This is a genomic window from Bacillus sp. AFS037270, assembly GCF_002585305.1.
The window spans coordinates 1-57,671 of sequence record NZ_NUNF01000041.1 but is presented as its reverse complement, the minus strand read 5'-3'; the positions used below and the strand labels follow the sequence as shown (position 1 = coordinate 57,671).

Here is a 57,671-nt window from a genome sequence, read left to right as displayed (position 1 = left end):
TTCTTCTTAAAATTTTCGAGTATAGCTTTTCCGAAAGCATCGTCCCCAACACATCCAACCATATATACTTCTGCACCCAACCTAGAGGCTGCAACTGCCTGGTTTGCTCCTTTGCCTCCGGGGACAGTTTTAAATGATTCTCCCAAAATGGTTTCACCCTTACTTGGTCTTTTTGGGGCGGTAACAACTAAATCCATCGATGAACTTCCGATAACTGTTAATTTAGCCAATGTCCTCAACCTTTCTAGTTGTTTGCCTGTCAATAAATGTAACGGGCAATTGAATATTTTTATGATCTATTAACTCATTATCAATAATTTCAATTAATAGTTTTGCTGCTTCTCTTCCCATATCATACGCTGGCTGCCTAATCGTTGACAAAGGTGGAAAAAGTAAACTGCTTAGCGGTATATCATCATAGCCAATAATTTGCACATCATCTGGAATTAAAATGCCTCTTCTTAATGCTTCATGCAAAATTGCTGCAGCACCAAGATCATTACCGGCAATCACTCCATCTGTTTCAGGAAATTTTTCAAATAATTCTCGGGCTGTTTTTTCAGCATCAGCAAAAGTAAACGATGCAGTGGTCATTACATTAAAATCTACATTAGAAATACAAAGCTCATCTATTGCCCCTTTAAATCGATCCTGAGCTGTCCTTAATTCCATCGGTCCTTTAAGCAGAGTAATCCGCTTACTTCCCCTTCTAATGATTTCTTTTGCTGCCATTTTTCCACCAGCCAATCCATCCGCATAAACAGAGGGATGTTGATTGGATGTCCGGTCGAGAAATACTACTGGGAAGGTTAAATTTTCATAGTGGCTTATTTCTGTTTGATTCGTCGCTGAGATGATACCGATTACATTGTTTTGTTTAAAAGTTTCAATATAATCAATTTCTTTTTCTGGTTTCTCATCCGCATTTCCAATAATCAGCCGTAGACCATGCTCCTGCATCTCATCTTCAACACCCCGTGCTAACTCAGGAAAAAATGGATTTCGAATATCCGGAAGCAATAAACCAATTAACCTTGATTTTTTTTTATATAAAGACCTTGCCACTTCATTTGGCTTATAATTTAATTCTTTAATCGCTCCTTCTACTAGCTTTCTAGTATCTTCATGAACATATCCATTATCATTTAATGCTCTGGAAACTGTTGCTACAGATACTCCTGCTTTTTTTGCAACATCCCGTATTGTAGCCATTTTGTTTCACCTCTAATATGTAATCGATTACGCAAAAAGATTAACACATATTATTTTTTTATGCAATAAATATAATGTCACAGTGCTGCCCTCAACAATTCTTTTTTCACAGATTTGTTCCACGGATATGATATAAAAAAAATAGCCCAATCATGTATAGATTAGGCTTGTTTTTGTTTCGAACTTATAATTATTGCTACACACTCCACATGTGTGGACTGTAATTGACAACACAAGGGATGTTGGTGATTTTACAAAAAAAACTAACGGAATCAGTATCACCTTATTCCTATAGCAATATTTCATTTAAGACACCATTTTAGCTTTGTTTTTTACTTGTATTAACAAACATATAAAGCAAAAATTGGCGAGAATGAGTCCGGTTCAATACCGCCTTTACACCAGCCAATTAACTGCTTAGTATAAACTCTAACCTTTTGGGGGGCACACCAGTATAACGTCCTACTTCGCTTTTACCTTGAATTGGGACACTTTTACTGTTCCCCCATTCCATCAAGATTCTTTGACCCAAAGTTTTCGAGCAATGCACGCACTTCATCTGTTGACTCTGTGCTCATTAATTGATTTCTTAATTCATGACCACGGCAATGTCTTTGCCAAACTCAAGAAAAATCCGTTCGGTCTCCGTGATCATCGGGACAATCTGGTGAAAGCCAATCGCACAGAAGCCTAAGCTGCTCTCTTCATCCTTGACAGGCACAGCAAACTAGGTGGATATATTTTCACGATTCATCAATTACTAAAATTCACAGAAATCCCCCTCAAAATATGGTCAAAAATCAAAATACTTAATTTCCATGAGAATTTTACATCCGTGAAGTTTATCAAATGCTTCCTTTGCTTCTTTTTTAGTGTCATATTCATACATTTTTGATAGATTTCTTTGATTAGGCAGTGATGATCCAAACTTGATATTCTTTATTGCTATTGCATTCCTTTTGTTGTACTACTTTTTCAACTAGTTGAGTTTCCATTACCATCCCCCCTGGTAACAATCACTTATATTTGCTTAAGCGCAAAAAGGATGAAGAACAAACATCCTTTCCAATTATCCTTACCGCAGCATTACGCCGGTAAGAAAGGTTAAAAATACATGCGTACCAAGTTTAACTGTTGGCTGTACTTGAGAATCCTTTAGTGGATCCAGACAGACGATGTCCATTGCATTTACCTTTGGATGGCACCCCGCTGCTAGTACTCCTTCCAGCAGTTCTGTTGTTGTCATGCCTCCCGGCGTTGAGGCCGGCACCCCTGGAGCATAAGCAATATCAAGTACATCCATATCAACAGTTAAATAGATAGTATCAACTTTTGAAGCTAACTCTTCTAAACTTTGGAGAACAGTTTCTTTAATACCTTTCTTTCTTGCATTGCCAAGTGTTATATAGTTAACAGCGTGTTCATCGGCATATTTTTTTAGGTCCTTTGTATTAAAAAATCCATGAAGACCGATATTGTACAAATCGCTGCCACGGACGACGCCACTTTCAATCAAATTTCGCATCGGTGTACCATTGGAAGGCCCGTTATCTGTCATATCCCTTAGATCAAAGTGTGTATCAAACTGCACGATACCAATTTTTTCATTTGGCCTTGCCTGATGAAGTCCTTTTACCATCATTGCCGTAATCGAATGGTCCCCTCCAATCGCGCAAATCACTGATGTTTGGAAATGGTTATGAAGGGCGGCAGATGCCTCGATGATATTTTCATGGCATTTTTTAATGTCAGTTACATGCATCGGAACATCCCCGACATCAATTGCAGTCCTATCAGATAAGTCAATATCCTCATCAAGATTATACGTAGAGAAACCTTTCCAGGCACGTCTGAAAAAGTCTGGAAATTCAGATGCACCTGATGCACTGATGGATGATCGTGAAAGCGGGACGCCGACTACAACGAAGTCAGTGGCCTTACTTTTCTCGGAATCCTTTTCTTTTGTTATAGACTGAATCCATTCATGAACCTTTGAGACAACACCAGATTCCGGCATTACCCATGTAAAATTGGGAGGATTAATTTTTGGAAATAGAAAGCTCTTCAATTAATTTTCCTCCTCTCACAACCACTTTACCGTTTTTCACAACGGTATCGGTATGATTCACGCCATAGTAATATTGAAGCTTCATATAATTTCCAACATTAAAAATGGTTATGTCACCCTTTTTACCAACTTCTAAACTGCCAATCTCTTTACCGCGGTTGATTGCATGTGCTGCATTAATGGTTGCCGCCGTGATCACTTCCGCAGGAGTCATGTTCATCTTCATACAGCCTAGATTCATTATAAATGGCAGAGATACTGTTGGGGATGAACCTGGGTTACAATCGGTGGAAAGTGCCACTGGTACTCCTAAATCAATCATTTTTCTTCCATTTGCGGACTCAGCCATTAAGAAATAAGCTGTTCCAGGGAGCAGTACGGCGACAACACCTTTTTCAGCCATTGCCTTCATACCCTGTTCAGAAGCTTTTAAGAGGTGGTCAGCTGAAATGGCGCCAATTTCTGCAGCAAGTTCCGCACCTTGATATGGCTCAATTTCATCGGCATGGATTTTTGGAATCAAGCCGTAAATTTTTCCAGCTTCAAGAATTCGTTTGGATTGCTCCGGTGTGAAAACTCCATGTTCACAGAAAACATCATTAAATTCCGCCAAGCCGAGTTGCGCTACCTTTGGAATCATTACTTTAATAAGAAGATCGATGAACGCCTCGGGATTTTCTTTATATTCTCTAGGTACAGCATGAGCACCCATAAAGGTTGGAACCACATCAATGACATGCCTCTCATTAAGTTCCTTCGCTACCTCAAGCTGCTTCAATTCAGTTTCCCACTCCATCCCGTAGCCGCTTTTCGCTTCAACGGTTGTCACACCATGAAGAAGAAATTGATTTAATCGTTCATAGCTTTCATTAAAAAGTTCATCTTTAGTTGCGGCCTTGGTTGCTATAGTTGTTGCGTGGATTCCGCCGCCGCCATTCATGATTTCCATATAGGTAGCACCTTCGAGCCGCATATTAAACTCACTTTCCCTGCTACCCGCAAAAACGAGATGTGTATGTGGATCGACAAGTCCTGGTGTCACGAGTTTTCCGCTTGCATCGATTATTTGTGCTTCATGTAGACGCCCTTTATACTTTGCAACAAGATCTTCATCTTTGCCAACAGCATGGATCATACCGTTTTCGATCCAAACACTTCCATTCTCAATTATGGTAAGCTCAGACATCGCTTCCTTTACACGGGGAGCATGAGAGTTCCCCTGTAAAGTAACGAGCTGAGAAGCATTTCTAATAAAAAGTGCAGTCATTTGCTTCTCATCCTCTCCATTTTAATCTTGTGGCAGCATTGGCATTTTGATGCCTTTTTCTTTTGCGGTTTTGATTGCTAACTCATAACCTGCATCTGCGTGACGAACAACGCCCATTCCCGGGTCAGTAGTTAGTACTCTTTGCAAGCGGATTTCAGCTTCTTTTGTGCCATCGGCTACAATTACCATACCGGAGTGTTGAGAATAACCCATACCTACGCCTCCGCCGTGGTGAAGAGAAACCCAGCTGGCGCCGCCGACAGCATTGATCATTGCATTGAGGATCGGCCAGTCGGAAACTGCATCACTGCCATCTTTCATTGCTTCGGTTTCACGGTTTGGTGAGGCAACAGAGCCTGCATCCAGGTGATCACGTCCGATAACAATTGGCGCGGAAACCTCTCTTGAAGCAACCATATCGTTAATAACTTTGCCGAAGCGGGCACGGTCCCCATATCCTAACCAGCAAATACGGGCAGGAAGTCCTTGGAACGCGATTCTTTCCTGTGCCATTTTTACCCATTTACAAAGATGCTCATCATCTTTAAACTCTCGAAGTAAAGCTTCATCAATTTTACGGATATCTTCAGGGTCTCCCGATAAGGCAGCCCAACGGAATGGACCTTTCCCTTCACAGAACAATGGACGAATATACGCTGGAACGAAGCCAGGGAAATCAAAGGCATTTACTACACCTTCATCCATAGCGACCTGACGGATGTTGTTACCATAGTCAAATGTGACGGCGCCTTTTTGTTGCATGGTTAACATCGCTTTTACATGTGCTGCCATGCTTTGTTTTGAAAGTTGTACGTACCTAACAGGATCTGCTTTTCTTAATTCTGCAGCTTCCTCCAAAGAATAGCCTGCTGGTACATATCCATTCAACGGATCGTGAGCAGAAGTCTGGTCTGTTAATACATCAGGGTTGAATCCCCTTTCGATCATGAGTGGTAAAATTTCAGCTGCGTTCCCTAATAGACCAATAGATAATCCTTTTCCTTCTTTTTTTGCCTCAAAGGCCCATTTAAGCGCTTCATCTAAATTATGTGTTTTTACATCAAGATAGCGAGTTTCAATCCTGCGATCGATTCTTGTTTCATCTACATCAATCGCAATACATACACCATCATTCATGGTTACCGCTAAAGGTTGGGCACCGCCCATTCCGCCCAGTCCCGCAGTTAATGTAACGGTATGTTTTAATGATCCGCCAAATTCCTGTCGAGCAAGCTCAGCAAATGTTTCGTACGTCCCCTGGACAATCCCCTGGCTTCCGATATAAATCCAGCTTCCAGCAGTCATTTGTCCGTACATCATTAGGCCTTTTTTATCAAGCTCGTGGAAATGCTCCCAATTCGCCCATGCAGGAACTAAGTTTGAGTTAGCAAGTAATACACGTGGTGCGTCCTTGTGAGATTTCCAAATAGCTACTGGTTTACCAGATTGAATTAGGAGCGTTTCATTTTCTTCTAATTCTAAAAGCGATTTAACAATTGCATCAAAAGACTCCCAGTTACGAGCTGCCTTGCCAATCCCACCGTAAACCACTAAGTCTTCCGGTCTTTCGGCAACTTCTTGATCAAGGTTATTTAACAGCATACGAAGGGCTGCCTCCTGGATCCAGCCCTTAGCATGTAATTCAGACCCTTTGTAATTTTTAATTAGTCTCTTTCCAGCTGTATTCGTTTCCATAAAATTCACTCTCCTAGAATTAAGTTTTCTATACTTGCAATTCTAAAATGTCAGTCTTTTTAAATAAATCATCCTGAGAATAGAAAAGTGATAATTTTTTTTAAAAATGATGATTATCCTATAAATAAGAATGGTAAAAAAGATGATTTTATTAGAAAATTAGCATTTTCTTTAGTTTTTTTATCAAAAAAATGACTCAGTCCTGTGACTGAGTCATTTCTCCTTTTATTTGCTGTGCGTTTGTTAATCTGAATTCTTTTGGAGACATTCCGTTCATTTCTTTAAAGCTCCTGCTAAAATAGTTGGCATTATGGTAGCCAACGAGAAGCGAAATTTCTTTAATAGGCTTGCTTGTTTCGGTTAATAACCGTTTCGCTTCTTTCATCCTCATCCCCGATAGGATCTCAGTATACCCTTTGCCCGTTTTTGAAATCAGCATATGACTGAAATAGGATGAATTTCTATCCACATATTTTGCAACATCATCAAGCTTCAAATCAACTTGAGCAAAATTTGTTTCCATAAACGATATGCCGCGCTCAATCGGATCCTGTTTATAATTTCTGGAATTCGCCTCTGCCCCGGAAACTATCTTTTGAATAAATAGAATCAGATTTTGGACTGTGCGGTAAAGAACAGCATCATACAAAATCGAATTGAAAATATACCGATATTCCCATTCATAAATTTCGTCCGCAATCAAATTGTTCGTTCTCATAAATCTTCTTATTTGAGCAAGGATACTTGTAAGCCGAATCCTAACTAATCCCGGATCGGGGAACGAATCTTTAAGCTGTAAAAATTCATCATAAAGCCATTTTTTAATTTTATCTAACTGCAGGTTTGAAAGCATGTCAATCCAATCCCTTTGTTCCGGAGGTGTTAAAAATGGATCAATATGCGCCCAATCTGAAGAATAGTCAAATTCAAAGACCTGCCGGTACCCTTTATAATAGGTGAATTCCAACATTTTCCTAGTTTGGAGATACTTCTCATGGAGAGTCAGACCTAAGGATTTTCCTGTATCGATCACAATTGCCAGTGATTCAGAAAAATCCTCTTCCCACTTTCTAATTGCTTTTTGGCATTGTTCTTTTAAGTCAAGGCATTTTTCCTTGAACAAAAGGATGACCAGATCACTTAAAGCGAAAACACCGTGTAAGTCTTTAAATGGGTATTCAGCTAAAAAGGAATAGAGTATTCCAACCTTATCTTTATTTTCAGATTGAAATGCAGCTAGTTTAAAATTCTCGTTATTAGTTGAATGAGAAGAGATAAATAAAGATTCATATGTTATGTCTTTATTGGAATTTGTGTGTAAATTTCCATGTTCATGATTATTTTTGGCAAATTGCCTTGCTGCCGATTGGTAAGCTGTTTTAACCTTGGTTGTTGAAAAAGGCTTAATCATTAAGTCCAATGCCTGCAGGTCAATGGCTAATCTGGCTTTTTCAAATGTTGCTTCTGCACTGGTCAGCAGCAAGATAGGGCCATAAATCTGAATCAATTCACGGAAAGTTGACCATTGCTCTTTTGCAATCATATCGAGTTCCATTAAGACAATATCAGGGTTTTTTTGTTCAAACAACATGATAAACTCCGAAAAATCAGAGGCTAAAAATATGTTAGCAACAGGAATGGAAGATGTTTTTAACAGCCATTTTAATCCTTCTCGTTCGTTTAAATCTCGGTCAGCAATCAGCCATTTTCCTTCCATGTTCCATCACTCCTCATTTGAGAGTATACACTAAAATATTGATTGTCTGAATCAAAATTAATTTAATTGGCAGGTTTGGTTTCTTTCATTTATTATTGTGCTAAAGTGATATTGCGCTAAAATTCAGAAAAATATATTGACAAATATAGATGCTGCAAAATAGAATTATTTTCATAGCAATAGGATTAACAATAGGAAGGGGTGGAAAACCGATGAAACAGAGGCTGCGTAAAAAAACACAAAAAAATTTAATCAATGATTTAAAAGAGGCTGGACTCCAATTTTAAAAAAATCGGAATCCAGCCTCTTTCTTTATTCTACTAAAGTGATAGAGGAGAGAAAAAAATGATTACATTGACAGGGCAAAGTTTAACACTTGAACAAATGAAGGAAGTTTTATACGGAAAGCAAAAGATCAGCGCTTCAGAAAAGAGTATGAAAGCTGCCGCAAAAAGCCGGGAAGCAGTAGAAAAAATCGTTTCAGAATCCAGAGTCGTCTATGGGATTACCACAGGGTTTGGTAAATTTAGTGATGTTCTCATTAATAAAGAATATGTTCAGGATCTTCAGCTTAATTTAATTCGCTCGCACGCATGTGGAGTAGGTGATCCGTTCCCCGAAGTTGTCGCAAAAGCAATGGTTCTGTTACGTGCGAATGCCCTTTTAAAAGGCTATTCCGGAATTAGACCGCTTGTTATCGAAAGATTAATAGATTTGGTAAACAAAGATATTATCCCTGTCATTCCGCAGCAAGGTTCTCTTGGTGCAAGCGGAGATTTGGCACCGCTTTCACATTTAGCGTTAGTGCTAATCGGCGAAGGCGAAGTATTCTACAAGGGAAATCGACTACCTTCACTTGAAGCTTTTCAGCAAGAAGGAATTTTCCCGGTTATACTTGAAGCAAAGGAAGGCCTCGCTCTGATTAATGGAACCCAGGCAATGACAGCCATGGGAGTTGTCGGCTATCTTGAGGCGGAACAACTTGCGTTCCAAAGTGAATTAATTTCCTCCATGACGATTGAAGGATTAAATGGGATTATTGATGCCTTTGCTGAAGAGGTTCATATAGCAAGGGGCTATCAACAGCAAATTGATACAGCAGCACGTATTCGCGGGTATTTAAGCGATAGTTCATTGACATCGCAGCAAGGGGAATTGCGAGTACAGGATGCTTATTCTCTCCGCTGCATCCCGCAAGTTCATGGTGCTACATGGCAAGCACTTGATTATGTTAAAGAAAAACTGGAAATCGAGATGAACGCAGCAACAGATAATCCATTAATTTTTGATGACGGTGAAAAAGTAATATCTGGCGGTAACTTCCATGGCCAGCCGATTGCTTTTGCAATGGATTTTATGAAGATTGCCGTTGCAGAAATGGCAAATATTTCTGAAAGACGGATTGAACGGTTGGTCAATCCACAATTAAATGATTTACCGCCATTTTTAAGCCCAGAGCCAGGCCTGCAATCAGGTGCTATGATTATGCAATATGTTGCCGCTTCTTTAGTATCAGAAAACAAAACGCTGGCGCATCCTGCAAGTGTTGATTCAATTCCATCTTCTGCCAATCAAGAAGATCATGTGAGCATGGGAACGATCGCTTCAAGGCATGCACATCAAATTATTCAGAATACTAGAAGAGTCCTGGCTATTGAGTTGATTTGTGCGATGCAAGCCGTTGAATACCGCGGTGTTGAAAAAATGGCGTGCCAAACAAAGCTGCTTTATGAAAAAGGAAGAGAAATGGTTCCTTCTATTAAAAAGGACCGCATATTCTCAAAAGATATTGAAAAAGCTGCTGAAGGACTAAGAACAATGGATCTTAAAGTCCTCAAGCAATTGGACTTTATAAAATAAATATTACTTAACAAATCTCTGAAAGATTGGATAATTCTTAAAGTTCATAAGGAGCCAGCCTCGGGAATAGTGATGAAACTATACCCGGGCTCCTCAGTATCAAGTAAACAGTTCTATAAAGAGCACTCCCACTTGTGTCTATTTGTATTTTAATAATTGTTGTAAACAGAATGATTGATCAAATAAATGCTAAAAAAGAGGTGTTTTATGCAAAATACGGCACTAAAACAAAAAACTCAGAAGACAAACCCTGGAGAAAAACATGAACACCTAGAAAGGAAATTAAAGACAAGACATCTTTCGATGATAGCCATCGGAGGAACGATTGGAACAGGGCTTTTTTTGGCAAGCGGTACTACCATTCATGATGCAGGTCCTGGAGGTGCGATTGCTGCTTATCTTATTGCGGGGATCATGGTTTATTTTATCATGACCAGCCTCGCGGAAATGGCCGCATTTATACCAATTTCAGGTTCATTCAGTACGTATACATCAAGATTTGTTGACCCAGCCTTAGGGTTCGCAGTCGGCTGGAATTATTGGTATAACAATGCGGTTATTCTGGCACTTGAATTATCGTCTGCTTCCTTGATTATGAAATACTGGCTGCCTACTATTCCAAGTATTGTCTGGAGTGCAACCTTTTTGGTGATCATATTTGGTCTAAATGTACTATCTGTAAAGGGTTATGGTGAATCTGAATTTTGGTTTTCGATTATCAAGGTTGTCGCCATCATCATTTTTATTGTTGTAGGAATACTGATGATTTTTGAAATTATGAGTGGTCATACTGGTGGATTTGGAAATTTAAAATTAGGAGAAGCACCATTTAAGGGCGGGCTTTTATCCATTTTCAGTGTATTTATGGTAGTCGGTTTTGCCTTTCAAGGAACTGAATACGTTGGGGTGGCCGCAGGTGAAAGTGAAAACCCTGAAAAAAATATCCCTAAAGCGATTAAGCAAATTTTCTGGCGAATTCTTTTATTCTATGTTTTAGCTATATTCATCATCGGATGCTTAATTAGCTATAAAGATCCAAATTTATTAAGTTCCGATCTTACAAACATTGCCGTTAGCCCATTTACTCTTGTTTTTAAACATGCCGGGCTGGCATTTGCCGCATCTGCTATGAATGCTGTCATTCTTACCTCTGTTTTGTCAGCAGGGAACTCAGCTTTATATGTTGGTTCACGAACCCTATGGGTTCTCGGAAAAGAAGGTAAAGCACCGTCATTCTTAAAAAGAGTAAATAATGGGGGCGTTCCTGTAAGTGCTTTGGCTGTAACTACGTTTGTAGGAATGCTTTGTTTCCTCACTTCTCTCTTTGGAGACGGAACCGTTTATTCATGGTTATTAAATGCTGCTGGTTTATCAGGTTATCTATCTTGGTTAAGTATTTCTGTTGCACACTTACGATTCCGAAAAGCATATATTGCTCAAGGCAGAGACATCCATTCACTTCCATATATTGCAAAATGGTTCCCATTAGGACCAATTCTGGCGACCATATTATGTTTAATAGCAATGCTAGGAACGAATTATGGGGCATTTTCCGGTGGAAAAATCGACTGGTATGGAATTCTAGTTTCTTATATTGGACTACCTTTATTTTTGCTTGGATATTTTGGCTATAAAATTGTTAAAAAATCAAAAATGGTTCCATTACAAGAGGCTGATTTCAGTAGGGAATAAGTTTACTTTTACTGCTGAACCTTGAAGTTTCAAGGTTCAGCGGATAGCTTTACAAAAAATTAAAAAAATAACATTTTAAGTGGTGTCATTATGGCAATTAGTTCCGTCATAAAAGAGATAGCTAAACAACAACAAGAACAACAAGAATCATTGAATATGTTCCGATAAAAGTCTAAATATATGAATTTTAGAAGATGATTTTACAGATGAAATACTCCGATAACTAATATTTTCTGAATGGTGGCCGATTGGTAAAAAACCAAAAATGGTATATTTGGATTTAATCAATAGACTTTTATTCGTTATCTCAAAATGGGTAGTTAACCAAAAAAAGAATATAATTAATCGACAAAAATCCGAATAAATAAGTTTTTTCGATGGAATAGATTGATTCATTTTTGATAACCCCTTTGTTTATTGATGATTTGAAAAAGAAAAAAAGAAGGAATTTTTGCTTCTAATCTATAAATCTAATGTGAAAGGAATCTTTTCCTCTTTTTTCTCTAGGTGCTCATTTTAAATAAAAATAACTTTTGAAGCCATAAAAAAGACATCGACTTTTGATTTTATCGATGTCTTTTTCTTACTTCTATAACTTGAAGTATCTATAGACATTTCATACAATAAGTTACCAATATATTTCTTTTTTTGTTCATCTCTTAGTGTATCTGAGAGTTTATCAAAAAGAAGCTCATCAATATCATGTCTACTTGTTTCTTTATACTGTTTTAGAAATGAAATAACCATTTTTTTATAACGCTCTTTATTAAAAGCTCTATTTTTAATATACGTTGTTTTATCACCAGTTAGTTCTGCAATTTTTGCTGAAACGTACAAATTAGGATATCTTCCTTCAACCAACTTTAAGGATCTTATTTTTTTGGCTTCCAAAGTTAAAAAAGGAGCTGTTTGTTTTTCTAAGCTTTAAGGAACTTTCACCAGAAGTTATAGATAGATTAATCGCGCGAGTTGAAGTGAAAAAAAGATGGGACAATGATAATTAAATATCGTTTCTCATCTCCAGTAACATAATAATGAAGGAACCTTAATGGGCTCCTGCTTCTTTTAAAACTATCTGCGCGCAACACTCCACGTGTGTGGACTGTAATTGACAACAAAACACTTGGGGTGTTAATGATTTTACAAAAAAACTAACGGAACCAGTATCACCTGATTCCTTTAGCATTATTTCATTTAATACGCCATTTTAGCTGTGTTTTTTACTTGTATTAACAAACATATAAAGCAAAAATTGGCGGGAATGAGTCCGGTTCAATACCGCCTTCACACCAGCCAATTAACTGCTTAGTATAAACTCTAACTTTTTGGGGGCACACCAGTTTAACGTCCTACTTCGCTTTTACCTTGAATTGGGACACTTTTACTGTTCCCCCATTCCATCAAGATTCTTTGACCCAAAGTTATCGAGCAATGCACGCACTTCATCTGTTGACTCTGTGCTCATTAATTGATTTCTTAATTCACTTGCCCCTCGAAACCCACGGACATATATCTTAAAAAAGCGATGAAGGGCCTTGAACGGACGTAGCTCTAAATTTGAATATTTATCATGGAGATCCAGATGCAACCTTAAGAGATCAAGCAATTCCTTACTACTATGATCTTTCGGCTGCTTTTCAAAGGCAAATGGATTGCTGAAAATACCACGCCCAATCATAATTCCATCAATACCATATTGATGAGCGAGCTTTAAGCCAGTTTGACGGTCAGGGATATCCCCATTGATCGTCAAGAGTGTATTTGGTGCCACCTGGTCACGAAGTTTCTTAATCTCCGGGATTAGTTCCCAATGAGCATCTACTTTGCTCATTTCCTTTCTTGTACGCAGATGGATGGAAAGATTAACAATGTCTTGTTTCAATATGTGTGTTAGCCAGTCATGCCATTCGTCTACATCTGTGAAACCAAGCCTTGTCTTTACACTTACCGGCAATCCTCCTGCTTTTGCTGCTTGTATTAAATCTGCTGCAACTTCTGGACGACGGATAAGGCCACTCCCCTTCCCATTCTGTGTCACATTAGGTACAGGACAGCCCATATTGATATCCACACCCCTAAACCCAAGTTTCGCCATACCAATACTCATTTGCCGAAAGTATTCAGGCTTGTCCCCCCATATATGGGCTACAATGGGTTGTTCATCCTCTGTAAAAGTCAAACGCCCACGCACACTTTTCTTCCCCTCTGGGTGACAATAACTCTCCGTGTTTGTAAACTCTGTAAAAAACACATCAGGTCTGGCTGCTTCACTCACTACATGGCGAAAAACAACATCCGTCACCTCTTCCATTGGTGCTAGTATAAAAAAAGGTCGTGGTAAATCACGCCAAAAATTATCTATCATGTTCAAATTCAAATCCTCTCATTATGGGATACCAGGGCAACCCATTATCCCAAAATTAAAAAGCAAAATGTCCCTGCTTCCTTTACACTTATACCATGCTTAAGCACTTTTTATCAAACGTCGGACACGAGATGCTGGCAGGCTTATTCATTCTCCACTTTCTTAATGTTATTTGACCTTCCACGTAGCCAAGGGTCATGATCCCCTTTATAGTGTTCGAAGTTCATATCAAAGCTTACTTGCCCTTTTTCAACATCTTCATATACAAATCCTGTAATTGATACCACATTGCCATCAAAATAAGCACTGGTGAGTTTTACAGTTACTCCATTTTTAGTTAAGGATTGATTTAATTCTGTAAATGCATCTTGATAAATTTCACGATAGTACTGTCCATATTAAAAATGCTTTGTTTATCCATTACAAGAAACACGAAAAGGCAGAACAATTTTAGTAATGGTTCTGCCAAAAATTATGTAATTAAAAGAGAGATAATGATTGGTAAATGAACTACTATCAACGTAAAATCACATGCTAAATAATCAGCTTGGTATTGTTTCGAATCGATCAACCCATTGTATCGTTAATAAATTCGGTAGTGTGGACATTTCATGATGAATCTGAATATATTTTTTAGACTTTACAGTCGCAACACACTCAATAAAAGAATGTCGATCTTCAATCAATACTTTATAACTACCTAAATTCGGTAATGAATAATTCGGTAGTATACCATTCTTTTGACAATACTTAGTTTTATAAAAGCCCCCCAATAAATTGGGTAATTCACTAAGCTTTCGTTCTGATAAGTGTTTCCGAATCAAAGTCGAACTAATTTTTTGATTATTCCATTTTAGCTCATCGACAACAGTTAGACCTACTTGCGTTGTAACCGCATAAACTGCCAGTGTTTTAACAGTACCACTTGCTTTTGCTCCATATGTGTAGTCGAAACCGCAAATAATTTCCTTAGCATTCAAACCTATAATATAATCATCTAAAAAATCGTTCGCTTCTACTTTAGCTAATTCCTTTGTAAATTCTACGATATAAAAAATATCCACTTCAAGCCTTTCTAACTTTTCAACTTTTTGTTCTAGTGGCTCTAGATATGAGATTTCTATGTCTGAAAATAACACACTTTTTGGATGCGGGAAAAAAGAGAGAACCGCTAGTGATAAATTTTGTGCCTTTGCTTTTTCTTTAGCTGTTTGAATTACCTTTTGATGTCCTAAATGCACACCATCAAAATAACCAAGCGCCATTGCTACATTAGGAGATGATTGTCTAATCTCTTGTAAGTTATTAGCATTCACATAGATTACCTTCATTGCGATTCTCTCCTTTTTCCTTTATCTTGCTAAATTTTGTGTTACTCCATAAATTAAACCTTCTTGTCCACAAACAGCCATCATTCTTTAAGTTTTTTTCATTTGTTCACTACTTCTTTCAAAATGTTAGCGTTTACTTTCCCGAGCATACCGAAGTCAGCTTCGAATTCATCGCCTGTTTCAAAGGTAACAGCTTTTGATAGTGCTCCTGATAAAACAAACATGCCTGGCTTGATAGAAATGCCATATGCGCTCACTTCATTTGCTAACCAAACAACCGCATTGAGTGGGTTACCTAACACTGCCGAACTCATTGCTTCGTCTAAAAATTCACCATTTTTCTTCACAATCATTGGAATATTTGTAATGTCTTCAATATCTTTAAGTTGTGTACGCTTTTCACCTAAAATCGCACCTGCTGAAGAACCATTGTCTGCCACTGTATCCTCAAATTTTATTTTCCAATTCGCGATACGGCTATCGATTACTTCTACTGCTGGTACAACATAGGCCGTTGCATCGATTACATCTTGCACCGTCACTTTTGGCCCTTTTAACTCTCTATTGAAAACAAATGCGATTTCAAACTCTACCTTTGATTGAATAAAGGACTCAGCAACTAAACCATCTGCCTCGTCATATACCATAGTATCTAAAATAAAGCCGTAGTCTGGTGTATATACATTCAACATTTCTTGCATCGCTTTACTTGTTAACCCAATTTTTAGCCCTTTTACTGTCGCCCCTGTGTCAATCTTTTGACGAATTTGCTCTAATTGCACTGCATAAGCATCAGCAACTGTAATATTTTCATAGGTTTCGGTTAATGGTGCAATTGGTTGTTTCGTACGTTCTGCCTCAAGCAATGCTTCAGCTATTATTTGAATATTCATAGACAATTCTCCTTTTATGACTTAACTGTTTCTACCTCAGACAATTGACGATATTTACCACTGAAGAACAATAACGGATCTTTATCCTCAAGACGTAAATCTATTACTTTACCAATGAATAATGTATGGTCACCTTCTACATGTTCTGATACGACTTCACATGCAATTTGAGTGATAGCCCCTTTTAATACTGGTAGCTCAGCTAACGTTTCAAATTCTACTGCTTCACCAGGTTTCCCAGCGAAATGACGTGAATAATGCTCTTGATCTTCCGCTAAAATATTTACTGTATATTTTTTAGATTGTGAAACTTTCTCTAAAAATTTCGCTCTATGTCCAATAGAAATTAAGACAAGCTTCGGATCCAATGATACTGACATGAAACCGTTTGCTGTCATTCCATGTGTTTCTCCCTCGTCTTCAGTTAAAAGAACTGTCACACCTGTAGCAAACTTTCCCATTGCATCTCTAAATAAACGATCATCCATCCCAATTCCTCCATTCTTAATCGAATGATTTAATCATAATTGAGTCTATTTATAATTATCATGGTATTTTTTATTGAAAATTAAGATGAAAACAATAATTTTACACGAAACCATATTAGAATTTTTTTTAAAAAATTTTTTAGAAAAAATCAGATTTATCAATATACCATAATGACAAAAATTTCACTTTTTGGAATTGGAATTTTATTTTTTCTTTTTTGTTCTTTGTCAAACACAAATTAATATCAATCTTTTTTTTCTTGTCAATCGCTTTTTTTTCAAATAGAATTCTTTTCATGGAATATTCGTACTCCGAATTTTCCGATTAGACACTATTATTTTTTTAAAGAAAGTAAAAGTATGCGGTTCTTGCAAAACAAAAGGAGGTGCGAAATGATCCTAATAATTTATTGAAAACGCTAACATTGCCTTAAAGGGGAAACTGTGACGCGTAATTACCTTAAAAATTTTCGGAAAAATCTAACAATTTAATTACGAAATGATGTGGATAGGAAAATACGGTAATACAAGGGGGATTTTACATGCGTTGGGTTGTATTAGGATTTCTATTCTTGCTATCTGTTTTAAACTATACGGATAAATCAGTTTTAGGATTAGCCGCAGAACCAATCATGTCTGAACTAAATTTATCTTACGATCAGTTTGGTTTAGTGGGAAGCAGCTTCTTCGCTGCATACGCTGTCGGAAGTATTATTTTAGGTACATTAACGTATCGCTTCAACTCAAAATATTTATTAATGATGATTGCTATTGGATGGACAATTTCATTAGCAAGCGCTTATTTTGTAGAAACGTTAACACACTTAATCTTACTGCGTGTTGTCTTAGGTTTCTTCGAGGGTGGTACGCTCGGTTTGTGCTTAGTACACCTTGCACGATGGTTCACTAGTGCACAACGTGGTGTCGCTACAGCTATTATGACTTCTGGTACAACAGTTGGTACATATTTAGCTGCACCACTTTTAGTTATGGGTATTACAAACTTAGGTTGGCAACATACTTTCGCGTTGTTAGGGTTAGTAAGCTTTGCATGGGCACTCTTCTTCTTCTTTATGAGAGAAGAGCCAAAGCAACCCCTGGTCGAAGACGTAAAATCTTTAGCTTCTAACAAGGAAGTACCGTTCAAGTATATTTTAAAAGTACTCATCAACCCGTATGTATTATCAATTTTCCTTGTAGGTTTCGTATCAATGTGGATTACAACTTGGGTTCTTACATGGGCACCAACTTACTTAACAAAAATCGTTGGTCTTGAGCCACAAAGTATGAGCTTAATATTCGCTGGAATGGGTATTACTGGTACAGTATTCGCAATTTGTGCAGGTAAATTTACAGACGTCTTATTCAAGAAAAATAAAAGCCTTATCAAATCTTATGACCGTGTGTTAGTTACAGTATTACTTGTTGGTGCGGCCTCTTACGCAATGACAACAATTGTATCTTCACCAGTTTTAGCATGTATTTTCTTAGGGTTGGGCTTAGTTATGAACACAAGCTTATTACCGTTAAATACCACGATTAAAACGTTGATCATTCCGAAAAACTTAGTAGGTAGTGTAACAGGTATTTCATTGTCTATTGCAAGTATGGCTGGTATAATCGGTCCATGGATTACTGGTTACTTAATTACACTTGCAGGTGATGACGTTCGCTCAGGCTTCAACTCAGGGGTGTTAGTTATCGTTAGTTTATACGTTGTATCTGCAATAGTGTTATTAGCTACGCGTAAATTCAAAATTACAGTAACAGAAAAAGAAGATGCAAGTCGTGCTGCTGAAAAAGAGCAAAGGAACTTAGACGTTGTTGTTGAGCAATAAAATTCAACATGGGTTTATCCCATAAGAAAAAATGTATCCGACTGTAGACAAACTCAAAAAAGGGAGTTTGTCCACAGTCTTTTTTGTTTAATAATGATATTTACTAAGAAACCGTTGTCATTTCGGCGTACGCTTCAAACAATTAATAAAACATTTAAGTATTTCAGTTAAATATATTTTGTTTTTATCGTGCAAATTCCTCAAAGTTTAAGCTATCCGTCAATATTAGCGCCTGAATAACTAATAAAGTATACGCTGCTGTTGATGCGTTTTTTAGTGAAATTTGCAGCTGTTCCTCAATTTGCTTTATCCGATATTGGATACCGCCGATTGATAACGTCAACTCATCCATCGTTTCTTTTAAGCGTTGGCTATTTAATAAATAGACGTAAAGCGTGTGCAACAATTCTTTTTTACGTGGATCATCGAAATTGTATAAGTCTTTTAACGTCTTTTTCGCCATTTCATGCAGCTGTTCAATACTCATGTTCTTTACGATATCGCCAAGCATTCCTAAATCTTCGTAATCTGTTAGTAGCTTTTGATTTGGGAAGCGCTGTGCGACACGCGCCTCTTGTAGAGAACGTTCGAAATCTTTAAAGTTGTTAAACGTTCCGCTAAGCCCTATTGAATATTTATAATTGCTATTTTGCTTCTCCATCTTTTGAAAAATTTTCGTGATTTTCTTTTGCCAACCTTGCTTATCGCTATTTAGCGAGTTAAGGAGAGCAATTTCTTCCCCGAGTACTGCAAAAATACAAGGTAAATCCCACTCTTTTGCCAACTTAGACAGCTCTGTTAGCTGGTCATGAATGTCAATAATTTCGTGATTTTTCTTTTTCTTTTTCACACTAATAATACCTGTAGAAAACGGTGGCTGAAACTTAAACGGTAAAAATTTATAGTAAGTTTCGATATCTTTAATATTTCGATTATGAATTAAGCGCTCTAATAGCGAGCTACGCATACGTTGTTGCTCTTCAAACTGCGTCTCCTCGTATAAAATACATAACGCCACGACCGTCGAAATACGTTCTAAAAATAAGTGATCGTTTTCATCCATATGCTTTTCATCAAAGTAAAAAAACGAACAAGTGGCATAACTTTTTTTATTAATAAGAACAGGTGCCGTCAACTTCCAATATTTATCGCCTTTGTAATGCGAAACGTTGTGCTTATCGACAAAATGCGATAATTTCGCCTTATCTTTTTTTATTACTAACTGCTGTTCTTCCGTTAAACCAATTTGACTTAACGGAGTGCCGTGAATATCCTCAATCAAAATCGGAATGTTCAACAGCTCATACGCAGCCTGCACAATTTCATCCATCGAATGCTTATCTGTTACTTTTTGCGTGAGTTGACCATGAAATATCGAAATTTTTTCGAGCATTTGCTTATGATGTAAAAGTGCATCATATGTCATTTCAAGCTCGGATAGGATGTTGTCGTTTTGATAAAGGTGAATAAGCTCCTCTTTCTCTTTGAGCCAATCGCGCTCCAAACGCACTTTAAACTCACAGCATGGATCACCTTTTGCGACGCACTTGTACTCAACGGCAATAATTGACTCGCCAAACTCATATGTCAATGCACCACTCGCAAAGCCGCATAACATATGACAAACACATTCATTTGCTAAACCGTAATTTTTAAGGTGTAATGCTGCTTCGAATGATTCTACCCATTGTCCCCACGTATCGATACATTCAATCGTGCCGTCCGGATGGCGCACAATTTCCCCCATGAAAATAACATCTTTTACGTGACCTAAGCGCGAATGTCTTTTACCGACAGGATTCATCGAGTTTTTATTTTGGAGCTTATTTTTTGCTGATTCCATCCCAAACTCTTTACCAAATCGGAATAAAAAGCCTTTGGTTTTATGAGAGCCAATGTTGTTAAATAAATTGTTTTTTAATGTGTGGAAGGCATTTGCCGACATTAAAATATTTTTCGTTTCGCTAGAATCAAATGCAATTTCACTCATTAAAATCACATCCCCCTTGATTTTCTATTTCCCATATTACAAAAACGAAATTCATTTTTCAATAAATTTTAAAGATTATTACTATTCATTCAATAAAAATTGCTATGACGTTTAAAATTTTTAACAGTTATACTCAAAACAGAAAATAACAACCAATACAAGGGGGTAAAACGATGACAATTTTTGAAGGATTTCATAATAGTTACGTATTAGCAAACGGGGTACGTACACATTATTCCTGGGCCGGAACAGAAGGACCAGCAGTAATTTTACTACATGGGGCAGGACCTGGAGCTTGCGGCGCAGCGGGTTGGCGTTTTATGTTACCTGCATTAGCAAAAGCTGGCTTCCGCGCATACGCAGTAGATCAACTATCAATGGGCTTCACAGATGCACGCCCTCACGCATGGCCAGTAAATGGTCATCAAAGCTTAGTGGACCATGTACATGATTTTATTAAAGCATTATGCCTAGATGAAGTTTCACTTGTCGGCAACTCACAAGGTGCATACGTTGCAGCTAAATATGCAATTGACCACCCTGAAAAAGTAAATAAGGTTGTTTACATCGGCAGTAATACAATTTATCAAGCGATGCAAGAAGTACCCGAAAGAAAGCTACGTTCATTCTTAGAAGTGATTGGTTACGACTATACAGAAGAATCGTTACGTAAATTTATGTATCGCAATTCAAGTGAAGACACAGTCATTCCTGAAGAACTAATTCAACTACGTCATCAAGCAGCAACTCGCCCAGGTGTAAGAGAATCAAATCTAGCGTTCGATGCTTACTTAGCAAGAATGAATGAAGAACCAAAGCTTTGGGATCGTTACTGCATTAAAGATGCATTACCAAAATTAAAAATCCCTAGCTTATTCATTTGGGGTAACCAAGATTCTGTTGCACCAGTTGAGACAGGTTATAAGCTTGAGAAATTATTACCGAAGATTAAATTCGAATATATCGAAAACTGCGGTCACCAAGCACAAACTGACCAACCAGAACTTGTGAACAAACTTGTCATTGATTTTTTAGCATTGGAAAAAGATCAAGCAGTTACAGCACAATAAACGATTTCTGAAAGGAATGATCAAATGGTAACAGTAGTTGAAAATAAAGCGACTTATGAAGAAATTATGCAAAAAGCAAAGCGTATCGGTGAAGCTGCAGAGTTAGAAGCAATCGAAGCAGATCTAAACTCGACAATTTCTCCACGCATCGCGGATATTATCCGCGAGGAGGGAATTCATCGTTTAATTTTACCAAAAGAGTTTGGCTATCCACAACTTGATTGGCGCACGTTCGTTGATATGGTAAGTACAGTTGGTTACCACAACTTATCTGCTTCATGGTTAACATACTTCTTCTCAGTGCACAACTCTTGGGTATGCTACTATCCAAGGCACATTCGCGATAAAGTCATTAACCAAGGCGGCTTCGTAGCTGACGTATTTGCACCAATCGGCAAAGTAGAACCAGTTGAAGACGGCTATATCGTTTCAGGCAAGTACAACTTTGTAAGCGGTATCAATTACTGCGATTGGGTTGGCGTTGGCGCAATTATGAAATTCGAAGACAACGACGAACCTGAGCGTGTAGGTATTTTATTAAAAGTTTCTGACTTAGAAGTAGTGAAAACTTGGGATTCTCTTGGCCTTCGTGGATCAGGTAGTAATACATTAATCGTCGATAAAGTTTTCGTTAAGCCTGATGCAATTTTACGCTTTAGCAAAATGATCGAAAAGAGCCAACCACCGTATGAAGAGTTCGATCAAGACTACTTATACTACAATACACCATTCTACCCTGGCTTCTATGTAGGGTTCGCAGCGATGGCTGTTGGTGGTGCAGAGCGTGTACTTGACGAATTCGAAAAGCATACAGCAGGTCGCGTACGCTTCTCTGGCATAAACGAAAAAGATTCTCCTACGAGCCAACGCGTGCTTTCGGAGTTAAAGCTTGAAATGCTTTCTGCTAAAAGTTTATTAAATGAATACATCGCAATGATGGAAACAGATAAAGGTGGCCCATACGAAGGGGCAATATATAAAGCAATCCGTGCAAAGATTATCGATAAGTGTACACAAATCGGCGTAAAATCACTACTTACTTTAGGTGGACACGCATTATTAAAAGGTCACCCAGTAGAGCTATTCACTCGTGACTTAATGGCAATCGCAACACACATTACTTCTTTATATGAAGACGGCATTTTAGGTTACGGTAGACATCTATTCGGCGTTAATACAAACATTCAAGGGTAATATTAGTATTCGAAAATGTGATTTATAAAGAGTGGATTCGTATTTCACATGTCCTCTTATATAAAAAAACAATTAATTATGAGGTGAATATAAATGGAAAAATTTCATTACGCACCGGAAATTGCAAAATTAGGACACGTAGCTTTAGTGTCAGCGGATCTTGAAAAATCTTTATGGTTCTTCCGCGACACAATCGGCTTAGAAGAAACAGAAGTTGTAGATGGCGTACACTACTTACGAGCTTGGGGCGACTTCGAACACCATACATTATCAATTACAGCTGGTGAAACTTCTTACATCGATCACATCGGCTGGCGTACAAAACGTCGTGAGGACATAGCAACTTTCGCAAAATTATTAGAAGATGCTGGTACAGAAGTACGTTGGATAGAAGCAGGCGAAGAAGTAGCACAAGGTGAAGCAATCTGCTTCGAATTACCAAGTGGTCACCGCTTCGAACTTTACTACGATATGGAAAAAACACCTGCTGATGAATCTCGTAAATCAGTACTTAAAAACCAAACTTATAAATCTTGGGCGAAAGGTGTATCCCCACGCCGTATCGATCATGTAAACTTACAAACTTCTCACGACAACGCTGAGATAGTAAAATATTTACAAGAAGCATTAGGCTTCAAGCTACGCGAATATTTTGTAAATCCAGACGATGTACAAGTAGCAAGCTGGTTATCAGTAACAAACTTGGTACATGACGTAGCAATCATGTCTACATCACGTTCAAAAGAACCAAACGAAATGCACCATATCGCTTACTGGTTAGACAACGCACAAGACTTACTACGTGCTGCTGACATTTTATGCGAGGCAGATGTACAATTCGTTGGTCCTGGTAAACATGGTATTTCTCAAGCAATGTACATTTACGTAAAAGACCCAGGAAGCGGCTTACGTCTTGAAATCTTTACAAACGGCTACTTAATCTTCGAGCCAGACTGGGAGCCAGTGAAATGGACTTATGAAGAATATTTGAAAAATGGTTCCGCATACTGGGGTGATCGTCGCCGCGATGACGTAGATCGTGAAGAACAAGTAAAAGAATTAGCGAGATCATAATAACTAAACCACCAGTATTCATGATGTGAACGCTGGTGGTTTCTTAAGTAATAAATGTAGTTAGGAATATTATATAGGAAGGGGTGTTACTGTTGAAGGCAATGTTAAAGGTGTTAGTTTTATCTTTAATTGGTGGTTATATTTTTAGCCTGCTGCACATCCCTATTCCATGGATGCTCGGCCCAATTGTTGTCATCATGTTAGCCCAATTTGTTTATAAAGGACCGCTCAAATGGTCCGGCCAAATGCGTGATTTAGGTGTCGTCATGGTCGGTACCGTAATAGGTGTACAATTTAACATCGATTTATTCGGCATGATGGGCTCAATTTTATTTTACATGATAACCCTAAACGTTATTTTAATCGGTGGCTCAATCGGCATCGCTTACTTAACGAGTATATGGGCAAAAATCCCGATGAAAGCTGCTGTACTAGGTGCTATCCCAGGCGGTTTAGGTCAAATCGTCGTATTTGCTGAAGAAGAAAAAGTTGAAGAAATTGGCGTTATTTCTTATTTTCAAGTAATTCGGCTGTTACTAGTCGTTGTATTCGTACCGTTTATCGTCGCTGGACAAGTAATAAGTAAGCAGCCAACTGACGCGAAGCTAACCATTAGTTTAGTATTATTAATTGCACTCGCATGGGTATGCTCACATTTTATGAAACTCATCCATTTGCCTGTCGCATTTTTCATTACACCCATTATTTTGTTAATTACGTTGCAACTCACAACACCAATCGCAATGCCACAAGTACCTGGCATATTCATGGACGTCGCACAGTTACTAATCGGCGCCCATATTGGCTTAATGCTCAAGCCACATATGATTAAGCTTCCAGTACGTGTACTTGTAGGCGGCATTTTCAGCGCATTCGCACTGATCGCCCTAACATTCGGCTCAAGCTTCCTAATGTCGTTTGTATTGGACACAACATTCGCTACAAGTTTTCTAAGCACAGCCCCAGGTGGCTTAGATCAAATGGTATTATTAGCTGATGCAGTTAAAGCCGAAGTCTCGCTTGTTTCGATGTTCCAAACGTTCAGGCTACTGTTCATCTTTATTTTAATTATGCCTTTGATGAAAATGTTTTACCGTTGGCGAGAAAAAAAAAGATTGTCTACCATCAAGCAAGCAGTATAGGAAAGTATTAATATATAAAAGCGTATTTTGGAAATTTTTTATTGAGAATCTGTAACTATGGCGAAAACGCTCTGATGATTGAATTTAAGTCAGTGGGGGGGTTTTTTTGATTAATATTAATAGGGTGAAAGTTAGCTATATATAATAGTAGGAATTCAGTGTTTTTTGTATCAAATGAAGGGACTTAAAATAATTAAAATGAACAACCATCTGTAATCTTGAAATTCACTTACTGAGTTAGTAATTCTTACTTTTCTTCGTTCAATCAATGAAATTAATTATTCCTAATAAATTGCGATACCTGTATTCTTGAAACTTTTATTAAATATTATTACCTAATACGCTTGTAGCATTGATGGATCTACGTATACATTACAACTTTTTAAATCCTTTCGATAAACAGGAATAGGCAACAACCACAAGGGTTAGTTGCCTTTCTTTAAAATGAGTTGCGAGATACACTCCACATGTGCCGTGTGCGGGAACATGTCCACTGGTTGAATATATTTCACAGCATATTTTGAGCTTAAAGTTTGAATGTCCTTTGCTAAGGTAGAAGGATTGCAAGACACATAAATAAGCTTCTCGGGTTTCACCTGCAAAATGGTTTGAAGGAGCTGATTGTCTAACCCCGTTCTTGGCGGGTCAACAACGATAACATCAGGCTTCCAACCTTTTTTGACCCATTTTGGCAATACCTCTTCCGTTTTCCCAGGTACATACTTTGTATTAGTAAATCCATGTCGCTTCGCATTTTTCTTGGCATCATTAATGGATTCCGGGATGACATCCATACCGCGTACCTCTGCCGCTTGGTCTGCGAGCCATAAACCGATTGTTCCGACGCCACAATAAGCATCTACGACCTTCTCTTTCCCTGTAAGGGCAGCTGCTTTTTTTACCTCATCATAAAGCTTAACTGTTTGAATCGGATTAAGCTGAAAAAACGTTCTTGCTGATAACTCAAATTGTAAATCTCCTAACGTTTCCTGAATGAACTCCTCCCCGGCAAGGGCAAGGGTTTCCTCGCCAAAAATAAGCGAGGTTTTTCCCCCATTTATGTTTTGTACAATGGATTTCACTTTAGGCAGCCTTCTCTGAATTTCCTCTATTATAGACTCTTTCTTAGGGAGTTCTTTTTGAGTGGTGATCATGACAACCTGAAGCTCTCCAGTTTCCACTCCTACACGTGCGACAATTGTTCTAATAATACCTTTTCTTGTTTTTTCATTATAAATAGGAACTTGCAAGTCTTGGAGGATGGATTTTACTGCTGTAACGGCCTCATTGGTCTGTGCATGCTGTACTGCACAATGCTCAATATCGATGAGCTGGTGAGAGTTCATGCCATATAATCCGGCTAACACCTTGCCATTTTTCTGCGCTACCTGGAAGCTGCTTTTATTCCGATAGCCCCAAGGATTTTCCATACCAATCGTTTCGCGGATATCAAGTTGGTCGACCTTCAACTTTGTATGCCGTTCTAGTGATTGAATAATAATATCGCGTTTTTCTTTTAACTGCTGCCCATATTGCAAATGCTGAAGCTGACATCCGCCGCATTGCTCATAAAACGGACATGGCGGCTGAACACGATGCGGTGATTTAACACGGATTTTTTTAATCTTCGCTTCAGCGAATTTAGGATTGATTTTAGTTGCCTCAACGACTACCTCTTCTCCAGGCAGGGCACCGGGAACAAAGACGACCTGCTTTTTAAAATAACCCACGCCTTCTCCATTGATTCCGAGCCTTTTGATTGTTAACGGAAAGGTTTGTTTCAATTGTATTTTTATACCTTGTTCGGTTTTCATTTTGCTCACTCCAAATTTTTCAAAAGCTTGAGTTGTATTATAGCATGATTCATGGTGAAAAGCCGAATTCTGTTGAATTCGGCTTTTTTAGTGTTTACTTTGGTTTTTAGAAAATCTCTGAAGATTAAGTCAAACCTGGTTATACACTTCAAAAGACTATTGTTTTCAGTTAATAAGATCAACAAAACCTATTTGCTTCTTTTGCCTTCTTCTATCTGTTCTTTAATTTCCAATGCAACTTCAAGCGCTTTAAATGCTTCATGAACACCTATCTTAGGGGGTTGTTGAGCTTCTATAGACTGAAGAAAATGTTGGTTTTCCAGGTACAAGGCTTCTTCATAAGGGATCTTAACCTTTTCAATAATATGTTCCAGATGGCAGGAATGGCTGTCAAAAGGAGAAAGATTAGTTTTTTGATAAATGTTAAGTTCCTTAGTTAAAAGATTTGCTTTAAGGAACCTACTTTTTTCTGTGACGTACAAACCTCTCTTTTTATCTAAGGAAAGACGACTAGAGAGCAAAGAGGCAAAGCATCCATTTTTAAACGACAGTAAAGCCGATGCTGCCTCTAATTGTTTACCTTCTTCATTGTAATAGCCAACCCCGGAAACATTTAGAAGAGGGCTATTTACTAGTTCTAATATAATATCAATATCATGGATCATTAAATCTAGGATTACATCTGTCTCTATATTTCGGTTTGGAACCCCAAATCTTCTAGCCTCGATGGAAATCAAATTATTAGGATTCATTACTTTAGATAAATATTTTAAAGTTGGATTAAATCTTTCTACATGACCAACCTGAACGATAACTGACCCTTGATCCACCAATCTTATGATTTGCTCAGCTTCTTTTAGCGAAGAAACAAAAGGCTTTTCAACCAAGACATGTTTACCTCTTTGAATTGCCTGTAATGTTAAAGAAAAATGGTAAGACGTCTGGACCGCAATAATAACTGCATCTACAGCATCAAGGAGTTCATTATAAGATGAAAAAACTTGAACTGCAAACGTCTTTGCTACCTCTTTACTTCTTTTCAAGTCTTTATCATATACCCCTTTAAAATCTGCATTTTTCAACATATGCAAGATCTTACAATGATTAAATCCCATACTGCCCACACCGACAACCCCTATTTTAATAGGGGTCATAACTTTTCACCGAAGAATTCATTTATCGCCATAATGACTTGGTCTTGTTGTTTTTCAGTCATCATTGGATTCATTGGCAGTGCTAGTATTCTTTTTGAGCACCGCTCCGAAACCGGTAAGTCACCAGTCTTATACCCAAGATATTGAAAAGCTTGTTGAAGATGTAGCGGGACGGGATAATATACGCTTGAGGCAATATGTCTTCCGTTAAGAAATTGGGCCAATTCATCACGTCGGGGACTCTCAATAGAATATTGATGAAAAACGTGTTCTGCTTCTTCTCCAACAATTGGAACACTTACCGCTCCTGTCAATTTCTCAGAATATCTCTTTGCTAATTCTCTACGCCTATTATTCCACTCGTCTAACCGTTTGAATTTAACATCTAGGACAGCAGCTTGAATTTCATCTAGACGACTATTTAAACCAATATGTGTATGAATATAACGTTCCGAACTGCCATGGTTTCTCAATAATTTTATTTTTTCAAACAAATCACTTTCATTCGTTACAATCATCCCCCCATCACCATATGCTCCTAAATTCTTGGAGGGAAAAAAAGAGAAACATCCCATATCTCCATATGAACCAACTTTTTTCCCTTGAAATGAGGCCCCAATGGATTGACATGCATCCTCAATCACTCGAAGATGATACTTTCGTGAAATCTCCATAATTGCATCCATATTGGCTGGCTTGCCAAATAGATGAACAACTATTATGGCTTTTGTTTTTTCAGTAATGGCAGATTCAATCAAAGCAGGGTTCATATTATAAGAAAGTGGATCAATATCAACCAGTACTGGTGTAGCTCCTACCCTTGCAATGACTTCAGCAGTTGCAAAAAAGGTAAATGTTGTTGTAATAACTTCATCCCCAGCTCCAATGCCTAATGCTTCCAGACATAATAAAAGTGCATCAGTGCCATTTGCAACTCCTAAGCCATGAGCCACTCCTATATACTTCGAAATACTTTGTTCTAGTTTTTTACCTTTCTTTCCTAAAATAAAACTACCGCTTTCCAATACTTCTTCAATCGCATGGTTAATTTCATCCTTCAAAACTTGATATTCGGTCTTTAAATCTACAAGAGAAATCATGGTTTCGCCCCTCTGTATATCTACCAATGTTTTTATGTCCCGAATACTAATAAGAGGATTACTCTTCCTTAGTAATCGGCATCAGAAGGAGGTGGACCATAATCTGCATCGGAAGGAAGTGAATCATAATCTGCATCAGAAGGAGGTGGTACATTTGGTCCTTTTGGTTCTCCTTTTGGTCCTTTTGGTCCCTTTGGTCCTTTTGCTTTTCCTTTTGGTCCCTTTGGTTTTCCTTTTGGCCCTTTTGGTTCACCTGGCTCTATTGGCATATTTTATCCCTCACATTGTATTGTAATTTTTTTACTACACTGATTTTCTAACATATGTACTATCTTGCATTTGAGTGAGGGTATATTTAAAAAAATGGAGATTTAAAATAATCAGAACTTATGAGAATTTAAATGAATAGTATGTCGTGACTTATGAGAAAATCCCCCAGATAATGAGCAGAAAAAAATAACTCTGACGCAATGGTGGTACATTATGGAAATAAAAATATATAAGGATGAATTCGAATCAGAGTGGGATGACTTTGTCCTACATTCTAGAAATGGTACCTTTATGCAGCAAAGAAAATTCATTAATTATCATCCAATAGGGAAATTTAAAGATTTTTCATTAATGGTTTATGATAGCCAAAAACGATTAATAGCGGTAATCCCTGCTGCATTGAAGAAAGAAGGGGATGATTCTATTTTTTGTTCTTATCCGGGTGCCTCGCATGGAGGAATTATCATTCAGCAAAAGTTTGATACTTCAAATGCCTTGGCGCTGATCCCTCTATTAATAGAACACTGCCGTTGCCTTGGTTTCCATGCAATAGAAATAAAATTGGTTCCACGTATCTACCAGTTATGGCCCTCGGATGAGATAGATTTTTCCTTAAGATTCAATGGGTTTTCACCTGAAATGACAGAATTGTGTACGGTTCTCCCACTCAAGGATATAGGCTCTCTAAACAGCTTCATGGAAAAAAATTCCGTCCGAAATATAAAAAAAGCAATAAGCAATGGGGTAACAGTAAAAGAAAGCAACGATATCCATAGTTTTTGGGGAATCTTAGAACAAAATCTCAAAAATAGACACAACACCATGCCTACCCATACGCACACTGAAATTCTTGACTTAATGGAAAGGTTCCCTGGTAAAATCAAATTATTTTCCGCTTATTATCAAGAAAAAATGATTGCCGGTGTACTAGTATTTATACTAAACAGCCGGGTAGTGAATTGTTTTTATATCTGTCACATCGATCAATTCCAGAACTTACGCCCGCTAAACCTCGTCTTTAGCCACTTGATTTCTTGGAGTAAAAAGAATGGATTCCACTTTGTGGATTGGGGGATCTCTACTGAAAACAAAGGAAAAGTGGTTAATTCAGGGTTGTTTAAATTTAAAGAGGGGTTTGGAGGACGGGGGATTTTGCGCGAAACCTATCGATTAACTTTATGAAACTAGGTGATTAGTTTGAAAATCCTTTTTATAGAAGCAGCAAAACAGTATTTATTGGGCCTTCCTTCCGGCTTTGAAAAAGCTGGTTGCGAGGTAAAAATTCTAACGGATATCACAGAAACTGAGCTGGAGAAAACAATAAAAGAATTTAAGCCCAATTTAGCGGTAACAGCTGGATGGACAAAGATCCATACTAAAACCAATTTGCAGATCCTTCGTAAGCTTTTAAAAAAATATGATATTAAACATGCCTATTGGGCAACAGAGGATCCTCGCTGGAGGGAGGAGTGGTCTCACTATTACATTAATAACACCCGCCCCGATTTTGTTTTTACGATAGACCGTGATTCTATCCCTTTTTATCAAAAATTGGGTTACTCAGCCCACTACCTGCCTTGGGCTTGTAATCCTGATTTCCATAAACCAGGAAAGCGAGAGGATCAGTACGCATGTGACATTGCTGTAGTTGCGACTGCAGGGGTGAAATGGAACTCTTACCGCAAAGACAGTGTGCAAATTCTTTTAAAACCATTAATTGAAAAAGGCTTTGACGTTTCAATCTGGGGGAAGCGCTGGGATAGACTAGACCCAGATATCGTCGGCTTTAACGTCCCATCTAAATTCTTACGCGAAAAGCTTCCCTATTTAGATACAAATCATGTTTACTCCTCAGCAAAAATTGTGCTCGGCTTTCAAAATACTACAACAGAACTAACATCGCGGTCATATGAAGTTCTGGCTGCACGTGGATTTCTGTTAGCACCATGTACCCCTGCCATTCAAGAAACGTTCATTCCTGGAAAACATTTAGTTTGTTCTCAATCGCCGAAAGAAACAGTGGAGTTAGTAGATTATTATCTTAAGCATGAGGAAGAAAGAAAGAAAATTGCCCTATCAGGTCAAAAGGAAGTCTACACTAATCATACCTACAAACATCGTGCCGAAGAGATTTTAAAGATTGTGGGTAAATTATCAAAATAGGTCGGGGATCACCATGCAAAAGACAATCAAGTATTCTGCCAAATGCAGCGGCAGGTCAATCACGGGTCAATACGAGTCATCCGTCACCTTTTCACCCGCTTTACCCGATACGGGGATTGTTTTTGTTCGGGACGATCTTCCAGGGAGGCCGGAAGTTGTATGTGAAACGGAATACGCTCGTACTGATTCACGATGGACCTCTTTAGTGAAAAATAATATTCAAATTGAGCACACAGAGCACCTTTTAGCAGCGATCATAGGATTGGGAATTGATAATATAAGAGTACACCTAGACAGCTCTCATATTCCAGTTGTCAGTCATTTTAGCAGCAAGGATTTTGTGGATGCCCTTATCCAAGCAGAACCCATTCCTCAAAATACACCCAAAAGATATCTAACTATTACAAAACCCCAATGGGTCTTTGATTCCTTTATTTACGAAGGAAATAGTTATGAAAGTATCTTATTGGCCCTTCCAGCACCTGAAACTGTTTTTACTTATCTGCTTGATTATCCGGGAAAACAGCTCCCAACCCAAATCGCTCACTTTAAGGTCACCTCGGATAAAGACTTTATTTCCGAGCTGTCATCAGCAAGATCATATATTATGGATTATGAATTTGAACTAGTTGAAAAGTTAATCGGCAGTACAATGGACCAATGCCTAGTCATTTCCAAAGATGCGAAGGCTAATCTCACTTGGGATAATGAGCCTGCTCGGCATAAATTAGTCGATTTGTTAGGAGACATCGGCACCATTGGTATGCCTGTTAAAGGACATTTTATCGGAATACGCACTGGACATAAATCTAATATTAGGATGGCCCAAAAACTAAAGTCAAACTTACTGGATGATTTACCATGATCATTGCGATTCATCAACCTAACTACCTTCCCTGGTGCGGATATTTCCACAAAATGTTGTCTTGTGATTTGTTTGTCATCCTTGATGATGTGCCCTTTTCAAAAACGGCGATCACCCATAGAAACAAAATAAAAAGCCCCGATGGCCCCAGATTATTAACTATACCATTAGCTCATAAAAATGGTCTAATTAATGAAGTAACCATCTCTAGTGATTCAAAGTGGGCTCAAAACCATTGGACCACGATTCAGAGAAATTATGCAAGGGCTCCTTTCTGGAAAGAATTTAAGGATCTTTTTTTGCCCATATATGAAAATCCTGATGAAAAATTAGCATTATTTAACTTAAGAATAATTGAAGTAATGCGAACAATCCTTGAGATTAATACTCCTATCATTCTTTCCTCAGAGATTCCAGATTCAACAGGTCATAAAGGTGAAAAAATCATTAATCTGTGTAAATCATTACATGCAACCATTTATTTATCTGGAACTGGGGCAAAGGTCTACAACGACGAAAAAGAATTTGAGCGGAATCAAATAAGCTTGGTTTATCAGAAATTTGATCACCCTCAATACACCCAGTTATGGGGCGATTTTTCACCTAATTTGTCGGCTATTGATTTGCTTTTTAATTGTGGACCAAAAAGTAAAGAATTAATTCAAAAACAGGTGATTCATGAATAAATTAAATATACTTATTACCGGGTCGGGTTCGATTTATGGTTCAGCAGTCATTCAATCCCTATTAAATTCAAAGCTAAATGTCCATTTAGTAGCTACTGATACACATTCACTGGCAATAGGACTCCATATTGCACATCGCAGTTACCTTGTTCCGCCTGTCAAGGAAGAACAGCACTATTTAGAAAAAGTACTTGAAATCTTAACTAAGGAAAAAATTCATGCCCTATTTATAGCCTCAGCACAGGAACTCCCCTTCTACAGCCAATACAAAGCATTGATTGAGCACCAAACTGGAGCTAAGGTATTCACTAATACAACAAAGGTCTTATCTATATGCAATGATAAATGGAATACCGTTAACTTTCTAAAAGAACATAATTTCCATTTTCCCATAACAATTCGATATCCAGAAGATAAAGAACAGATCAGTTCTTTTATTCAAGAGGTGGGCTTCCCTTTTATTGCTAAACCAAGACATGGCAAGGGCTCTGAAGATATTCATGTGGTAAAGGATTTAAGTTACTTGAAGCTTGTTCTGCTCGAGAAAAAAGATATGATTTTTCAGCAATATCTTCCTAACGACCAAGAAGAATATACCGTTGGAATTTGTTGTGGAGAAAACGGCAAAGTCTTATCCTCTATTGCATTAAAAAGATATTTACAAGATGGCATTACAATGGTTGCAAAGTCTGATGATTTTAACAGCATTACAAATTATTGTCAGGAAATAGCTAAAGCTCTTAAACCGTATGGACCATGCAATTTTCAACTTCGTCTTTGGAATGGCAGCCCTTATATTTTTGAAATAAACCCTAGGTTCAGTAGTACAACCGGAATGCGTGCACTATTAGGTGTGAATGAACCAGAGATATTATTGCAGGCGGAATTATTAGGAAAGGATATTCAAGAAATAAATATATTAAAATCAACTGTTATTCGGCAATATTCAGATACTTTAGTTCCAACAGAACAAATTGAAAAATTAGAACAAGAACGATTTATAGATAATAAAGAGTGATAGAGATTATTCAGCGTTAAAAAAACTTTACAGAAACGTAAAAAGGCAACGCCCACAGGGGATAATAAAATTCACGGCGAAGCCGAATTCTGTTGAATTCGGCTTTGTTAGTCTACTTAGATTATTGAAAATCATCGAGACTTTTGAATTTGTAGCCTCTCTTTTTCAAATCCTTAATCGCTTGTTCAAGTGCATCGGCGTTATCTTTTGAAATAGAATGAAGCAGTATTACGCATCCAGGATGGATTTGCTTCATGATATTGTTGTAGGAATATTGCCAGCCTTTTTGTTGATTAACATTCCAGTCAACAAAGGCAAGCGACCAAAAGACATGTGTGTAGCCCTCTTCTTTGGCCACTTTTAACGTCCTTTCACTGAAAACACCACGCGGCGGACGTAGGTACTTCATTTCTTTTTGCCCAGTTACTTCTTTTGCTTTAACCTTAACTTTTTGAAGCTCCTCCCGGATTTTTGCATCACCGACGGCTGTAAAATCTGGATGGCTCCAGGAATGATTGCCGATGATATGTCCTTCTTTTACCATTTGTTTGGCAAGCTCAGGCTGAGAATTTAAAAAGTGTCCTGTTACAAAAAAGGCAGCTGGCACTTTTTCCTTTTTCAACACTTCGAGAATTTTCGGCATGAAGCCATTTTCATAACCGCTGTCAAAGGTCATATATAAGACTTTGGATTTCGGGTCGCCTTTATAAAAAGCACCGTATTTGGCGAGAATCTGGTCATACTGGGCTCCTGCTTCCGGCGGTATCTCATTTTGAGCTTTTTTAAACCCCCAGTTTATTGGCTGATTGGATACGGAAGCATATGTACTTGTTGGGATTAGTAAGCACATGATCGCAAGAAAAGTGATTAAGCGTTTCATCCATGTTCCCCCTATTTTTATTTTTTTTAGTGTTTGTTATTTAAGGGGAAAGGATAATTAGTATTTAAAGGAAATCTTTAGGCTGATGGTAGACACGTCCTTTTTTCGTTCCGGTTGAGGGTAAATTTAGCAATTCCAATTGATAGGAGGAGGCCCTTCTTGTGGGTAGTTGAAGAAATTCTCGTAGTTCCGAATTGGTAATTGTGATGTTGATAAGAAGAAAGAAATCGTTAATCGCTTCAGAGCTGCCTTCTTTAGAAATTTTTAGACAAACTGGGCAAATCCACTTATTTTTTTTGTAATCCATAGGCATGTATAAACAGTTTGAACAGCAAACCCCTGGTAAAATATCACTTTTATTAATCCCGAGTGAACCTAAAAAGTCTGATCTGTACGGGGTGTGTTTACTCAAAAGTAGTCTTTTTATTTTTCCAATCGTTTTTTGATCTACTCTATCTTTATTGTAGTATTTCTCAAGTTCTTCAATTTTTTTCAAAAGGTTACTGGCCTTACAAATCTTTTTTTCTGCCTCATGGTACCCTTGAGCAATTTTAATTTCTGTTGATGAATTAGTGAAAACAACTACCGTCTCAATAGGAATAGGAGGTATTTGATACTTTTGAAAAAAATATTGTAAAAGGATTTTATGCCTATTTACCTGTGAAATTGGATTATCATAGACCATTTTCGTATTAATATTCTCCTGCGTTATCTGGTGTCTTTCCAATGTAAGTGTTCCGGAATAGTTTTTTGACTCTAGGAGAATGATTAGTTTCGGAGAAAGAAGGTGAGCATCCATTTGGAAGAAGGAATTCCTGGCAGGAAGTCGGAGACCATGAAAAATATGATAATTCTTTTCAGGGAGTAATCCAAGAAAATAGTTCAACGTTTTCTCTCCTTTATATCCTGAAGCTAAAATCCTGATTTTTAACTCCACCTCTGCCATCATTGGATGATTACTCGGTAATCTTCTTTGAGCAACTTCTGCCTGTTGTAGCGTTATGGGCTTAATTAATGGTAAATCGAACAAATTTTACCCTCCTTTAGCTAATTTATCATCTATTTCGACATTATTTTAAGAATTCCTCTTGTTTTTTTTGAATCCGCTATACTGCTTTAATGCTTTATTAACAAAATTCGGGTCGATATTAACAAAAATTTGAGGATATTAACAAAATCCTAGGATATATTAACAAAATTTCATACCATATTAACAAAATCAAGATTATATTAACAAATCCCTCCAACAACCACAAAAAAACGGGATAGGCTCATCGTTCTTGCCTATCCCCCAACCTCTTATTTAAAAACCGGCTCCTTAAACTGAGCTAATTTCTCCAATGAAGACTTATCTACATCAGCATGCAGACTGTTACCATGCGAATCCATCGTTACAACGGCAGTAAAGCCTTCAACACGCAAGTGCCACATCGCTTCTGGAATACCAAACTGCATTAAATCAACGCCCTCTACGCCTTTAATACAATCCGCATAATACTGAGCTGCCCCACCGATCGCGTTCAAATAAACCCCGCCATGTTCTTTCAAAGCTGCCAATGTTTTCGGACCCATTCCACCCTTACCAATCACAGCCCGGATACCGAACTTCTTCATGATATCGCCTTGATAAGGCTCCTCTCGAATACTCGTTGTCGGGCCGGCTGCTTTCACATGCCACTCGCCATTTTCGTCCTTCAACATGACTGGACCACAATGATAAATCACCTGACCATTTAAATCAACCGGTGCATCATGGTCACTTAAATACTTATGAATCGCATCACGGCCGGTGTACATTAATCCATTAATTTGGACAACGTCGCCAACCTTTAACGAACGAATCTTTTCTTCTGTAATCGGGGCTTCTAACGTAATCACATCAGAGGTAGAAGAAGCGGCAGCTGTTTCCTTTTCAGCTTCCGTTTCTGCAAAATCAATGAACTCACCATCTTGGTATGCCCACTCTTTAATCTCACCCGTCTCAGCATCCACACTTACACCTAAACGGCGGAAAGCCCAGCAGTTATAAGCAACGGAAACGTAGAAGCTCGCTGGAATACGATTCATGACGCCTACTTTACATCCTAAAAGGGTCGCTTCGCCACCGAATCCCATCGTCCCAATTCCTAATTTATTCGCATTTTCCATTACATACTCTTCTAGCTTGCGAAGATCCTCGTTTGGATTTACATCCTCAACCGAACGGAATAATTGCTCTTTGGCTAAATCATAACCTGATGAACGGTCACCGCCGATTCCTACACCAATAAAACCAGCGCTGCAGCCTTGTCCCTGTGCTTGGTAAACGGAATGCATGATGCATTTGCGGATACCATCAAGGTCACGTCCTGCACGGCCAAGCCCATCTAATTCACATGGGAGGCTGTATTGAATGTTTTTGTTCTCACAACCGCCGCCTTTTAAAATCAGACGCACGTCAATATAGTCTTTTTCCCATTGGTCGAATTTGATGACCGGTACGCCGGCGCCAAGGTTATCGCCGCTATTTTCACCTGTTAAAGAATCAACCGAGTTCGGACGCAATTTACCTTCTTTTGTCGCAAGAACAATGGCATTTCTGATGGCCTCTTTAATTTCTAATTGGTTAACGCCCACAGGTGTCTTAATTTTAAAGGTTGGCAGGCCAGTATCTTGACAGATTGGCGATACCTGATCGTCAGCCATTTTAATATTATTGGTGATTGTGGCAAGACTCATGGCAGCACTTGTTCCTGCATTTTCTTTTTGCTTTGCAGCTAACACAGCACGGCGAACGTCTTTCGGAAGTTTAGTTGATGTTTCAACAATTAGCTCGTACATGCTTTCTTGAAGTTTTTCAATATTCAATTCGAGTACCCCTTTCCCTTTGTTCCCCAATTTTCAGCTATTTTCAATTTTACAACTATTTGTACGCTTACATTATACTCCTATAATCATTCAAATTAAAGGATAAGCTTGCTATTGGCAACATGTACAAGTCATAAAAAAGAGCCTGTTATTTAAACAGACTCACTTACTTCACGATTATTAAATTCACGGCACTTAGACTCCATATCATCCAGCATCGCGATTAAACGGTCGATATCCTCTAAATCAGCATCTTTAGGATCGATCGCATCAAGGACATCAATAAACATGTTTAAACGGTGTTTTAAAAAATCCACTTGCGTATTTTTATTTTGAATTGGGCTGCCCAAATGATCCACTCCTTTCATTACCGTTCCATCCTATCGAAATATAGGAACTTTGGCAATGGGTTAATCCTATTTTGCCCATTATTATTGAAAAAAGAACCCCTCAGTTTTGAGGAGTCCTGAAAAATTTTGTTATCTTGGCCGTTCCGAAGCGGCAAAGCCAAAGGATACATAATCCTGAACAGGGATCCATGCACCAATGCCCTGAGAAGTAACGTTCTTGATGACAATAAACTTCTTACTTCCTTTAAGCATCAAATAGACTTCCCCGTAGGTTACCTTTCCTTTTTCATTCACCCCTGGAGCATAGGCATATAAGTAGCCTAAGCGATTTGGAGGAATGTTGTAAATATGGTCGTTCTTTGTACCTGTACCAATTATCGTTTCAAAAGCAAGAGGAAGATTAGTCTTTTCCATAGCCTTTAACAGCATCATCTTTTTTACTTCCTCGGCATTTGGGATTTTGGACGTCAGACCGCCTCGAATTACCTTCTGTGATTCCTGCACATATTTGATTTGATACGGCGTCTTGCCGCCGCGATTATCGAAATAATTGGTGTTAATCTTTTGATACTCCCAGTTAGGGGAGGTTTCAGATGATTCGTAGTTTAATGGCCACTGGCCAAGATAGATAATGGCTCGGTATCCGAGAGCAAACGGAGTGCTATTAATGCTTGACTCATTGAGCATCCGAATGAGATCTGGATTTTGAATTTTAACTCTTGATGAATTAATAAGCTTTTTGGTCAAATCACTTGGCTGTAGTAACGGTAAATCCTGGGTTGAATTCGGATACGTATTTTCTTTTGAAATATTACGAACAGACGGTGGAACTTGATATTTTACTGCGTTTTGTTTTACCGTGGCTTTTTGAGCAAAAGCTGACGGGATAAAGGATAACATTAATAGAAATGTCATAAGTAAAGAAACATTTTTCTTCACGGGTTGGAACTCCTTTCACTAAGAACATTAATCAGTCTGCTAGTAGTTTTTTCGGAGTTCCCTCATATTATCCATTTCCCTCTAAGACTTTTTTACCTAACCTATGAATATTTCGTTTGCAATCGCTGCATAAATTTTTCAAAAAAGGGAAAAAACAATTGGATTGCCGGTCCTACTGTAAACGTGATGATAATCGTTCCATATGAAATAGGTCCATTTAGGAAAAAAGCAGGGATTAAAGCGGTAATTTCACCTATTGTTTTCGCCAGCATTAAATTCACACGGAACCGTTCTTTAATAGCTAACATAAAATTGTCAATCGGGCTTTGAGGAAACTTAGCCTGCAAGTAGATGGAGGCCCCAAATCCGATAATTAAGATTCCTACCAATAACATTGCCAGTTTAGCAAGTAACTGCTCTACATCAAATAAATTAAATACAGTATCAAGCCAAAAATCCACTAACAAACCAATGACAATAATCGTCAGAAGTGAGAGAATGTCCGGCCTTCTTTTGACTAAAAGGGCATTAACAAGGACTAAAATGGCGCCATCTATCATAACCCATTTTCCTACTGATAGCCCCACTCTTTCTGTCAGGGCCACATTTAAAGCATCCCATGCCCCCACTCCAATATCAGCAACCTTGATTGTCATACATACCCCAAAGGTCATGATTGCTAACCCGATTATAAAAAATAATAACCTTATAGTAAATTTCATTTCTCGCTCCTTATGTTCTGGTTCAGAAGTAACATAATTGTAATAATCTGATTATTTACAAAACTTTAACTAGGATTTATAATAAACTTAACCTTTTAAAAAGGAGGGCAGTAATCAATCGGCTTACAATTTACTTTGACTAAGGAGGTTGGGATTCCCGTCTTATATGAAATTCAACACTCGTGTTTTTCTAATGATTTCCACTAAACATGAAGGTTGGTGATTGATGGCCCCACGAAATGAAAACGATTGATTTAGAACCCTAAAAAAAGTGCTGTATCATTATAGCATATAGAAGAAGATTTACCGTACATTGAAAAAGTTATTTAGAAAACTCGGCGATTGGCGAACCCAAAAGGGCGAAGACAGAGGCGTAGTTGCACTTATGCCTGATAGGAAAGTATATACTTTTCCTATCGGCTGAAAAAAGGAGACTCTATACCATTTGGCATAGAGTCTTTTCTATTTTTATAACAAGAAAAATCCAATCCCCATAATGACATAGGCAGCTAGTAACGTTAATCCTTCAAACCAGTTGGATTCTCCATCATTTGAAATCACTACCATCAATAAGACAGATGAAACCATGGCGATTAATTCCTGCCAGCTAAAAAGAAGCGGCATCGAAGTTTCAAACAGGAGTGAAATTAGTACTAACACCGGCAAAACAAACATCGCAACTTGTAGAGTAGAGCCAATCGCGATTTCAACAGAGATATCCATTTTATTTTTATAGGCCATTAACACGGCTGAAGCGTGTTCTGCGGCGTTACCGACTATAGCCACAATGATTACCCCAATAAATAAATCTGACCAGCCAAATCTCTCTCCAACATATTCAAAGGTATGAACAAGATGCTCAGATATATAAGCGACAGCAATCGTAGCGATAAGGAGAACAGCGATTGCTTTCCCTTTGCCCCATTCGGGAATCTCTTCCTCGTGGGCAACTTTAGGGGCTGCTGATTGATATACTCCTCGATGGGTAACCAGCTTAAAGAATAGGGCAGATAAATAAAGGAGAATTAAAATCACAGATGTCCCTATGCTTAATGTTAACGTACTGGACTCATTCATGTTGATAGAAAACACTTCCGGTATTACAAATGCAATCATGACCGCGAACATTAGCAATCCGGAGTTATGTCTGGCATCATATACATTGAATTCCTGGCGCTTAAATTTTAATCCGCCAACGAAGAACGAAAGTCCCGCAACAAGCAGTAAGTTCCCTAAAACAGACCCGGTTAACGAGGCTAGAACCACTTCCACCAGGCCAGCCTTCAAGGCAAAGATGGAAATAATCAGCTCAACTGCATTTCCGAAGGTTGCATTTAATAGTCCGCCAATCCGAGGACCGGCCACAATTGCAAGGCTCTCCGTTGCCCTGCCCATAAAGCTTGATAAGGAAATGATTGTTAAACAATACAGGATAAATAAGATTATATTCGACCAATGCATCATTGTACCAATTACAGACACCGGCACCCCAATGAATGTCATTAGCATAAAAACTTTATTCGTCAACGTGTTCCCTCCAGTTTGCTCGTGCTTTTTCTTTTATAATTTTTCACTTGTACCTTAATTTACCTAAAAATGAATAAAATGTCTAGGTCGCAATTCCCTTGCAAACGGCTTACTTTCTAGATACCATCATGGAGGGACTATTAAACTTACTTTAAATAAACGTGAGGATGGTTTATGAAAAAAATAAATTTACGTTTCTGGATCCTTGTCAGTATTGTGGCAATTTCTGGATTCTCGCAAGGCATGCTCCTCCCTCTCATTGCTGTTATTTTTGAAAAAAGCGGGGTATCACCTTCATTAAATGGTTTTAATGCAACCGCCTTATATATTGGAATACTTTTAGTATCCCCGTTTATGGAAATGCCGCTAAGAAAGTATGGGTACAAACCTGTAATTATTTGGGGCGGAGGCCTAGTTGTTATATCACTTGCCTTATTCCCACTTTGGAAGACATATTGGTTTTGGTTTGTGTTACGGCTAATGATCGGGATTGGTGACCACTCCCTCCACTTTGCAACACAAACGTGGATAACTTCATCATCTCCAGCTGAGAAGCGCGGCCGCAATATTTCCTTATATGGATTATTTTTTGGAATTGGTTTTGCCGCAGGCCCGCTAATGACCCCGCTGGTTACTATTAATCAATCCTTACCTTTTATCGTCTCTTCGATTTTATGTTTAATTGGATGGGGTTTTGTGTTTACGTTGAACAATGAATTTCCCGAACAAAATGTCAACATCAATTCTTTTTTAGCAACGATTAAACAATTTAAACAAGCTTTTAAATTTGGATGGGTTGCATTCTTACTTCCCTTTACATACGGGTTCTTAGAGTCTTGCCTAAATGGAAGTTTTCCCGTTTACGCTCTTCGAACCAACATTAATGTATCGAGTGTCTCTGTTTTCCTATCTGTATTTGCCGTTGGAAGCATTATTACACAGCTCCCTTTAGGAATGTTAAGTGATCAATACGGGAGAAGAAATGTCTTAATGGCCGTACTGATGCTCGGTTTTTTAAGTTTTACGATGGCCAGTTTTGTGGAACACTCCTTTATTGGACTTTTCATCGCGTTTCTTTTTTCAGGAATGGTTGTCGGATCAACCTTCTCACTGGGGATAAGCTTTATGACGGATTTGGTTCCAAGGTATCTGTTACCGACCGGTAATTTATTATGTGGTATTTCCTATAGCGTTGGCAGTCTTAGTGGACCGATAATTGGCGGGTTATATATTAAGTTTTTTCAAAATGTAAGTTTCTTTTATATTATTAGTACCATGCTCCTAGCTGTCTCCTTCATTTTATTTTCCTTTGCAAGAAAGATACAGATAAGGCTGGAACAGCAAAATTCCTAAAGATTATTGTAAGCAAATACATATCTTAAAACATACGATATATGGTAAAATAACTAAAAAGAATATAAGTTGAGATTTGCGCTGTCATCACTTGATGACAGCTTTCGTGTTTTTTAAGGGTAATGAATATGATTATTTTTCTCAGTTAGCCTCAAAAGCGGAAGCGCCTTGACCAGGGGCTGAAGCTGGACTTACAAAAAGCAGAGGATGTACTAATTAAAGGGGGGAGAAACAATGAGTTCTGAAGCAAAAGTTCTATCAAAGAGCATTCAGGAAGTCAGTTTGCTTGAAAAAATTAAACCACATTTCGAATTGATAGCGGCAGCGGTAAGTGGGGTCTTAATCGCTGCAGGCTGGCTGTTTGATAAAAATGGTAATGAGGTCGAATCCATTATTTCTTATTTATTAGCCTTTGTGATTGGGGGCTTTGCCAAGGCAAAAGAAGGAATAGAAGCTACCTATGAAAATAAAGAACTAAACGTCGAAATGCTGATGATTTTTGCTGCAGTCGGATCTGCCATCATCGGTTATTGGACAGAAGGGGCTATATTAATCTTTATCTTTGCCGTCAGCGGTGCGTTGGAAACCTACACTATGAATAAAAGCCACAAGGAGATCTCCTCTTTAATGGAGCTGCAGCCACAAGAGGCTTTAAGAATTACTAATGGTTATGAAAAACGGGTGGCAGTTTCTGAACTAATGGTCGGGGACCATATCCTGATTAAGCCGGGGGAGCGAGTACCATCTGATGGGGTTATTATCAAAGGGCTAACCAATATCGACGAAGCGGCAATTACCGGAGAATCAATGCCTGTTTCAAAGAGTGAGCAAGCAGAAGTTTTTGCAGGCACCGTCAATTTGACGGGTTCGATCACGGTTCAAGTAACAAAGGAAAGTACAGATACTCTTTTTCAAAAAATAATCCAGCTCGTTCAATCGGCTCAAAGTGAAAAATCTCCTTCACAGCTATTTATTGAACGATTTGAAGGAACTTATGTTAAAGTGGTCCTGTTTGTCGTCATAAGCATGTTCTTTTTACCTTACTTCCTACTTGGCTGGAGTTGGCATGAATCTTTTTATCGGGCCATGATTTTACTCGTAGTTGCATCACCTTGTGCACTAGTTGCCTCGATTATGCCTGCTACCCTTTCAGCCATTTCAAATGGAGCGAAACACGGCATCTTAGTTAAAGGCGGCGTCCATTTAGAAAATTTAGGTCATTTAGAAGCAATCGCCTTTGATAAAACAGGTACCCTGACAAAAGGAAAGCCCGAAGTTACAGAAGTTTTAGTGAAAAAAGGCATCGATAAAGAAGAACTTATTTTAAAAGCGGCTTCGATCGAAAACCTATCCAACCATCCACTAGCACAAGCGATTGTTAACTATGCAAAACAGACACTGCGGAAGGATTTATTACAACCGGAAAGCTTAGAAGACATTCCTGGCTGGGGAGTTAAAGCATCGATTAACGGGGAACAATGGAAAATCGGTAAAGCTGCATTTGTTAGAAATGATCAGGTCGATGATTTTGCTGAAGGAAAGGCCTTAGAATTAGCTGGCTTAGGTAATACTTTAGTCTTTATTGAGATAGATGGCATGCTTAGTGCAATGATTGCGATGAAAGATGTGGTTCGTGAAGAAACAAAGCATGCAATTGAGGATTTAAAGAAACAAAACATAAAGACGATTATGCTGACGGGTGATAGTGAAAAAACAGCCCGAGCCATTTCGGCCGAGAGCCATGTGGATGAATTTTACGCAGAATGTCTTCCAGAAGAAAAGGTAGAGCAGTTAAAACAACTCAAGGAGAAATATAAAACAGTGGCGATGGTTGGCGATGGTATCAATGATGCCCCAGCATTAGCCATTGCTAATGTAGGAATCGCGATGGGTGGAGGAACAGATGTGGCCCTAGAAACTGCTGATATTGTCTTAATGAAAAATGATCTTCCTAAAATTGCCGAAGCGGTCCGGCTTTCGCAGCGAATGAACAAAATCATTAAACAAAATGTGGTTTTCTCCATTGCTGTCATTATGCTGCTAATATGCTCCAATTTCTTTCAACTGCTAGATTTGCCATTCGGAGTAATTGGTCATGAAGGTAGTACCATCCTTGTTATTTTAAATAGCCTCAGGCTGTTAAAATCATAAGGGATGAATAAAGGACCAGGTGAAATATTCACCTGGTCCTTTTATGTTATGGCTTAGTGATAGCCGTTAGACCCGTTAGCAGAACCTGAAGTTTTATTCCCCTTACTGCCTTTACCCTTTTGCTTTGTACTGCCATCTTTTTTCGTATGTTTTGTCATTTTTAGAACCTCCCTTAATGTTCAGGCACTAAGCCCTAATCATAGTTTGGACGGATAAGTTATTTTCATTAAGGTAAGTGTTAGCAGTTTGTCCGTTTTTTTTCACTGTAGAAGGCATTTACCTCGCCTCCAAGAATAATAATAAAGGCGGATAGGTATAACCAGATCATTAACACAATGATCGCTCCAATTCCTCCGTATGTAAGGGGATAATTACTAATATTTCCAACATAGAAGGATAAACCCATTGATGATAGAATCCAGCCTATCGTGGCAAAAATGGCCCCTGGAAAAGCACTTCTGCATTTAAGCTTTACATTTGGTGCAATCCAATAAAGCCCTGTAAAAATAAGAAATAAAATGATGGCACTTCCCAGCCAGCTTAACGTATTCCATACCTTAATAAATTGTTCAGTATAGCCTAATTGCGAGAATAAAAAAAGACCTATTTCCTTTCCAAAAACAGGCAGGATAATGGCGAGTAAAAAAACGAAAATCATACCAAATGTTAATAGAACCGCCATTCCTCTTGCAACAATGAAGGACCGGCTCTCCTTCACGTCATATGCCTTATTAAAAGCCCTTACGATTGCGTTAATTCCGTTAGATGCCGACCAAATCGTTCCAATGATCCCAAATGAAAGTAAGCCGCCATTTCGTTGGCTCATAATTTCCTTAACATTTTTTTCAATAAGCTTCATAGCTTCAGCAGGGGCAAAATCGCGAATCATGCCGAGCATATCCTCGTGGGGAATCGGGAAATACGGTAGAAGTGTAAATAATACAATTAAGAGTGGAAATAAGGAAAGAAGAAAAAAATAGGCCAATTGCGCACTCAAGCCGGGAAGATCATCTTCCTCTATTCGATGCCAAAGTAATCTTAGCAATGATGAGCGTACATTTACTTTCTTTTCCATACAGATCCTCCTTCTTATTTGTGATTTATTCTTCCTTTCTTAATACATTATTTAAAATTTCATCTTCATTATTATCAATAAAGGTATCCTTCGTTTCCTTAAGTATTTCAGCCACCTGTGGTGTTAGTTCCCTTAACTCCTCAACTTTATCTGTAATAAAGGAGAAATCTTCACTAACAGTTTCAAAGGTGGATTTAAGTTTTGCAGCTGTCCCCTTTACTTTTTCTGATATTTCATCAGGATGTCGAACAATATACCCTACCTTACCAGAAGTCCTTTTTACATTTTCCTTCATAGCTTCACGTGTATCTTTATCTAATAAGCTAAGTACTCCGCCTGCAATTGCCCCTATCAGCATACCTTTCCAGAACTGATTTTTTTTCGTCATCTTAACCTCTCCTTCGAGCATCATAATTATCATTCACTCTTATAATTGAAAATGATACCATTGTATATCTTACCATTTATTTTACGATATCAAACCTTCCAATCCAATCAGTTCGTTATCATTCAAGATTTTTCTTTGGACAAACTAAAATGGAGATGAGTATTGACAGAAACTTTTTATCATGAAAAGATGGGATTAAAAATTGAGAAAAGGGTGACCGTAATGAATTTATCAGAAAAGTCTGTGGAAAATGTCGAATTCATGATTGAACAAATAAAAGAAAAATTAAAGGTCCTAAACCTCGGAGCCATCAAACCCTCTCATTTTGATGAGGAAATGTATGAAGAATTAAAGGAAATTTATGAAATGGTTTTGAAAAAGAAATCATTTAGTCCAAATGAAATGCAGGCATTAGTCGAAGAACTTGGGAGTTTAAGGAAAAAATAATTAAGAGACCCGTTATTTTGTTTTTTAAAATAACGGGTCGTTTGTTTACTTCTGTTCAGTTAAAATGATCGGACCGTCCTTTGTAATGGCAAGGGTATGCTCATATTGAGCAGAATATTTGCCATCAATCGTTCTAGCAGTCCAACCGTTCAAATCCATTTTGGTCTGGTAGCGGCCGATGTTTACCATTGGCTCGATTGTAAATACCATCCCCTCTTTGATTCGTGCCCCCTTGCCTGGGAGTCCATAATGCGGAACATCGGGTTTCTCATGAATGACTGCACCGATACCGTGGCCAATAAAGTCACGAACAACAGATAGCCCTTCACTTTCTACATACGTTTGGATCGCATGACCAATATCTCCAATTCGATTGCCGGCAACAGCCTGCTCAATCCCTTTGTATAAAGCTTCCTTGGTTACCTTCAATAAATGGGTCGTTTCCTCCGAAAGCTGGCCAACCCCGTAAGACCAGGCCGAATCCGCTAAAGCGCCATTGTAATTAACAACCATATCGATAGTGACAATATCACCATCTTTTAATGGTTCCTTCCTAGGGAACCCATGGCATACTTCATCGTTTATACTTGCACATGTTGCATACTCATAGCCTTTATACCCTTTTTGTTCAGGTGTTGCTCCATTATTTTTTAAAAATTGATCGACAAATTCTTCTATCTCCCAAGTGGTTATACCTGGTTTTATTAATTTAGCAATTTCCTTATGACAGGCTGCCAGTATTTCTCCAGCCTTTTTCATTGCTTCAATTTCTCGTTGTGATTTTAATACAATCATCTGTTTCCCTGCCTTTTTGATTATATTTATGTACATTCATAGATATTGTTCGTTGTAGTGTGGTTCAGAAAATTATACCTTCATACTTTAATATTAACGCTATCTAGTCTTTTTTTCAAAACATACCTTCCTTAAGTCATAGGTCTAGGAAGAAATTCACATAGTTCATGATATTGTAATAATAGTCCGTTCTTAATATGGTACTTTCACATCCTTTTTGATAGAATATATGTAATGAAGTCTGACCGATTAAAACGTAATTACATTATTAATCGGAAAAAATCAAAATGTAGGTGTGTGAGACTCAATGATTGGTGACCGCGTTAAAAAATTTCGCTTAGAAAAGAAGATGTCACTATCCGAACTTGCTGAACAAGCGGGAGTTGCTAAATCTTATTTAAGTTCACTAGAAAGAAATCTGCAAAAGAATCCATCTATTCAATTTCTTGAAAAAATAGCCGGCGTTTTAAATCTTCCTGTTGAACATCTGATTCACGAACAAATCGATAAGGACGATTTAGATAATGATTGGATGAACCTTGTTAAAGAAGCCATGAATTCTGGTGTTTCGAAAGAGCAATTCCGGGATTTTCTCGAATTTAATAAGTGGCGGATTAATCAAAATAATCATGAATAAAAAAAGCATTCTACAAAAGCGATTATTTTGTAGAATGCTTTTTTTTTAATATGTACCTGATGACTTCAAATCATCATGAGTAAGAAAATTCCGCACATCCTCAATGGAGAGTCCGAGTTTTCTCGCCTCTAAAATAAGCTCCATCCATTCCTGATCCACAACATCCACGTCTTTTTCAGTAATTACCATTTTACTCACTCCCCAAAATACACTGTATTCCAGGTAACCCGGCCATCATAGCAAATTCATTATCGCCTTAGATCCTCGGCTTTGCGTCCCTGCTTTTCAACAGGTTTGCCCTTTTCTGATTTCCCTACTTAAGTAATACATCGTCATTTTTCCAATGTTTTATATCTAGGTCTTTTTACTTATTCTTTTAGTGATATGTTCATTATATCGATTCCAATTCTTGTAATGTGTTATAATTTGTCAGTTTTTACTAATTTTCTTACAACTTTTTCAATCAAATTTCCCAATATTTCTACAAAAACCCCCTTCTTATTGACAAAAATATCCTAATTATCCATTAATGTTAAATTTGTCTATTTTGTGACAATAGGCATATAATATAAACAACATTAAAATAAACTAAATATTTAAAATATTAGTAGAAGGGTGTGTTATGTATTGACGTTGATTCATGTTTTAAATTTTTCCATCCCTATCGCCTTTATTGTTTTTGCTGGCTTTTTATTGGACAGAATGTGCAAACCTGTTGAACACGAAAAAAAAGCTGGTGATGAATAGACCCCACTTCATCAAACCAGCTTTTACTTATTTATTTTACGCTGCACCTTTAACTCATAGTTTTTAAAAAAGGATGAATTTGTTTTTACTCCTCGTTTTGCCATTAACTGATTAAATCTTAACAGTTTTTCATTTAATTTTCTTTGAAGGTTTTCCCTTTCATTTTCATCGCATTTTTTGAGCAGGTCTTCTATACCCATCATTTCTTGACGTAAGCGTCCTTCTTCTTCTGTATAACCAGCATTTTTCATTATTTTATAGGCCATGCGCAGTTCCTCAGGAATTCCAGATAAATCCTCAAGCTGCATGGGTTTTCCAAATCCAGGTAATGCATCAAATTCACCTTCTTGATATGCTTTTTTTATTCTGTCTTCTGAAAGTATCTGAAAAAAATCCATGTTCACTGCCTCCTTATCACACTCATTATTCTAATTATAACAACTCATGTACCACAGATAAATTGGAAAAATGATTCCAATTTATTTTTAGGAATGTTTGGGGAAACTACTTGCGAAGACGAAAGGAGTGTTAACATTGGCACGTGGAGAACATTTTGAACACAAAAAGAAGAATCATCCAGGTAATTTCCCAAAGGACAGCCTTACAGAAAAGCATGTAAAGGAAGCTATTGGGGATGAGGAATTAATTGTAACCCAGGAAGCTTTTAAGAATAGAATCGAGGATGAGGATGAACAGCGTGTAGATACTGGCCGCTGGCTCCCAAATCATATGAAGTAAAAGGCGTGATTTTTCACGCCTTTTTTGCATTTTCTTTTATAAATTGATGAAATTCAAACATCCTTAACCATTCAGCCGCCTTTTCGATATCCAAAGAAAATACCCGATCTCTTTCAATGGAAGGTACTTGTTTACGCCCTTCTTCATATAACGCTTTTGTATATATTGCCATTTTATTGGTCCCTCGAATTTCAACTGCCTGCATAGCACAAATCAATTCAATCGCAAGGACTCTTCTAACATTTTGGATAATTTGATACGCATGCCTAGCGGCAATCGTCCCCATACTGACATGATCCTCTTGGTTAGCAGAAGATGGAATTGAGTCGACACTTGCAGGATGTGCCAGTGTTTTGTTTTCTGAGACAAGTGACGCCGCTGTATATTGCATAATCATGGCACCAGATTGCAAACCAGGCTCAGGACTCAAGAAAGGGGGCAAATCGTTTAGCTGCGGATTGACTAATCGTTCAATCCTTCTTTCCGAAATATTTGCCAGTTCTGCAACAGCAAGTTTCATAAAGTCCATTGCAAAGGCAATCGGCTGCCCATGGAAGTTACCACCTGAGATTACTTTTTCCCCTTCATTAAAGATTAGCGGGTTATCCGTTGCCGCGTTCATCTCAATTTCTAATTTTTCTTTTACATAATCCAGAGCCTGCCAGGAGGCACCGTGAACCTGCGGGATACATCGTAACGAATAAGCATCCTGAACCCTTAACTCCCCCTGTCTTGTTGTTAACAGACTATCGCTTAAGTAATGACGGATTCTTGCGGCTGTTTCAATTTGTTGTTTGTAACCTCTTGCAATCTGGACCTCCTCTGCGAAGGCATCCATGATTCCATTTAAAGCTTCCATCGTCATAGCGGCTATTAATTCACTTTCAAAGCCCAGCTTTTCTGCTTCTAGGTATCCTACCACTCCCATTGCCGTCATGGCTTGTGTACCATTTATGAGGGCGAGACCTTCTTTAGCTTCTAATGTCACAGGTAAAACCCCTTCCTGTTGAAGGGCTGCAAGTGAATCCATCCGTTTTCCTTTGTAAAATACCTCCCCTTCGCCAATTAATACCAGGGCAAGGTGAGAAAGTGGAGCGAGATCCCCGCTTGCTCCGAGCGACCCTTGCTGAGGAATGACAGGAATAATGTTTAAATTTACTAATGCTAATAATTTTTCAATAATAACGGGTCTAATCCCCGAATACCCTTTTAACAATGCATTGGCTCGAAGTAGAACCATCGCTTTAGAGACTTCTTCTGGAAAGTGTTCTCCTAACCCGCACGCATGGGAGCGGATTAAATTTAGCTGAAGGTCCTGGACATAGGCTTTATCAATTAAGACGTCGCTAAATTTTCCAAACCCTGTTGTGATTCCGTAGACAACTCGAGATTCCGAAACAATCTTTTCAACTGCCTCCCTGCTTTTTTGGACAGCCTCCATACTTCTCGTTGAGGCGGTGACCTTTTTATTAGCGTATAACACCTCTTTTATTTGCTCTAAGGATAAATCGTTACCTGTTAACGTAATCATTTGTCTCTCTCCTCTACCAATTTAGAAGAATAAAGAAAGAGGCTGGATTCCTCAACCGTTTAGATTAGGAAGCCAGCCTCTTTTATTGATTCACATTTATTTTTTAGAGAATGCCGCATATCTCATCATTCCATTCTTAACTATTCTGATAATTTCATTGTATTTGCGGGAAGCCCCCGATGTCAATGGAGTGGTAACGGGGAATTTCGACTAATTCAGGGACATCTTTAGCTTTTTTAGGGATTTCAGATCGCGATTCTCCGTAATGATAGGGCTTTTCTTCAAATTCTAAGAGATATTCTACAAATTAAACTAGTTATTCAACATTATATAGAAAATATTTCCAGCGCGCTTATACACTTCTCCAAATTACAAAATCCCTCCATTTTCCGCTATACTATAAAAAGGTAAATTTGTGTTTTACCTGAAAGGAGAAAATATGAAATCACTTGTACTTGCAGAAAAGCCTAGTGTCGCACGTGAAATTGCCCGTGTCCTTGGCTGCAATCAAAAACATAAAAGCTATATGGAAGGCAATCAATATATTGTTACTTGGGCACTTGGTCATTTAATCGAATTAAAAATGCCAGAGCATTACGACACAAAATATAAACAATGGAACCTAGAGGACTTGCCGATTATTCCGCCAAAAATGGGACTAAAGGTAATGAAGCAGACCAACCACCAATTCCGGGCAATCGAAGCTCTAGCTAAGCGGAAAGATATTAACGAATGTATCATCGCCACTGATGCCGGCCGCGAAGGAGAACTTGTCGCCCGCTGGATTCTAGAAAAACTCCATTGGAACAAACCATTGAAAAGACTGTGGATTTCATCGCAAACAGACAAAGCCATTAAAGAAGGCTTTAAACAATTACGGCCTGGAAAACAATTTGAAGACCTCTACCATTCAGCTGTTTGCCGGGCAGAAGCCGATTGGCTGATAGGTCTAAATGTAACTCGGGCGCTGACTACTAAATACAAAGATCCCCTTTCAGCAGGACGCGTCCAAACGCCAACACTGGCGATGGTCCTAGACCGTGAGCAGCAGATTCAAAAATTTGTTGCAAAAGAATATTGGACTATTCGTGCTGAAATTGGAGCACTCGAAACGGACTGGGAGCGAGACAATGAAAAGCGCATCTTTGATAAGCCTAAAGCTGAAGCTATAGTTGCCAAGGTTGAGGGCAAAAAAGCACAATTAGAGAAAATCGAGCGAAAGAAAAAGTCGGAACAGCAGCCGCTTCCGTATGATTTAACAGAACTGCAGCGAGATGCCAATAAGCGCTTTGGCTTTTCTGCGAAAAAGACATTAACGGTCCTGCAGCGCCTTTATGAGCAATACAAATTGGTAACCTATCCAAGAACTGATTCAAGGTACCTGACTACCGACATGATCGGAACGATGACAGACCGCTTGCAAGGGATGCTATCCGGTTATAAAGAGGAAGTTCGTCCATTGCTTGCTAACAATGGGAAGGTGCTTGCGAAACGAGTATTCAATAATGAAAAGGTAACAGACCACCATGCCATTATACCGACAGAGCAGCGGCTAAATTTAGGTGAACTCGATAACGATGAACGAAAACTGTATGACCTGATTGCCCGCCGATTCCTTGCTTTATTTTTACCAGTGTATGAATATGAAACCATTCATGCCGTCTTCAAAGTTGAGGGCGAAACCTTTACAGCCAAGGAAACTAATGTCCTGGATTTAGGATTTAAGAAAGTCTTAGGGAAAGACGAAACTGATGCATCCACAACTGGCGTTCAGAGAATGGTACAAGGGAAAGAATATACCGTTAAAAACAGTACCCTTAATCAGAAGTGGACCGAACCGCCATTAAGATACTCTGAGGCCGATGTACTGGCCCAAATGGAGAAATTTGGACTAGGAACACCAGCGACAAGAGCTGAAATTATTGAAAGATTGGTTGAAACAGAGGTCGTCGAACGACAGAATGGCCGCTTTACACCGACGAAAAAAGGAAAACAGTTAATCGACCTCGTCAATGATGAATTAAAGTCTGCGGAATTAACCGCGAAATGGGAGCAGGAGTTGGAACGAATTTCGAAAGGGAAAGCCGATCCAAAGGAATTTTTACAAAAAATCCGCCGACAGACAGAACAGCTAGTCTCAGAAATAAAGGCAAGCGATAAATCCTATCGAGCACATAATCTAACTGGCTCGAGATGTCCGGAATGTAATGAATTCTTAAAGGAACGAAACACCAAAGATGGAAAAATCCTTGTTTGTTCCAGCCCGACATGTTCGTTCCGAAAACGGAAGGATCCCAAGCTGTCCAACCGCCGCTGCCCACAGTGCCATAAGAAAATGGAACTCCATGAGGGTAAAGCTGGTGTGTACTTCCAATGCCGGCGCTGTAATGTCGTCGAAAAAGCAGAAGAAAAGAAAAAAGCGGTAAATAAACGTGAAGAAAAGAAACTGGTCCAAAAATATTCGCAAAAGGAAGATTTCGGTACTAGTCTTGGCGATTTACTGAAACAGGCGCTGCAAAATAATGATTGATTGAAAAGGCGGGAATCCCGCCTTTTTTTTCTTGAAACCATTTCGGGCGGGATAGTATGATGTAGTGGCACGCAAAAGAGAAACGAGGTTTTTTATGAGGATAAGGGACTGGGATGCAAATTTAAAAGTTCGATTAGTTGCGGAAGCCTTGGTGAATATCACTTATTGGATGTTCTTTCCGTTTTTATCGATTTATTTTGCTGTAGAGTTTGGCAAAAGTAAAGCGGGTTTATTATTAGTGTTTTCACAGATTTTTTCAGTATTGGCTAACCTGATGGGAGGCTATTTTGCCGATCGCTTTGGCCGGAAACGGATGATGGTACTAGCATCAATCGGGCAGGGTCTTTCATATTTATGCTTCGCCTTGGCCAGCTCACCATGGCTCCAGTCTCCGTGGTTAGGCTTTGTAGCTTTTACGATAGCAGGTGTGTTTGGCTCCTTCTACTGGCCTGCGAGCCAGGCAATGGTTGCAGACGTGGTTAAGGAGAAAGATCGCAGCGATGTGTTTGCTATCTTTTATACATCGATTAATATAGCTGTAGTCATCGGACCCATTTTAGGTTCCATTTTTTATGTTCAATATCGCTTTCAGCTGTTGCTTTTTGCCGCGATTGTTTGCATTTTAGTCGGCTTGATTCTGACAAAATGGACACGGGAGACGGTACCACTGCAAAGAAGGGCTTCTCTATCTAGTGAAGGAAAGTGGTATAACTTTTTAGGAAATCAAATGAGAGATTATACTTTAATTGTGAAAGATAAAACCTTCCTCCTATTTATTATTGCTGGAGTCTTAGCAGGTCAGACTTTTATGCAATTGGACTTATTAATTCCTGTCTATATAAAGGATTTTGTAAAAGATCAGAGTTTGTTTACTATTCGGGATTGGTCGTTTCGTATAAAAGGGGAGCAGGTTTTTGGAATTGTGCTAGCTGAAAATGGCCTTCTCGTCGCCCTGCTGACTGTCTATGTAACTAGATGGATGGGGAGATATTACGAAAGGAATGTCTTCGCCCTCTCTTCCGTTGTTTATGCGGTATCGATCATTATTTTTAGCCAGACACATTGGATTTGGGGATTAATTTTGGCGATGGCCATTTTTACGTTTGCAGAATTAATGGGAGCCGGACTGCAGCAAGGTTTCGTTTCCAAACTGGCACCGGAGCATATGAGAGGTCAGTATTTCGCGGCGGCCAGCCTGCGATTTACTATCAGCCGGACAATTGCCCCCCTTGCCATTCCAATGACTGTTTGGGTAGGTTATGACTGGACTTTCTATATACTTTGTCTGCTGGCTCTTGCGAGTGCGGGATTATATTGGCTGATGTTTTATGTGTTTGAAAAACAAAGAAGCAGAATCACAGTTTAACGGCTCAATCACTACGGTTTATGGTTTATTTTTCCTTTTAAACACGCTACAATAAAGGCAGATTCTGATTAAAGGAGAAACTATCATGAGCGATTTTAAAAAAAATCTTGAAAAATATGCAGAGCTTGCTGTCAAGGTTGGGGTTAATATTCAAAAAGGCCAAACCCTGGTGGTCAACGCCACTTTAGAAGCAGCAGAATTTGTACGTCTTATTGTCAAAAAGGCATACGAAACAGGGGCTTTGAATGTCATTGTGAATTGGAACGATGATATCGTGACAAGAACAAAATATGATTTGGCACCAGATGAGGCGTTTTTAGAGTATCCGGTTTGGCGTGCAAAGGAAATGGAGGATTTAGCAGATAATGGGGCTGCTTTTATGTCAATTATTTCTTCAAGCCCGGACTTGTTAAAAGGTGTAAATCCTGAACGAATCGCTAACTTCCAAAAAGCAGCCGGAAAGGCGCTTGCTAATTATCGAAAAGCTGCACAATCTGACAAAGTCAGCTGGACAGTGATTGCTGCAGCATCTAAAGACTGGGCTGCAAAAGTATTCCCGGATGAGCCTAGTGAAAAGCAAGTAACTAAGCTTTGGGAGGCTATTTTTAAATCTGTTCGAGTTGATACAGAAAATCCGGTAGAAGCTTGGAAAAAGCATGACGAAACACTTCATGAAAAGGTCCACTATTTAAACGGAAAAAGATACAAAAAACTTCATTATACTGCTCCCGGAACGGATTTAACGATTGAACTACCTGCGAAGCATCTTTGGGTAGGTGCAGGCAGTGTTAATCAAAAAGGTTTTGAGTTCATGGCCAACATGCCTACTGAAGAAGTTTTCACTGTACCTTTGAAAACTGGTGTTAATGGTACCGTTGCCAGCACGAAACCTTTAAGCTACGGCGGTAATATCATTGACCGCTTCTCGATCACGTTTGAAAATGGAAAAATTGTCGGTGTGAAAGCTGAAGAAGGCGAAGAAATCTTAAAGCGTCTAGTTGATACAGACGAAGGTTCGCATTATCTAGGAGAGGTAGCGCTTGTTCCTTATGACTCTCCTATTTCAAAATCCAATGTCCTTTTCTTTAATACGCTTTTTGATGAAAATGCTTCGAACCATTTAGCGATCGGCAGTGCCTACGCTTTCTGTATTGAAGGTGGAAAGCAAATGTCTTCTGAGGAGTTAGCACAAAACGGACTTAACGAAAGTATTACCCATGTGGATTTCATGATTGGTTCCGCTGAAATGGACATCGATGGAATCACAGCTGATGGAAGAACAGAACCTATCTTCAGAGCTGGGAACTGGGCATTCTAAAAACAAAAACGGAAGCATCTTGCCAAGTTCCGATAACATCGCAAACTTTAAAAATATAAAGGAAAATGACAATCAAAATGTAAACCAATTTGATTGTCATTTTTTATTTATATCTAACGATTTCTATGGAATTAAAATTCGACTAAAGAATGTAGACCTATAAAAACAAATATAGTTGCCTTTCTTGATGGGTCAGGATAAAATGAACAATTAAGAAAAAATAGTAAGGGAGCTATCTAGATGTGGAATGAATTTAAACAGTTTGCCATGAAAGGCAATGTCATTGATTTAGCAGTTGGGGTCATAATTGGAGGGGCATTTGGAAAAATCGTATCTTCACTTGTCGCAGATATTATCATGCCATTGGTTGGATTATTACTTGGGAAGGTAAACTCTTTTGCCGAACTTTCCTATCATAGCCTAGCTTACGGGAAATTTATCCAATCGGTTGTTGATTTCTTTATCATTTCATTTTCCGTTTTCTTATTTGTGAAATTAATAACCCGTTTTAAAAGGAAGGAAGTACCTGCAGAGGTGGTTGTGAAAGTAGAGACCCAAGAAGAGCTATTAACGCAGATTCGTGATTTATTAAAAGAAAACCAAGAATCTTTAAGAAAAAATGAAACATCTTGACCACTTATACGTATATCTTAATAAGGGAAGTCAGGACTAAGGACTTTCTATCTAATTCTATTTGAGGTGAAGAGCTTTGTATACACAAACATCGACTGAATTTATGCCTTCCGTTTTAAGGACGTTTGCTCTTTCATTAGCGATCGCTTTCTTAGGAACGATGGCTGGGGCCTTTGTCGTACCGCCAGGGCTGTTTATGCCGTTAATGATTTTAGAATTTGTTATGCTGATTAGCGCCTTTTTCTTTAGAAGGAGAAAAGCTGTTTCCTATGCATTTTTGTATATTTTTACTTTTATTTCAGGGATTACTTTATATCCAATCGTAGCTTATTATCTGTCAACATCTGGAGCAAATGTAGTCGGCATGGCATTTGCCAGCACAACGGTTGTCTTTACTGGGATTGCCATTTACGCCGCAAAGTCCAAACATAATTTTTCTTTCTTAGGCGGATTTTTACTTGCAGCTATCTTAGCATTAGTGGCCATTTCGATTTATAATATTTTCTTACCATTAAGCTCAACAGGAATGCTTGCATACTCCTTTATCGGTGTTTTAGTATTTAGCGGATACGTTCTTTTTGATATCAGCCGGATGAAGCACTACGGAGTAAGACCTGAAGACGTTCCGTTGATGGCATTAAACCTGTACCTCGATTTTGTTAACTTATTTATTAGTATTCTACGTATTCTTGGAATCCTTTCAAGCAGGGACTAAGAAAAGCGCAAGCGCC

General features: G+C 38.4%; 51 protein-coding genes and 1 riboswitch (1 of these 52 running past the window's edge). Of the genes, 22 read left to right on the top strand and 29 right to left on the bottom strand.

Annotated features, from left to right (window positions below):
- The 6 genes from rbsK to COD92_RS20160 all read right to left on the bottom strand — a co-directional run.
- Positions 1 to 230, bottom strand: partial view of a ribokinase gene (rbsK, locus tag COD92_RS20185; protein WP_098527448.1) — the 5' portion only. The gene continues 649 nt to the left of window position 1, outside the view; the window shows 230 of its 879 coding nt (coding positions 1-230); the start codon lies at positions 228 to 230; the stop codon falls past the left edge of the window.
- Positions 223 to 1,212, bottom strand: a complete 990-nt coding sequence (locus COD92_RS20180) for a LacI family DNA-binding transcriptional regulator (protein ID WP_098527449.1) — start codon at positions 1,210 to 1,212, stop codon at positions 223 to 225. Before COD92_RS20180 ends, rbsK begins: the two co-directional genes overlap by 8 nt.
- A 1,075-nt stretch (positions 1,213 to 2,287) precedes the next feature.
- Positions 2,288 to 3,280: an agmatinase family protein gene (locus COD92_RS20175; protein ID WP_255286502.1), complete on the bottom strand. Its 993-nt coding sequence runs from the start codon at positions 3,278 to 3,280 to the stop codon at positions 2,288 to 2,290.
- A complete protein-coding gene (hutI, locus tag COD92_RS20170) occupies positions 3,252 to 4,547 on the bottom strand; it encodes an imidazolonepropionase (protein WP_098527450.1) in 1,296 nt (431 codons plus the stop codon). Before hutI ends, COD92_RS20175 begins: the two co-directional genes overlap by 29 nt.
- Before the next feature lie 21 nt (positions 4,548 to 4,568).
- Positions 4,569 to 6,242, bottom strand: coding sequence for a urocanate hydratase (gene hutU / locus COD92_RS20165; RefSeq protein WP_098527451.1), 1,674 nt, complete (start codon positions 6,240 to 6,242; stop codon positions 4,569 to 4,571).
- 196 nt (positions 6,243 to 6,438) lie between these two features.
- Complete coding sequence (locus tag COD92_RS20160; protein WP_098527452.1) at positions 6,439 to 7,959, bottom strand: helix-turn-helix domain-containing protein; 1,521 nt, start codon at positions 7,957 to 7,959, stop codon at positions 6,439 to 6,441.
- A gap of 345 nt (positions 7,960 to 8,304) precedes the next feature.
- Between COD92_RS20160 and hutH (COD92_RS20155) the strand changes: the two genes are divergently transcribed.
- Together hutH (COD92_RS20155) and COD92_RS20150 are read left to right on the top strand one after the other, a co-directional pair.
- Positions 8,305 to 9,819: a histidine ammonia-lyase gene (gene hutH / locus COD92_RS20155; protein WP_098527453.1), complete on the top strand. Its 1,515-nt coding sequence runs from the start codon at positions 8,305 to 8,307 to the stop codon at positions 9,817 to 9,819.
- Between the two features lie 207 nt (positions 9,820 to 10,026).
- Positions 10,027 to 11,511 (top strand): amino acid permease, encoded by a 1,485-nt coding sequence (locus COD92_RS20150; protein ID WP_098527454.1) that lies wholly within the window; start codon positions 10,027 to 10,029, stop codon positions 11,509 to 11,511.
- A 516-nt stretch (positions 11,512 to 12,027) separates the two neighbouring features.
- Here the strand turns inward: COD92_RS20150 and COD92_RS20140 are convergent.
- The 5 genes from COD92_RS20140 to COD92_RS20120 form a co-directional block, all read right to left on the bottom strand.
- Positions 12,028 to 12,348, bottom strand: a complete 321-nt coding sequence (locus COD92_RS20140) for a hypothetical protein (protein WP_255286503.1) — start codon at positions 12,346 to 12,348, stop codon at positions 12,028 to 12,030.
- A 544-nt stretch (positions 12,349 to 12,892) separates the two neighbouring features.
- Positions 12,893 to 13,876, bottom strand: coding sequence for a tRNA dihydrouridine synthase (locus COD92_RS20135; protein WP_098527471.1), 984 nt, complete (start codon positions 13,874 to 13,876; stop codon positions 12,893 to 12,895).
- Positions 13,877 to 14,418: 542 nt separating this feature from the next.
- The gene (locus tag COD92_RS20130; protein WP_098527456.1) at positions 14,419 to 15,207 is read right to left on the bottom strand and encodes an FAD synthetase family protein; all 789 of its coding nucleotides are present in this window, start codon (positions 15,205 to 15,207) and stop codon (positions 14,419 to 14,421) included.
- 98 nt (positions 15,208 to 15,305) lie between these two features.
- Positions 15,306 to 16,100: a 2-keto-4-pentenoate hydratase gene (locus COD92_RS20125; RefSeq protein WP_098527457.1), complete on the bottom strand. Its 795-nt coding sequence runs from the start codon at positions 16,098 to 16,100 to the stop codon at positions 15,306 to 15,308.
- A gap of 14 nt (positions 16,101 to 16,114) precedes the next feature.
- Positions 16,115 to 16,588, bottom strand: a complete 474-nt coding sequence (locus COD92_RS20120; protein ID WP_098527458.1) for a flavin reductase family protein — start codon at positions 16,586 to 16,588, stop codon at positions 16,115 to 16,117.
- Positions 16,589 to 17,130: 542 nt separating this feature from the next.
- Here COD92_RS20120 and COD92_RS20115 point away from each other — a divergent pair.
- Positions 17,131 to 18,426, top strand: coding sequence for an MFS transporter (locus COD92_RS20115; protein WP_098527459.1), 1,296 nt, complete (start codon positions 17,131 to 17,133; stop codon positions 18,424 to 18,426).
- Positions 18,427 to 18,610: 184 nt separating this feature from the next.
- Here the strand turns inward: COD92_RS20115 and COD92_RS20110 are convergent, their stop codons facing one another.
- Positions 18,611 to 20,416: a V4R domain-containing protein gene (locus COD92_RS20110; protein ID WP_098527460.1), complete on the bottom strand. Its 1,806-nt coding sequence runs from the start codon at positions 20,414 to 20,416 to the stop codon at positions 18,611 to 18,613.
- 173 nt (positions 20,417 to 20,589) lie between these two features.
- Between COD92_RS20110 and COD92_RS20105 the strand changes: the two genes are divergently transcribed.
- The 4 genes from COD92_RS20105 to COD92_RS20090 all read left to right on the top strand — a co-directional run bounded on the left by COD92_RS20105 (position 20,590) and on the right by COD92_RS20090 (position 24,896).
- Positions 20,590 to 21,486, top strand: coding sequence for an alpha/beta fold hydrolase (locus COD92_RS20105; protein WP_098527461.1), 897 nt, complete (start codon positions 20,590 to 20,592; stop codon positions 21,484 to 21,486).
- A gap of 24 nt (positions 21,487 to 21,510) precedes the next feature.
- Positions 21,511 to 22,680 carry an acyl-CoA dehydrogenase family protein gene (locus COD92_RS20100; RefSeq protein ID WP_098527462.1) on the top strand — a complete coding sequence of 390 codons (1,170 nt, stop codon included), beginning with the start codon at positions 21,511 to 21,513 and terminating at the stop codon, positions 22,678 to 22,680.
- A 93-nt stretch (positions 22,681 to 22,773) separates the two neighbouring features.
- Complete coding sequence (locus COD92_RS20095; protein ID WP_098527463.1) at positions 22,774 to 23,754, top strand: VOC family protein; 981 nt, start codon at positions 22,774 to 22,776, stop codon at positions 23,752 to 23,754.
- A gap of 101 nt (positions 23,755 to 23,855) precedes the next feature.
- Positions 23,856 to 24,896, top strand: coding sequence for an AbrB family transcriptional regulator (locus COD92_RS20090; protein WP_255286506.1), 1,041 nt, complete (start codon positions 23,856 to 23,858; stop codon positions 24,894 to 24,896).
- 425 nt (positions 24,897 to 25,321) lie between these two features.
- On the opposite strand, the gene rlmD is transcribed toward COD92_RS20090, so the two are convergent.
- From rlmD to COD92_RS20070, 4 genes are all read right to left on the bottom strand, one after another.
- Complete coding sequence (gene rlmD, locus COD92_RS20085) at positions 25,322 to 26,710, bottom strand: 23S rRNA (uracil(1939)-C(5))-methyltransferase RlmD (protein ID WP_098996496.1); 1,389 nt, start codon at positions 26,708 to 26,710, stop codon at positions 25,322 to 25,324.
- Between the two features lie 188 nt (positions 26,711 to 26,898).
- Positions 26,899 to 27,864, bottom strand: coding sequence for a Gfo/Idh/MocA family protein (locus COD92_RS20080; RefSeq protein ID WP_098527466.1), 966 nt, complete (start codon positions 27,862 to 27,864; stop codon positions 26,899 to 26,901).
- The gene (locus COD92_RS20075) at positions 27,861 to 28,964 is read right to left on the bottom strand and encodes a DegT/DnrJ/EryC1/StrS family aminotransferase (protein ID WP_098527467.1); all 1,104 of its coding nucleotides are present in this window, start codon (positions 28,962 to 28,964) and stop codon (positions 27,861 to 27,863) included. Before COD92_RS20075 ends, COD92_RS20080 begins: the two co-directional genes overlap by 4 nt.
- Positions 28,965 to 29,032: 68 nt before the next feature.
- Positions 29,033 to 29,233, bottom strand: coding sequence for a hypothetical protein (locus tag COD92_RS20070; RefSeq protein WP_098996495.1), 201 nt, complete (start codon positions 29,231 to 29,233; stop codon positions 29,033 to 29,035).
- A 214-nt stretch (positions 29,234 to 29,447) separates the two neighbouring features.
- Between COD92_RS20070 and COD92_RS20065 the strand changes: the two genes are divergently transcribed.
- Genes COD92_RS20065 through COD92_RS20045 form a run of 5 tightly spaced genes read left to right on the top strand, consistent with a single transcriptional unit; the run spans position 29,448 to position 33,966 of the window.
- The gene (locus COD92_RS20065) at positions 29,448 to 30,416 is read left to right on the top strand and encodes a GNAT family N-acetyltransferase (RefSeq protein WP_098532858.1); all 969 of its coding nucleotides are present in this window, start codon (positions 29,448 to 29,450) and stop codon (positions 30,414 to 30,416) included.
- 15 nt (positions 30,417 to 30,431) lie between these two features.
- Entirely contained in the window at positions 30,432 to 31,397 is a 966-nt protein-coding gene (locus COD92_RS20060; protein WP_176541432.1) for a CgeB family protein, read from the top strand.
- Between the two features lie 13 nt (positions 31,398 to 31,410).
- On the top strand, positions 31,411 to 32,262 hold the full coding sequence (locus tag COD92_RS20055) for a UDP-3-O-acyl-N-acetylglucosamine deacetylase (RefSeq protein ID WP_141561129.1): 852 nt from the start codon (positions 31,411 to 31,413) through the stop codon (positions 32,260 to 32,262).
- Entirely contained in the window at positions 32,259 to 32,948 is a 690-nt protein-coding gene (locus tag COD92_RS20050; protein ID WP_098532852.1) for a WbqC family protein, read from the top strand. The genes COD92_RS20055 and COD92_RS20050 overlap by 4 nt, the downstream gene beginning before the upstream one ends.
- Positions 32,941 to 33,966, top strand: a complete 1,026-nt coding sequence (locus COD92_RS20045) for an ATP-grasp domain-containing protein (protein ID WP_098532850.1) — start codon at positions 32,941 to 32,943, stop codon at positions 33,964 to 33,966. Before COD92_RS20050 ends, COD92_RS20045 begins: the two co-directional genes overlap by 8 nt.
- A 121-nt stretch (positions 33,967 to 34,087) precedes the next feature.
- Here the strand turns inward: COD92_RS20045 and pdaA are convergent, their stop codons facing one another.
- The 7 genes from pdaA to cax all read right to left on the bottom strand — a co-directional run bounded on the left by pdaA (position 34,088) and on the right by cax (position 41,231).
- Positions 34,088 to 34,846 (bottom strand): delta-lactam-biosynthetic de-N-acetylase, encoded by a 759-nt coding sequence (pdaA, locus tag COD92_RS20040; protein WP_098532848.1) that lies wholly within the window; start codon positions 34,844 to 34,846, stop codon positions 34,088 to 34,090.
- Positions 34,847 to 34,910: 64 nt separating this feature from the next.
- Positions 34,911 to 35,876: a nuclease-related domain-containing protein gene (locus COD92_RS20035; protein ID WP_098532846.1), complete on the bottom strand. Its 966-nt coding sequence runs from the start codon at positions 35,874 to 35,876 to the stop codon at positions 34,911 to 34,913.
- Positions 35,877 to 36,145: 269 nt separating this feature from the next.
- The gene (locus COD92_RS20030; protein ID WP_098532844.1) at positions 36,146 to 37,693 is read right to left on the bottom strand and encodes a fumarate hydratase; all 1,548 of its coding nucleotides are present in this window, start codon (positions 37,691 to 37,693) and stop codon (positions 36,146 to 36,148) included.
- 152 nt (positions 37,694 to 37,845) lie between these two features.
- Positions 37,846 to 38,043: an SE1561 family protein gene (locus tag COD92_RS20025; protein ID WP_098532863.1), complete on the bottom strand. Its 198-nt coding sequence runs from the start codon at positions 38,041 to 38,043 to the stop codon at positions 37,846 to 37,848.
- A gap of 129 nt (positions 38,044 to 38,172) precedes the next feature.
- Positions 38,173 to 38,982: a YfkD famly protein gene (locus tag COD92_RS20020; protein WP_098532842.1), complete on the bottom strand. Its 810-nt coding sequence runs from the start codon at positions 38,980 to 38,982 to the stop codon at positions 38,173 to 38,175.
- Positions 38,983 to 39,083: 101 nt separating this feature from the next.
- Positions 39,084 to 39,704 carry a YczE/YyaS/YitT family protein gene (locus COD92_RS20015; RefSeq protein ID WP_098532840.1) on the bottom strand — a complete coding sequence of 207 codons (621 nt, stop codon included), beginning with the start codon at positions 39,702 to 39,704 and terminating at the stop codon, positions 39,084 to 39,086.
- 468 nt (positions 39,705 to 40,172) lie between these two features.
- Positions 40,173 to 41,231 (bottom strand): calcium/proton exchanger, encoded by a 1,059-nt coding sequence (gene cax, locus COD92_RS20010; protein ID WP_098532838.1) that lies wholly within the window; start codon positions 41,229 to 41,231, stop codon positions 40,173 to 40,175.
- A gap of 174 nt (positions 41,232 to 41,405) precedes the next feature.
- Here cax and COD92_RS20005 point away from each other — a divergent pair, with 174 nt between their 5' ends.
- Together COD92_RS20005 and COD92_RS20000 are read left to right on the top strand one after the other, a co-directional pair.
- Entirely contained in the window at positions 41,406 to 42,584 is a 1,179-nt protein-coding gene (locus COD92_RS20005) for an MFS transporter (protein WP_098532836.1), read from the top strand.
- A 234-nt stretch (positions 42,585 to 42,818) separates the two neighbouring features.
- A complete protein-coding gene (locus COD92_RS20000) occupies positions 42,819 to 44,735 on the top strand; it encodes a heavy metal translocating P-type ATPase (RefSeq protein WP_098532834.1) in 1,917 nt (638 codons plus the stop codon).
- A 238-nt stretch (positions 44,736 to 44,973) separates the two neighbouring features.
- Here COD92_RS20000 and COD92_RS19995 read toward each other — a convergent pair whose 3' ends face one another.
- Both COD92_RS19995 and COD92_RS19990 read right to left on the bottom strand, forming a co-directional pair.
- A complete protein-coding gene (locus COD92_RS19995; protein WP_098532832.1) occupies positions 44,974 to 45,810 on the bottom strand; it encodes a YihY/virulence factor BrkB family protein in 837 nt (278 codons plus the stop codon).
- Positions 45,811 to 45,835: 25 nt separating this feature from the next.
- Positions 45,836 to 46,198 (bottom strand): YtxH domain-containing protein, encoded by a 363-nt coding sequence (locus tag COD92_RS19990; RefSeq protein ID WP_098532831.1) that lies wholly within the window; start codon positions 46,196 to 46,198, stop codon positions 45,836 to 45,838.
- Positions 46,199 to 46,420: 222 nt separating this feature from the next.
- Here COD92_RS19990 and COD92_RS19985 point away from each other — a divergent pair, with 222 nt between their 5' ends.
- On the top strand, positions 46,421 to 46,645 hold the full coding sequence (locus COD92_RS19985) for a DUF1128 domain-containing protein (protein ID WP_098532862.1): 225 nt from the start codon (positions 46,421 to 46,423) through the stop codon (positions 46,643 to 46,645).
- Positions 46,646 to 46,690: 45 nt separating this feature from the next.
- Here the strand turns inward: COD92_RS19985 and map are convergent, their stop codons facing one another.
- Complete coding sequence (gene map / locus COD92_RS19980) at positions 46,691 to 47,440, bottom strand: type I methionyl aminopeptidase (RefSeq protein ID WP_098532829.1); 750 nt, start codon at positions 47,438 to 47,440, stop codon at positions 46,691 to 46,693.
- Positions 47,441 to 47,747: 307 nt separating this feature from the next.
- Here map and COD92_RS19975 point away from each other — a divergent pair, with 307 nt between their 5' ends.
- Positions 47,748 to 48,077, top strand: a complete 330-nt coding sequence (locus COD92_RS19975; protein WP_098532827.1) for a helix-turn-helix domain-containing protein — start codon at positions 47,748 to 47,750, stop codon at positions 48,075 to 48,077.
- A gap of 45 nt (positions 48,078 to 48,122) precedes the next feature.
- Here the strand turns inward: COD92_RS19975 and COD92_RS19970 are convergent, their stop codons facing one another.
- Entirely contained in the window at positions 48,123 to 48,266 is a 144-nt protein-coding gene (locus COD92_RS19970) for an anti-repressor SinI family protein (RefSeq protein WP_098532825.1), read from the bottom strand.
- Between the two features lie 29 nt (positions 48,267 to 48,295).
- A riboswitch (cyclic di-GMP riboswitch) is annotated at positions 48,296 to 48,386 on the bottom strand.
- A gap of 461 nt (positions 48,387 to 48,847) precedes the next feature.
- A complete protein-coding gene (locus COD92_RS19965) occupies positions 48,848 to 49,222 on the bottom strand; it encodes a DnaJ family domain-containing protein (protein ID WP_098532824.1) in 375 nt (124 codons plus the stop codon).
- 136 nt (positions 49,223 to 49,358) lie between these two features.
- Here COD92_RS19965 and COD92_RS19960 point away from each other — a divergent pair, with 136 nt between their 5' ends.
- Positions 49,359 to 49,562 carry a hypothetical protein gene (locus COD92_RS19960; protein WP_098532822.1) on the top strand — a complete coding sequence of 68 codons (204 nt, stop codon included), beginning with the start codon at positions 49,359 to 49,361 and terminating at the stop codon, positions 49,560 to 49,562.
- A 13-nt stretch (positions 49,563 to 49,575) separates the two neighbouring features.
- Here COD92_RS19960 and hutH (COD92_RS19955) read toward each other — a convergent pair whose 3' ends face one another.
- Complete coding sequence (gene hutH / locus COD92_RS19955; protein WP_098532820.1) at positions 49,576 to 51,093, bottom strand: histidine ammonia-lyase; 1,518 nt, start codon at positions 51,091 to 51,093, stop codon at positions 49,576 to 49,578.
- A 439-nt stretch (positions 51,094 to 51,532) separates the two neighbouring features.
- Here hutH (COD92_RS19955) and COD92_RS19950 point away from each other — a divergent pair, with 439 nt between their 5' ends.
- From COD92_RS19950 to COD92_RS19930, 5 genes are all read left to right on the top strand, one after another.
- Complete coding sequence (locus COD92_RS19950) at positions 51,533 to 53,623, top strand: DNA topoisomerase III (protein ID WP_098532819.1); 2,091 nt, start codon at positions 51,533 to 51,535, stop codon at positions 53,621 to 53,623.
- A gap of 94 nt (positions 53,624 to 53,717) precedes the next feature.
- The gene (locus COD92_RS19945) at positions 53,718 to 54,989 is read left to right on the top strand and encodes an MDR family MFS transporter (protein ID WP_098532818.1); all 1,272 of its coding nucleotides are present in this window, start codon (positions 53,718 to 53,720) and stop codon (positions 54,987 to 54,989) included.
- Between the two features lie 85 nt (positions 54,990 to 55,074).
- Positions 55,075 to 56,307 carry an aminopeptidase gene (locus COD92_RS19940; protein ID WP_098532816.1) on the top strand — a complete coding sequence of 411 codons (1,233 nt, stop codon included), beginning with the start codon at positions 55,075 to 55,077 and terminating at the stop codon, positions 56,305 to 56,307.
- A 240-nt stretch (positions 56,308 to 56,547) separates the two neighbouring features.
- A complete protein-coding gene (gene mscL, locus COD92_RS19935; protein WP_098532814.1) occupies positions 56,548 to 56,940 on the top strand; it encodes a large-conductance mechanosensitive channel protein MscL in 393 nt (130 codons plus the stop codon).
- Positions 56,941 to 57,016: 76 nt separating this feature from the next.
- On the top strand, positions 57,017 to 57,655 hold the full coding sequence (locus COD92_RS19930; RefSeq protein ID WP_255286836.1) for a Bax inhibitor-1/YccA family protein: 639 nt from the start codon (positions 57,017 to 57,019) through the stop codon (positions 57,653 to 57,655).
- Positions 57,656 to 57,671: the final 16 nt, after the last annotated feature.

What these genes read in the sequence shown, in the direction of transcription:
- COD92_RS20180 (WP_098527449.1), bottom strand. Translation starts at nt 1,212, where the DNA reads ATGGCTACAATACGGGATGTTGCAAAAAAAGCAGGAGTATCTGTAGCA.
- hutI (WP_098527450.1), bottom strand. Translation starts at nt 4,547, where the DNA reads ATGACTGCACTTTTTATTAGAAATGCTTCTCAGCTCGTTACTTTACAG.
- hutU (WP_098527451.1), bottom strand. Translation starts at nt 6,242, where the DNA reads ATGGAAACGAATACAGCTGGAAAGAGACTAATTAAAAATTACAAAGGG.
- COD92_RS20160 (WP_098527452.1), bottom strand. Translation starts at nt 7,959, where the DNA reads ATGGAAGGAAAATGGCTGATTGCTGACCGAGATTTAAACGAACGAGAA.
- hutH (WP_098527453.1), top strand. Translation starts at nt 8,305, where the DNA reads ATGATTACATTGACAGGGCAAAGTTTAACACTTGAACAAATGAAGGAA.
- COD92_RS20150 (WP_098527454.1), top strand. Translation starts at nt 10,027, where the DNA reads ATGCAAAATACGGCACTAAAACAAAAAACTCAGAAGACAAACCCTGGA.
- COD92_RS20135 (WP_098527471.1), bottom strand. Translation starts at nt 13,876, where the DNA reads ATGATAGATAATTTTTGGCGTGATTTACCACGACCTTTTTTTATACTA.
- COD92_RS20130 (WP_098527456.1), bottom strand. Translation starts at nt 15,207, where the DNA reads ATGAAGGTAATCTATGTGAATGCTAATAACTTACAAGAGATTAGACAA.
- COD92_RS20125 (WP_098527457.1), bottom strand. Translation starts at nt 16,100, where the DNA reads ATGAATATTCAAATAATAGCTGAAGCATTGCTTGAGGCAGAACGTACG.
- COD92_RS20120 (WP_098527458.1), bottom strand. Translation starts at nt 16,588, where the DNA reads ATGGATGATCGTTTATTTAGAGATGCAATGGGAAAGTTTGCTACAGGT.
- COD92_RS20115 (WP_098527459.1), top strand. Translation starts at nt 17,131, where the DNA reads ATGCGTTGGGTTGTATTAGGATTTCTATTCTTGCTATCTGTTTTAAAC.
- COD92_RS20110 (WP_098527460.1), bottom strand. Translation starts at nt 20,416, where the DNA reads ATGAGTGAAATTGCATTTGATTCTAGCGAAACGAAAAATATTTTAATG.
- COD92_RS20105 (WP_098527461.1), top strand. Translation starts at nt 20,590, where the DNA reads ATGACAATTTTTGAAGGATTTCATAATAGTTACGTATTAGCAAACGGG.
- COD92_RS20100 (WP_098527462.1), top strand. Translation starts at nt 21,511, where the DNA reads ATGGTAACAGTAGTTGAAAATAAAGCGACTTATGAAGAAATTATGCAA.
- COD92_RS20095 (WP_098527463.1), top strand. Translation starts at nt 22,774, where the DNA reads ATGGAAAAATTTCATTACGCACCGGAAATTGCAAAATTAGGACACGTA.
- COD92_RS20090 (WP_255286506.1), top strand. Translation starts at nt 23,856, where the DNA reads ATGTTAAAGGTGTTAGTTTTATCTTTAATTGGTGGTTATATTTTTAGC.
- rlmD (WP_098996496.1), bottom strand. Translation starts at nt 26,710, where the DNA reads ATGAAAACCGAACAAGGTATAAAAATACAATTGAAACAAACCTTTCCG.
- COD92_RS20080 (WP_098527466.1), bottom strand. Translation starts at nt 27,864, where the DNA reads ATGACCCCTATTAAAATAGGGGTTGTCGGTGTGGGCAGTATGGGATTT.
- COD92_RS20075 (WP_098527467.1), bottom strand. Translation starts at nt 28,964, where the DNA reads ATGATTTCTCTTGTAGATTTAAAGACCGAATATCAAGTTTTGAAGGAT.
- COD92_RS20070 (WP_098996495.1), bottom strand. Translation starts at nt 29,233, where the DNA reads ATGCCAATAGAGCCAGGTGAACCAAAAGGGCCAAAAGGAAAACCAAAG.
- COD92_RS20065 (WP_098532858.1), top strand. Translation starts at nt 29,448, where the DNA reads ATGGAAATAAAAATATATAAGGATGAATTCGAATCAGAGTGGGATGAC.
- COD92_RS20055 (WP_141561129.1), top strand. Translation starts at nt 31,411, where the DNA reads ATGCAAAAGACAATCAAGTATTCTGCCAAATGCAGCGGCAGGTCAATC.
- COD92_RS20050 (WP_098532852.1), top strand. Translation starts at nt 32,259, where the DNA reads ATGATCATTGCGATTCATCAACCTAACTACCTTCCCTGGTGCGGATAT.
- COD92_RS20045 (WP_098532850.1), top strand. Translation starts at nt 32,941, where the DNA reads ATGAATAAATTAAATATACTTATTACCGGGTCGGGTTCGATTTATGGT.
- pdaA (WP_098532848.1), bottom strand. Translation starts at nt 34,846, where the DNA reads ATGAAACGCTTAATCACTTTTCTTGCGATCATGTGCTTACTAATCCCA.
- COD92_RS20015 (WP_098532840.1), bottom strand. Translation starts at nt 39,704, where the DNA reads ATGAAATTTACTATAAGGTTATTATTTTTTATAATCGGGTTAGCAATC.
- COD92_RS20005 (WP_098532836.1), top strand. Translation starts at nt 41,406, where the DNA reads ATGAAAAAAATAAATTTACGTTTCTGGATCCTTGTCAGTATTGTGGCA.
- COD92_RS20000 (WP_098532834.1), top strand. Translation starts at nt 42,819, where the DNA reads ATGAGTTCTGAAGCAAAAGTTCTATCAAAGAGCATTCAGGAAGTCAGT.
- COD92_RS19995 (WP_098532832.1), bottom strand. Translation starts at nt 45,810, where the DNA reads ATGGAAAAGAAAGTAAATGTACGCTCATCATTGCTAAGATTACTTTGG.
- COD92_RS19990 (WP_098532831.1), bottom strand. Translation starts at nt 46,198, where the DNA reads ATGACGAAAAAAAATCAGTTCTGGAAAGGTATGCTGATAGGGGCAATT.
- COD92_RS19985 (WP_098532862.1), top strand. Translation starts at nt 46,421, where the DNA reads ATGAATTTATCAGAAAAGTCTGTGGAAAATGTCGAATTCATGATTGAA.
- map (WP_098532829.1), bottom strand. Translation starts at nt 47,440, where the DNA reads ATGATTGTATTAAAATCACAACGAGAAATTGAAGCAATGAAAAAGGCT.
- COD92_RS19975 (WP_098532827.1), top strand. Translation starts at nt 47,748, where the DNA reads ATGATTGGTGACCGCGTTAAAAAATTTCGCTTAGAAAAGAAGATGTCA.
- COD92_RS19970 (WP_098532825.1), bottom strand. Translation starts at nt 48,266, where the DNA reads ATGGTAATTACTGAAAAAGACGTGGATGTTGTGGATCAGGAATGGATG.
- COD92_RS19965 (WP_098532824.1), bottom strand. Translation starts at nt 49,222, where the DNA reads ATGGATTTTTTTCAGATACTTTCAGAAGACAGAATAAAAAAAGCATAT.
- hutH (WP_098532820.1), bottom strand. Translation starts at nt 51,093, where the DNA reads ATGATTACGTTAACAGGTAACGATTTATCCTTAGAGCAAATAAAAGAG.
- COD92_RS19950 (WP_098532819.1), top strand. Translation starts at nt 51,533, where the DNA reads ATGAAATCACTTGTACTTGCAGAAAAGCCTAGTGTCGCACGTGAAATT.
- COD92_RS19945 (WP_098532818.1), top strand. Translation starts at nt 53,718, where the DNA reads ATGAGGATAAGGGACTGGGATGCAAATTTAAAAGTTCGATTAGTTGCG.
- COD92_RS19940 (WP_098532816.1), top strand. Translation starts at nt 55,075, where the DNA reads ATGAGCGATTTTAAAAAAAATCTTGAAAAATATGCAGAGCTTGCTGTC.
- mscL (WP_098532814.1), top strand. Translation starts at nt 56,548, where the DNA reads ATGTGGAATGAATTTAAACAGTTTGCCATGAAAGGCAATGTCATTGAT.